General features: G+C 59.3%; 47 protein-coding genes, 1 other RNA gene and 1 riboswitch. Of the genes, 19 read left to right on the forward strand and 29 right to left on the reverse strand.

Annotated elements, in window-relative coordinates:
* The 3 genes from HUJ17_RS08445 to HUJ17_RS08455 form a co-directional block, all read right to left on the reverse strand.
* Positions 1-848 (reverse strand): FAD-dependent monooxygenase (locus HUJ17_RS08445; RefSeq protein WP_290510281.1); only part of this gene is annotated, 848 nt, incomplete at its 3' end.
* Positions 849-1,000: 152 nt separating this feature from the next.
* Positions 1,001-2,326, reverse strand: a complete 1,326-nt coding sequence (gene pepP / locus HUJ17_RS08450) for a Xaa-Pro aminopeptidase (protein ID WP_290510282.1) — start codon at positions 2,324-2,326, stop codon at positions 1,001-1,003.
* A 35-nt stretch (positions 2,327-2,361) separates the two neighbouring features.
* Positions 2,362-2,946, reverse strand: a complete 585-nt coding sequence (locus tag HUJ17_RS08455) for a UPF0149 family protein (protein WP_290510283.1) — start codon at positions 2,944-2,946, stop codon at positions 2,362-2,364.
* 279 nt (positions 2,947-3,225) lie between these two features.
* On the opposite strand from HUJ17_RS08455, the gene HUJ17_RS08460 reads away from it, so the two are divergent.
* The 4 genes from HUJ17_RS08460 to HUJ17_RS08475 all read left to right on the forward strand — a co-directional run bounded on the left by HUJ17_RS08460 (position 3,226) and on the right by HUJ17_RS08475 (position 4,908).
* Entirely contained in the window at positions 3,226-3,438 is a 213-nt protein-coding gene (locus HUJ17_RS08460) for a TIGR02449 family protein (protein ID WP_035246082.1), read from the forward strand.
* 51 nt (positions 3,439-3,489) lie between these two features.
* Positions 3,490-3,801, forward strand: coding sequence for a cell division protein ZapA (locus HUJ17_RS08465; protein ID WP_290510284.1), 312 nt, complete (start codon positions 3,490-3,492; stop codon positions 3,799-3,801).
* Between the two features lie 276 nt (positions 3,802-4,077).
* A non-coding RNA gene (ssrS, locus tag HUJ17_RS08470) (6S RNA) lies at positions 4,078-4,261 on the forward strand.
* Between the two features lie 65 nt (positions 4,262-4,326).
* Positions 4,327-4,908 carry a 5-formyltetrahydrofolate cyclo-ligase gene (locus HUJ17_RS08475; protein ID WP_290510285.1) on the forward strand — a complete coding sequence of 194 codons (582 nt, stop codon included), beginning with the start codon at positions 4,327-4,329 and terminating at the stop codon, positions 4,906-4,908.
* Here the strand turns inward: HUJ17_RS08475 and HUJ17_RS08480 are convergent.
* Both HUJ17_RS08480 and ilvA read right to left on the reverse strand, forming a co-directional pair.
* Positions 4,892-5,038 carry a hypothetical protein gene (locus HUJ17_RS08480; RefSeq protein ID WP_290510286.1) on the reverse strand — a complete coding sequence of 49 codons (147 nt, stop codon included), beginning with the start codon at positions 5,036-5,038 and terminating at the stop codon, positions 4,892-4,894. The genes HUJ17_RS08475 and HUJ17_RS08480 overlap by 17 nt on opposite strands.
* Positions 5,039-5,331: 293 nt before the next feature.
* Positions 5,332-6,849 (reverse strand): threonine ammonia-lyase, biosynthetic, encoded by a 1,518-nt coding sequence (gene ilvA / locus HUJ17_RS08485; protein ID WP_290510287.1) that lies wholly within the window; start codon positions 6,847-6,849, stop codon positions 5,332-5,334.
* Positions 6,850-7,006: 157 nt separating this feature from the next.
* Between ilvA and rpiA the strand changes: the two genes are divergently transcribed.
* Positions 7,007-7,660, forward strand: coding sequence for a ribose-5-phosphate isomerase RpiA (gene rpiA, locus HUJ17_RS08490; RefSeq protein WP_290510288.1), 654 nt, complete (start codon positions 7,007-7,009; stop codon positions 7,658-7,660).
* 68 nt (positions 7,661-7,728) lie between these two features.
* Here the strand turns inward: rpiA and HUJ17_RS08495 are convergent, their stop codons facing one another.
* Together HUJ17_RS08495 and HUJ17_RS08500 are read right to left on the reverse strand one after the other, a co-directional pair.
* Positions 7,729-8,229: a hypothetical protein gene (locus tag HUJ17_RS08495; RefSeq protein WP_290510289.1), complete on the reverse strand. Its 501-nt coding sequence runs from the start codon at positions 8,227-8,229 to the stop codon at positions 7,729-7,731.
* 120 nt (positions 8,230-8,349) lie between these two features.
* The gene (locus HUJ17_RS08500; RefSeq protein WP_290510290.1) at positions 8,350-9,300 is read right to left on the reverse strand and encodes an alpha/beta hydrolase; all 951 of its coding nucleotides are present in this window, start codon (positions 9,298-9,300) and stop codon (positions 8,350-8,352) included.
* Positions 9,301-9,370: 70 nt separating this feature from the next.
* Between HUJ17_RS08500 and HUJ17_RS08505 the strand changes: the two genes are divergently transcribed.
* Positions 9,371-10,030, forward strand: a complete 660-nt coding sequence (locus HUJ17_RS08505) for a flavin reductase (protein ID WP_290510291.1) — start codon at positions 9,371-9,373, stop codon at positions 10,028-10,030.
* Positions 10,031-10,113: 83 nt separating this feature from the next.
* Positions 10,114-10,542 (forward strand): META domain-containing protein, encoded by a 429-nt coding sequence (locus HUJ17_RS08510; RefSeq protein WP_290510292.1) that lies wholly within the window; start codon positions 10,114-10,116, stop codon positions 10,540-10,542.
* A gap of 72 nt (positions 10,543-10,614) precedes the next feature.
* Here HUJ17_RS08510 and fba read toward each other — a convergent pair whose 3' ends face one another.
* The 4 genes from fba to tkt all read right to left on the reverse strand — a co-directional run bounded on the left by fba (position 10,615) and on the right by tkt (position 15,992).
* Complete coding sequence (fba, locus tag HUJ17_RS08515) at positions 10,615-11,679, reverse strand: class II fructose-bisphosphate aldolase (RefSeq protein ID WP_290510293.1); 1,065 nt, start codon at positions 11,677-11,679, stop codon at positions 10,615-10,617.
* An 83-nt stretch (positions 11,680-11,762) separates the two neighbouring features.
* A complete protein-coding gene (locus HUJ17_RS08520) occupies positions 11,763-12,926 on the reverse strand; it encodes a phosphoglycerate kinase (protein WP_290510294.1) in 1,164 nt (387 codons plus the stop codon).
* A 48-nt stretch (positions 12,927-12,974) separates the two neighbouring features.
* Positions 12,975-13,991 carry a glyceraldehyde 3-phosphate dehydrogenase NAD-binding domain-containing protein gene (locus HUJ17_RS08525; protein ID WP_290510295.1) on the reverse strand — a complete coding sequence of 339 codons (1,017 nt, stop codon included), beginning with the start codon at positions 13,989-13,991 and terminating at the stop codon, positions 12,975-12,977.
* Positions 13,992-15,992: a transketolase gene (gene tkt / locus HUJ17_RS08530; RefSeq protein ID WP_290510296.1), complete on the reverse strand. Its 2,001-nt coding sequence runs from the start codon at positions 15,990-15,992 to the stop codon at positions 13,992-13,994.
* 195 nt (positions 15,993-16,187) lie between these two features.
* Between tkt and HUJ17_RS08535 the strand changes: the two genes are divergently transcribed.
* From HUJ17_RS08535 to HUJ17_RS08575, 9 genes are all read left to right on the forward strand, one after another.
* A complete protein-coding gene (locus tag HUJ17_RS08535) occupies positions 16,188-17,177 on the forward strand; it encodes a metalloregulator ArsR/SmtB family transcription factor (RefSeq protein ID WP_290510297.1) in 990 nt (329 codons plus the stop codon).
* Between the two features lie 214 nt (positions 17,178-17,391).
* Positions 17,392-18,540 carry a methionine adenosyltransferase gene (gene metK / locus HUJ17_RS08540; RefSeq protein ID WP_290510298.1) on the forward strand — a complete coding sequence of 383 codons (1,149 nt, stop codon included), beginning with the start codon at positions 17,392-17,394 and terminating at the stop codon, positions 18,538-18,540.
* A 61-nt stretch (positions 18,541-18,601) separates the two neighbouring features.
* Positions 18,602-18,679, forward strand: a riboswitch (S-adenosyl-L-homocysteine riboswitch).
* 20 nt (positions 18,680-18,699) lie between these two features.
* Positions 18,700-20,088 (forward strand): adenosylhomocysteinase, encoded by a 1,389-nt coding sequence (ahcY, locus tag HUJ17_RS08545; protein ID WP_290510299.1) that lies wholly within the window; start codon positions 18,700-18,702, stop codon positions 20,086-20,088.
* Between the two features lie 133 nt (positions 20,089-20,221).
* Positions 20,222-21,052: a methylenetetrahydrofolate reductase [NAD(P)H] gene (metF, locus tag HUJ17_RS08550; protein ID WP_290510300.1), complete on the forward strand. Its 831-nt coding sequence runs from the start codon at positions 20,222-20,224 to the stop codon at positions 21,050-21,052.
* 332 nt (positions 21,053-21,384) lie between these two features.
* Entirely contained in the window at positions 21,385-21,852 is a 468-nt protein-coding gene (locus tag HUJ17_RS08555; protein WP_290510301.1) for an aminoacyl-tRNA deacylase, read from the forward strand.
* Between the two features lie 137 nt (positions 21,853-21,989).
* Positions 21,990-23,450: a pyruvate kinase gene (pyk, locus tag HUJ17_RS08560; protein WP_290510302.1), complete on the forward strand. Its 1,461-nt coding sequence runs from the start codon at positions 21,990-21,992 to the stop codon at positions 23,448-23,450.
* A gap of 127 nt (positions 23,451-23,577) precedes the next feature.
* The gene (locus HUJ17_RS08565) at positions 23,578-24,519 is read left to right on the forward strand and encodes a DegV family protein (protein WP_290510303.1); all 942 of its coding nucleotides are present in this window, start codon (positions 23,578-23,580) and stop codon (positions 24,517-24,519) included.
* Between the two features lie 251 nt (positions 24,520-24,770).
* Entirely contained in the window at positions 24,771-24,989 is a 219-nt protein-coding gene (locus tag HUJ17_RS08570; protein ID WP_062815313.1) for a hypothetical protein, read from the forward strand.
* 10 nt (positions 24,990-24,999) lie between these two features.
* Positions 25,000-26,154, forward strand: a complete 1,155-nt coding sequence (locus HUJ17_RS08575) for a hypothetical protein (RefSeq protein WP_062815312.1) — start codon at positions 25,000-25,002, stop codon at positions 26,152-26,154.
* A 32-nt stretch (positions 26,155-26,186) separates the two neighbouring features.
* Here the strand turns inward: HUJ17_RS08575 and HUJ17_RS08580 are convergent, their stop codons facing one another.
* The gene (locus tag HUJ17_RS08580; protein ID WP_290498367.1) at positions 26,187-26,585 is read right to left on the reverse strand and encodes a GFA family protein; all 399 of its coding nucleotides are present in this window, start codon (positions 26,583-26,585) and stop codon (positions 26,187-26,189) included.
* A gap of 269 nt (positions 26,586-26,854) precedes the next feature.
* Positions 26,855-27,727: a LysR family transcriptional regulator gene (locus tag HUJ17_RS08585; RefSeq protein WP_290510304.1), complete on the reverse strand. Its 873-nt coding sequence runs from the start codon at positions 27,725-27,727 to the stop codon at positions 26,855-26,857.
* Between the two features lie 141 nt (positions 27,728-27,868).
* Here HUJ17_RS08585 and HUJ17_RS08590 point away from each other — a divergent pair, with 141 nt between their 5' ends.
* Together HUJ17_RS08590 and fghA are read left to right on the forward strand one after the other, a co-directional pair.
* Positions 27,869-28,978 carry an S-(hydroxymethyl)glutathione dehydrogenase/class III alcohol dehydrogenase gene (locus tag HUJ17_RS08590; protein ID WP_290510305.1) on the forward strand — a complete coding sequence of 370 codons (1,110 nt, stop codon included), beginning with the start codon at positions 27,869-27,871 and terminating at the stop codon, positions 28,976-28,978.
* Between the two features lie 123 nt (positions 28,979-29,101).
* A complete protein-coding gene (gene fghA, locus HUJ17_RS08595; protein WP_290510306.1) occupies positions 29,102-29,947 on the forward strand; it encodes an S-formylglutathione hydrolase in 846 nt (281 codons plus the stop codon).
* 138 nt (positions 29,948-30,085) lie between these two features.
* Here fghA and HUJ17_RS08600 read toward each other — a convergent pair whose 3' ends face one another.
* From HUJ17_RS08600 to HUJ17_RS08615, 4 genes are all read right to left on the reverse strand, one after another.
* Positions 30,086-30,688, reverse strand: a complete 603-nt coding sequence (locus HUJ17_RS08600; protein WP_290510307.1) for a glutathione S-transferase family protein — start codon at positions 30,686-30,688, stop codon at positions 30,086-30,088.
* A gap of 28 nt (positions 30,689-30,716) precedes the next feature.
* Entirely contained in the window at positions 30,717-31,166 is a 450-nt protein-coding gene (locus HUJ17_RS08605) for a glutaredoxin family protein (protein ID WP_290510308.1), read from the reverse strand.
* A 158-nt stretch (positions 31,167-31,324) separates the two neighbouring features.
* A complete protein-coding gene (locus HUJ17_RS08610; protein ID WP_290510309.1) occupies positions 31,325-32,305 on the reverse strand; it encodes a nitronate monooxygenase in 981 nt (326 codons plus the stop codon).
* A gap of 217 nt (positions 32,306-32,522) precedes the next feature.
* On the reverse strand, positions 32,523-33,545 hold the full coding sequence (locus tag HUJ17_RS08615) for an AraC family transcriptional regulator (RefSeq protein WP_290510310.1): 1,023 nt from the start codon (positions 33,543-33,545) through the stop codon (positions 32,523-32,525).
* A 122-nt stretch (positions 33,546-33,667) separates the two neighbouring features.
* On the opposite strand from HUJ17_RS08615, the gene HUJ17_RS08620 reads away from it, so the two are divergent.
* Positions 33,668-34,600 carry a sterol desaturase family protein gene (locus HUJ17_RS08620; protein WP_290510311.1) on the forward strand — a complete coding sequence of 311 codons (933 nt, stop codon included), beginning with the start codon at positions 33,668-33,670 and terminating at the stop codon, positions 34,598-34,600.
* Between the two features lie 79 nt (positions 34,601-34,679).
* On the opposite strand, the gene HUJ17_RS08625 is transcribed toward HUJ17_RS08620, so the two are convergent.
* The 12 genes from HUJ17_RS08625 to HUJ17_RS08680 all read right to left on the reverse strand — a co-directional run bounded on the left by HUJ17_RS08625 (position 34,680) and on the right by HUJ17_RS08680 (position 48,055).
* The gene (locus tag HUJ17_RS08625) at positions 34,680-34,922 is read right to left on the reverse strand and encodes a hypothetical protein (protein WP_290510312.1); all 243 of its coding nucleotides are present in this window, start codon (positions 34,920-34,922) and stop codon (positions 34,680-34,682) included.
* A gap of 291 nt (positions 34,923-35,213) precedes the next feature.
* Positions 35,214-36,506 carry an MATE family efflux transporter gene (locus tag HUJ17_RS08630; protein WP_290510340.1) on the reverse strand — a complete coding sequence of 431 codons (1,293 nt, stop codon included), beginning with the start codon at positions 36,504-36,506 and terminating at the stop codon, positions 35,214-35,216.
* A gap of 199 nt (positions 36,507-36,705) precedes the next feature.
* On the reverse strand, positions 36,706-37,788 hold the full coding sequence (locus HUJ17_RS08635; protein WP_290510313.1) for a patatin-like phospholipase family protein: 1,083 nt from the start codon (positions 37,786-37,788) through the stop codon (positions 36,706-36,708).
* Positions 37,789-37,879: 91 nt separating this feature from the next.
* Complete coding sequence (locus HUJ17_RS08640) at positions 37,880-38,782, reverse strand: alpha/beta hydrolase (RefSeq protein WP_290510314.1); 903 nt, start codon at positions 38,780-38,782, stop codon at positions 37,880-37,882.
* Between the two features lie 12 nt (positions 38,783-38,794).
* Entirely contained in the window at positions 38,795-39,079 is a 285-nt protein-coding gene (locus HUJ17_RS08645) for a pyrimidine/purine nucleoside phosphorylase (RefSeq protein WP_063510004.1), read from the reverse strand.
* 62 nt (positions 39,080-39,141) lie between these two features.
* The gene (locus HUJ17_RS08650; RefSeq protein WP_290510315.1) at positions 39,142-39,528 is read right to left on the reverse strand and encodes an OsmC family protein; all 387 of its coding nucleotides are present in this window, start codon (positions 39,526-39,528) and stop codon (positions 39,142-39,144) included.
* Positions 39,529-39,890: 362 nt separating this feature from the next.
* Complete coding sequence (locus tag HUJ17_RS08655) at positions 39,891-40,604, reverse strand: DUF4397 domain-containing protein (protein WP_290510316.1); 714 nt, start codon at positions 40,602-40,604, stop codon at positions 39,891-39,893.
* 109 nt (positions 40,605-40,713) lie between these two features.
* Positions 40,714-41,463, reverse strand: a complete 750-nt coding sequence (locus HUJ17_RS08660; protein WP_290510317.1) for a hypothetical protein — start codon at positions 41,461-41,463, stop codon at positions 40,714-40,716.
* The gene (locus tag HUJ17_RS08665) at positions 41,460-42,584 is read right to left on the reverse strand and encodes an AI-2E family transporter (protein ID WP_290510341.1); all 1,125 of its coding nucleotides are present in this window, start codon (positions 42,582-42,584) and stop codon (positions 41,460-41,462) included. The genes HUJ17_RS08660 and HUJ17_RS08665 overlap by 4 nt, the downstream gene beginning before the upstream one ends.
* Positions 42,585-42,608: 24 nt before the next feature.
* The gene (locus HUJ17_RS08670; protein WP_290510318.1) at positions 42,609-43,589 is read right to left on the reverse strand and encodes a calcium/sodium antiporter; all 981 of its coding nucleotides are present in this window, start codon (positions 43,587-43,589) and stop codon (positions 42,609-42,611) included.
* A 324-nt stretch (positions 43,590-43,913) separates the two neighbouring features.
* A complete protein-coding gene (locus HUJ17_RS08675) occupies positions 43,914-46,982 on the reverse strand; it encodes an efflux RND transporter permease subunit (RefSeq protein WP_290510319.1) in 3,069 nt (1,022 codons plus the stop codon).
* Positions 46,982-48,055, reverse strand: coding sequence for an efflux RND transporter periplasmic adaptor subunit (locus HUJ17_RS08680; RefSeq protein ID WP_290510320.1), 1,074 nt, complete (start codon positions 48,053-48,055; stop codon positions 46,982-46,984). Before HUJ17_RS08680 ends, HUJ17_RS08675 begins: the two co-directional genes overlap by 1 nt.
* Positions 48,056-48,261 lie beyond the last annotated feature (206 nt).

The following is a 48,261-nucleotide window of genomic DNA, read 5'->3' on the forward strand; positions in this document are numbered from 1 at the left end:
ACCGCCTGGGCACAGGCATGGGTCAGCACCAGCGGGTAACGCTGGCGTTCGCCGATACCGGTCAATGGCGGCGCATCTGCCGGGCATTGCTCCTGCAACCGGGCAAGCAGTGCATCGGGCTCCATGGCCATCCAGGCATCCACCTGATCACGGGGGCCAGTCCAGACCAGGGCAAAACGGCGATCCGGCAGCGGCAACAGCGCCAACGGCCCATCGTTGAGGAAACGCTCGTAGGCAATGCCCTGGTGATCGCTGGCCAATGACAGATTGGCGATCATGGCATCGTGGCCGGTGTCACTATCCCTGGCACTCACGCCCAGCCATTCGCGGGTGCGCGACCTGGCACCATCGGCGGCAATCAGTAACGGCGTGGTCAGGGTGCGACCGGATTCCAGTGAGGCTTGATAACCGTCTTCGAGACGGCGGATGGCGCTGAGCCGTTCCGGTGCCAGCACCTCAATGGCAGCATCCGCATACAGGGCCCGCAACAACACAAAACCCAGCCAGCGGTTTTCCACCACCGCTCCCAGCGCCGGCACACCTTCCTCACTGGCACGCAGGCGGGTGATGCCGAGCCGGGAACGACGCGAGACATGCACAGTATCGATCTGGGCGGCGTGTTCGCGAATGGCCTCGCCCAGCCCCAGCTCATCCAGCACCCCCAGGGTGCCGGCGGACAGCGCGGTACTACGGGCATCAAAACTGGGCGTCAGCGGCGGCTCATCGGGCAAGGTCAGCGGATGGCTCTCCACCAGCGTCACTGCAGCGGCACCGTGATGCCGCAACAACAACGCCAGCAACGCCCCGGCCATGCCACCGCCGACTATCAGCAAAGGTTGTTGCGCCATTCAAACGTCCCGTTGAGTTTCAAAATGCAAGTTACAAGTTTCAACGCGGAAAAGGCAGTGCCGCGTTGAACGCCCTGCCCGCGCCTAACCCAGATGCGCGGGCACGACCTCAAAAATCCAGAGAACAGTGACCGCGTTGCAACTTGAAACTTTCAACTTGCAACTGCTTTTTTCATGAGCTTTTCGATATCCGCCACTTCCTTGGGCACTTCGTGGCTCAGCACATCGCAGCCGTCTTTCGTCACCACCACATCATCCTCAATGCGGATACCAATACCGCGCCACTGCTCGTCCACGCTGTCGTCGTCCGGTGCCACATAGAGCCCCGGTTCCACGGTCAGCGCCATGCCCGGCTCCAGTTGCCGCCACTGATCCTGCACCCGGTAGTCTCCCACATCATGCACATCCAGCCCCAGCCAGTGACCGGTGCGGTGCATAAAGAAGCGCCGGTAGCCTTCGGTTTCCACCAGCTCGTTGAATTCACCCTTGAGCAGGCCCAGGTCAATCAACCCCTGGGTGAGGATGTGCACCACCTTTTCATGGGGCACATTCCAGTGGTTATCCGGGTGGGTGGCCTCGATAGCGGCGTGCTGGCTGGCCAGCACCAGTTCGTAAAGCGCCTGCTGGGGCTTGCTGAATGTGCCGTTCACCGGGAAAGTACGGGTGATATCCGAGGCGTAGTGTTCCAGCTCGCAACCGGCATCCACCAGCACCAGGTCGCCGTCTTTCAGCTTCTGGCTGTTTTCGATGTAGTGCAGGATGCAGCTGTTGGCACCGCCACCGACAATGCTCGGGTAGGCGGGGCTGCGTGAGCCGTTGCGCATGAACTCGTGGATATATTCCGCTTCCAGCTGGTATTCCATCATGCCCGGCTTGACCGCCTGCATGGCACGCACATGGGCCCCGGCAGAAATACTGGCGGCACGGCGCATCAACTTGATTTCGGCGGCGCTCTTGAACAGGCGCATGTCGTGAAGATGATGGGCCAGGGCAACGAACTCTCCTGGCGGCTGGGCACCGGAGCGGACCCGCTCACGGATACTGTTGACCCAGCCCATCAGGCGGCGATCGAATTCCGCATCGTGGCCCAAGTCGTAATAAACCCGCTCGCGGCCCTCAATCAGCCCCGGCAGAATCTCGTCGATATCCCCGATGGGGAAGGCATCGTCCGCATCAAAGTCTGCCACCGCACCATCGGGTCCTGCCCGGTAGCCATTCCAGATTTCCATGGTGCGATCGCGCTCGCGACAGAACAGCACATACTCACCGTGCTCGCGACCGGGCAACAACACCATGATCGCCTCCGGCTCGCCAAAGCCGGTGAGGTACCAGAAATCGCTGTTCTGCCGATAGGGATATTCCACATCCCGATTACGGGTGCGTTCCGGGGCCGCCGGAAGGATGGCAATGCTGTTGGGCCCCATGATGCCCATCAGTTCCTGACGACGACGGGCGAATTCCTGGCGGTTGATACTCAAGAGCTCTCCTTACTGTGGCGATGGTAACGGCGTAATCAGTGACGGGTTGGTGGCGTCTGCGGCGCCGGTGCCGGCTTGTCCTGATGGCGCATGACCAGCTCAGTGTAAATCATCAGCGCCGCCATCCGGCAGTGCTCCGCCACCTGCTCGAACATGTCTTCCTGTTCGTCCCCGTCCTCTTCCGGGGTGGCCACCTGGCTGATCGCTGCCAGGTCCGACAGGGCTTCCTGAATACCGGGCGACAGGTCCTTGTCATGGGTATTGGCAGAGCCGGTACCGAAACCCACCAGAAAGCCTTCGCACCACTGAGCTACCGCTGCTACCCGCAAACCCAGCTCCTCTTCATCGCCAGGCAGCAGCAGCGCCAGCTCAAGGCCGGTACCCTGGAACCCTTCGTGGAGCTGATCACGCAATGAAAGCAGTGCCACCGAGAGGGCGCCGTCAAAGCCGCCATCAATATCCGTATGGGCGGCCAATATGCCCATCACTTCTTCATCGTGGCCACCGTGGCCAGTGGCAAGCAACCCTGCCATCACACCCTGTAGCTCACTGGGGGAGTGGGCCACACCGGCGGCGGCCAGGCCCTGGGCCAGGACTTCAAAATCAATCGGGTTGGACATGACTCTATCCGTTTTGCAGGAATTGGAAGGTTATCTCGCCCCCTGTACGGACGCTGTACAGGTTCTCAGGCAGCCCGTGAATAATGTGCGCTAAGTGGCTACCACTATTGAATTTCGTTGACCCTTGCAAACCCCACACCTATAGTTGAAACAACCTGTAATCCGGGTGGGAATGCCATTGCCGGAAAATACCGGCAGGGTGAGGGCCAATAAACAGGCTCTACGGGAACGCCGGGCCGAGAAAGGTCCACACCTTAGGCGAACAGCGTACATTTTGCCATGACGACGGAACAACAACTACGGCAACTGGAAGCCCGCGTCGATGACCTGCTGCGCATCAGTGCGCGCCTGCGTCAGGAAAACCAGTCCTTGCATGAACGTGAGGCCAAGCTGGTGGAAGAACGGGCCCAACTGCTGAAAAAAAACGATGTGGCTCGCAACAAGGTCGAAGCCATTATTTCGCGTCTGAAATCCCTGGAGCAGGAGTCCTGAGCGTGACATCCTGCCTGACTCTGATCCACAGCCAATGCGGTGCCCTCGGCCATGTCTAACGAAAACTCCCTGGTAATTCATCTACTGGACAAGGAGTATCGCGTCGCCTGCCCGGCCGGTGAACAGGACAACCTGCTGGCCGCCGCCCGCTATCTGGACAAGCAATTGCGCGAAGTCCGCGACGCCAATGTGATCGGTCTGGAACGCATTGCCATCATGACCGCCCTGAACATGAGCCACGAGTTGCTCAACGCCCGCAAGGCGGTATCCGAAGATTCCGACAGCGAAGCCCGCGTCCAGGCCCTGCTCAGCCGCCTGGAAGACGAGATCCAGGCTTTTGAAGACGCCCGCCGGAAGCTTTAATACACACTTCACTTTCTACAAGGCTCCTGTAGGAGCACCTCTCGAGGTGCGAACCCGAGCCCAAGCGAGGGAAGGGGCCCGACCAACCCGCATTCCTTTCTGAAAAGACCTGTGGATCCCCGGCATCCCTGATCGCCCTGCGGGCGATTTCCACGCTGACGCGTGGTTCGCCCCCTGGAAGGGAACTCCTACAGCGACTCCGAGTAAAGGCCAACGAAATCACTTTCCTGTCAAGTCCTGACCTGTCCCCGGCACCACTGTTATACTGCATTCGAGTGCTTCCTGGCCCGTTCGCCAGAGGGTCATGTCCCCGAGCCGATAATGTAATACCCGGGGGCAAACATTACCTTGCCTGTGTGCATGTCCGCCCATTGAGCGGAAAGCCTGAGGGCGGGGTTGCTGCCTCCACCTTGAACCTACGGTTCAAGGGTCAAACCCGCAGCGGCGGACCGGGAAGCACCCTTTCTATTTCCTCTTGAGTCGATAATTTCAGAATCGACGACTCAAGCTTAGTCTGGCCCGCCCATGACCGCAGCCTTGCGGCGGCAATTGCGCCGCCAGTTTCGACAGCAACGCCGATCGCTGACTCCCGGGCAACGCCGCCGGGCCAGCCTTCGTTTCGGCCGCCAGCTGGATCAGGCATTGGGCCATCGCCCTGCCCGCCATCTGGCCTTGTATCTGGCTAACGATGGCGAGCTCGATCTGCTACCCGGGCTCGACCACAACCGCTTCCAGCTTGCCACTACCTACCTGCCGCGACTGGACCCGATTCGCCGTGGCCACCTACAGTTCCGTCTCTGGCAGCGGCACCACCACATGCGCCCCAACAATTACGGCATCGCCGAGCCGGCACACTACTACCGGGGCCGGGCACTCTGGGCACTGGATGTGATTCTGCTACCGGCGGTGGCGTTTGACGCCTGCGGCTATCGACTCGGCATGGGAGGAGGGTATTACGACCGTACATTGGCAGAGCTGGCGCGCAGGCCAAGGCGACCCAGGCTGGTAGCCGTGGGTTATGATTTTCAGAGGGTGGGCAAGGGAACACTACCGGTGGCCCCGTGGGACCAACCGGTAGATCTGACTGTTACTACTGGATGTGACTGACAACAACGCCGGCACTATCTGCGTAGCGTTGGTAATCGTTTTCGTTGCCGCCGTGGGTCAGGCTGCTGATCAGCACCCCCAACCCGAAAATCACAGCCAGTAGCACCAGGGCGTCCGGCTTCTTCTTCATTATTTCTATCCCCAAAAAGCGGTACAGCAATATAAAAAGTGACCCGAAAGTCGTAACACGAGTGTCACCTTAAACCTATTACAAAATGTAAAATGCCAACCGGGTCAAAATTTGAGCATTTCGACATGTAAAGTCAAGCAGTTAGAAGGCTTTGCTGACGTTTCTTAACAAAAACCATAGATAACTGGTGCAAAGCGCCCGACTGATATGCAAGCGCTGTTATACCAATTTTTTTAAGCAGGTTTCACAGCAACGCCGCCATGGAAGGACCGCCTGGGCACCATTTGGTTCCGTTAATTCAGAAACAGGCGGTAGGCCGGGTTATCGCTTTCTTCCACCATGGGGTAGGGGACTTTTTTCAGGTCCGCCATCAGCCTGGAATGCTGGCCTGTCTCCACCTGGAAGCCCACCAGCACCCGGCCATAGGCTGCGCCATGGTTTCGGTAGTGAAACAGGCTGATATTCCACTTTTCCCCCAGGGACTGGAGAAACTTCATCAGGGCGCCTGGCCGCTCGGGAAATTCCACCCGGAACAGTCTTTCCTGCATATCCTGGCGTGGCGCATGCCCCCCCACCATGTGGCGGATATGCAGCTTGGCCATTTCGTTGCCGCTCATATCCACCACCGGGTAACCGCGCTCATCCAGGTCCTTCATCAAGGCCTGCAGGGCTTCGCCACCGGGTCGCAGCTGAATGCCCACAAAGATATTGGCATCACGGTCATCGCTGTAACGGTAGTTGAACTCGGTAATGCCACGGCGACCCAAGGCCTGGCAGAAGGCACGAAAAGCACCGGGGCGCTCGGGAATGGTCACCGCCAGGATAGCCTCACGCTGTTCACCCAGCTCCGCCCGCTCCGACACATGGCGGAGGCGGTCGAAGTTCACATTGGCGCCACTCTGGATCGCCACCAGGGTCTGGTTCTCCACCTGGTGCTTGGCCACCCAGTTCTTCAGGCCGGCCAAGGCCAGCGCGCCGGCGGGCTCACAGATGGCCCGGGTATCCTCAAAGGCGTCCTTGATGGCGGCGCAGATTTCGTCGGTGGTGGCGGTAATCACCTCATCCACGTGATGACGCAGGATCTTGAAGGTTTCCTTGCCAATCTGTTTCACCGCCACACCATCGGCAAACAAACCGACCTCCGCCAGCGTGACACGACGGTTTTTATCCAGTGCAGCCTTCAAACAGGCCGCATCTTCCGGCTCCACGGCAATCACCTTCACATCCGGGCGTACGTATTTCACGTAGGCCGCCACGCCGGCAGCCAGACCGCCACCGCCAACCGGAATAAAAATGGCATCCAGGTCACGACTTTGCTGACGCAGGATTTCCATGCCAACCGTGCCCTGCCCGGCAATCACGTCCGGGTCGTCATAGGGATGCACAAAGGTCAGGTTGTCTCGCGCTTCCAGCTTGCGGGCATGGGCCAGGGCTTCATCGAAGCTGTCACCGTGCAACACCGCCTTGCCGCCGTGGTTGCGTACCGAATTCACCTTGATATCCGGTGTAGTGCGCGGCATCACGATAGTGGCCTTGGTACCCATCGAGCTGGCTGCAAGCGCCAGCCCCTGGGCATGATTGCCGGCGGAGGCACAGATAACCCCGCGCTGAAGCTGTTCATCGCTAAGCTGACAAAGCTTGTTGTAGGCGCCGCGCAGCTTGAAGGAAAACACCGGCTGCAGGTCTTCCCGTTTGAGCAGCACCCGGTTGCCAATACGCTTGGAAATCAACGGCGCCGCATGGATGGGAGTTTCCACCGCCACGTCGTAGACGCGGGATTGCAGTATCCGTTTGACGTATTTATCCAGCATGGGGAGTTCCGGGTTGGTGTTTGGTGCGCAGAAGGGACTAGTCTAGGGGCTGGCCGGGATAAATGCGATAGGTCAGGGACTCTCCAGGGTCGAGTCATCGTCACGCCTGCCCTATAATTCCCGCACATTTCTTTTACCCGCACGACAGGACAATTTCATGGACCAGGATGCGCTGAAAAAACAGGTCGCCGAGGCGGCGCTCCGCTTTGTACCGGAAGGCGAAGTCATCGGCGTGGGAACCGGCTCTACCGCCAACCACTTCATCGATGGCCTGGCCACCCTGAAAGACCGCATCAAGGGTGCCGTAGCCAGCTCGGATGCCACCGCGGAACGGCTCAAGAGTCACGGCATCCCGGTATTGTCACTGAACGATGTGGACAGCCTGCCGGTGTATGTGGATGGTGCGGATGAGGTGAACAGCCATCGGGAAATGATCAAGGGCGGCGGCGGAGCATTGACCCGGGAGAAAATTGTCGCCGCAGTAGCCCGACAGTTCGTTTGCATTGTTGATGGTTCCAAACAGGTCAAACGGCTGGGGCGCTTCCCGCTCCCCGTGGAAGTGATCCCCATGGCGCGCTCCCATGTGGCTCGCAAACTGGTGGCTCTGGGCGGTCAGCCGGAGTACCGGGAAGACTTTGTTACCGACAACGGCAACATCATTCTCGACGTGCACAATCTGGACATTCTCAATCCCATCGAGATGGAAGAGAAAATCAATAATATTGTCGGTGTAGTCACCAATGGACTGTTTGCTAAACGGCCGGCGGACGTAGTTCTGGTGGGCGAGAACGGCAGCGTCAATCAGTTTTGAATCTGCTGTATTTCAAGCAATAAAAAAGGGCCGCAATTTGCGGCCCTTTTTTTCGCAAAGCGAATGACTTAATCCCAGAAGTTGAACCAGGCTTTTTCGCTGGCGTTCTCTTTGGCATTGGCATTCACATTTGCATTAGCCTTGGCACCGTTGCCATTAACTTCGGCACTGGCATTAACGTCAGCTTCAGCGTTAGCCTTGGCGGCTTCCTTCATGTCTTCAGCAGCTTCACGCTCTGCTTCCATGCGATCTTCTGCGGCTTCGCGCTCTGCTTCAGCACGCTCTTTGGCCGCTTCTTTCTTCGCTTCAGCCTCTTCCTTCATGGCTTCTTTCTTGGCCTTGGCTTCTTCTTTCTTCGCTTCAGCCTTCTCTTTGGCAGCTTCCTTGCGAGCCTTGGCGGCTTCTTTCATTTCTTCTGCTTTGGCTTTGCCCGCATCACGCTGATCACGAACTGCCTGCTCGGTAGCCTTGGCATCAGCCTCGGCATTAACAGCAGCGTTGATACCTGCATTCAGGTCGGCTACAGCTACCTGGCTCATCATCGCAGCACCGGCGGTCATCGCCAGCATCCATTTCTTATCCATGCTTTGTCTCCTTGAAACAACAATCAAAAGGCATATTGCCAATATGTGACGCTACCATCGGGAAATTCGCCCCGCAGCTCAAGTAACAAAGCGTAAAATCGATAATCAGTCGAGATATTGATCAATAATCGCGAATATTTTCCGACGAAACCCCTCATCCTCGTTAACCAGTTGGTGGCGGGCCCCCGGCAGCATATGGATATGAGGATCCTGAAACTTTTCCTGAATCACCTTCAGGTTGTAACGCCAATCCACGGTTTCATCCATGTCACCTTGTATCACCACCGGCGACACCTTGATGCGTGATGCTTTTTCAAAGCCCGGCAGCCATTTTTTCAGCGCGGACACCCATACCGCCGAGACCCTCTTTGCCTGTAGCGGGTCCTTGTTTTCCAGAAAATCCAGAAAATCCGGATCATTGGAGTTGATGGTAAAAACCCGTTTGATGCTGCGGGCAAAGGGGCGAATAAACGTATGCAGCCAGCGCGCAGAGGACCATTTGAATGGACGTACCAGCGGCGCCAGCAGTATCACATGCTCAAAAGGGTTGGCATCACCGTCACCACGACTCAGCAGATAATCCATCACGATGGCGCCGCCGGTACTCTGGGCAATCACATGCCAGGGCCGGGGAAAATGGTTGTCTGCCAGTGCCAGACATTGCTCGAGCACATCCCGGTAGGTACGAAAATCATCGATCACCGCCTGGGGGCCGGAGCTGAGGCCATGGCCGGGCAGATCGTAGGCCAGTACCGCATAACCCAGCTCCAGCACATGGCCGATAATATGCCGGTAGAGGCCCACATGATCGAAGTAACCATGGCAAACCAACACTGTGCCCCGCGGCTCCTTCGGGCGCCAGGCATGCACCGACAGCTGATGCCCGGCAGCCTCGAAATAGCCAAAGCCGTGCTCAAGGTCCGGTAAGTGCTCCGCGAAATTCAGGCCATAGTAGGCCACATAGCGCCGCGTGGAGTCGCTGAGCGGATCAAACGCCTCCCAGTTTAGTGGCTGCCATTCCTGGACAATGTGATCGCGGTCGAAAGGATTTGCCATAGCCGGTAAGAGGTCTCCACGGTTTACTCACGGCGGCTTCTGATAATACGGCGCCAGGAGGACGCATACCATGCACCTGACCGCCGATACTCTCAAGGACCTGCCCCGTCAACAACGGGTCAACCTGATCAATAGCCTGTCCGGCTTCAAGAGCGCCAACCTGCTGGGCACCCGTGCCAGCAATGGCCAGGAGAACCTGTCCATTGTCAGCTCCTGCTTCCATCTCGGCGCCGACCCGGCCCTGCTGGGCATGATCATTCGCCCCCACTCCGTGGATCGCCACAGCCTGGAGTACCTGATGGAAACCGGCTTCTACACACTCAATCAGGTGCATGGGGACATGGTCCCTGCGGCGCATCAGACCGCGGCCCGTTACCCGCGTGAGGTGTCGGAGTTCACCGCCACCGGCCTGACGCCGGCTTACCTGCCGGATTTTCCGGCTCCCTTTGTGGAACAGGCGCGCATCCGCCTGGGTATGGTATTGCTGGAGACACACACCCTGCAGGTCAACGATACCGTGATGGTAATCGGCGCCATCGAACATATTCAGCTACCCGGCTATGCGCTGGGCAGTGACGGCTATGTGGATATCGAAAAGGCAGGCACCGTGGCACTGTCCGGCCTGGACAGCTATCACCTGACCCAGCGCCAGGCACGCTGGAGCTACGCCAAACCGGACCAACCCCTGAATCGCCTGGATCCGGTCAGCCCGGTAAACGATCAGGGTTAGCCTGCACGGGGAAACTATTGCACCCTAGCGGGGACTAATTCGTTCAAGACGCCCCAATACCGCGTCATCGAGAAGGACCCGATATGCAAACACTGAAATTGTCCCTGTTGGCAGGCGCCGCCATGACGCTGGCCGCCTGCAGCAGTCACCCAACAGGATCCACCGCCATGGTAACCACCGAGCAACTGCAGGGCAGTGTCTGGCAGGTAAACACCCTCAATGGCTCAGACGTGGGCGACGTGCTGGTTACCCTGAACTTCCACGAACCTGGTCGACTGGCTGGCAAGGCCGCCTGCAACAACTACATGGCCAGCTATACGCTGGAGGATGACAGTTTCACGGTGAAAACCGGGGGCGTCACCATGATGGCCTGCCCACAGCCACTGATGAAACTGGAGCAGCAGTTTCTGGGCGCCCTGGAAGGGGTGAATCAGGCCGATATTACCGAGGACGGGCAACTGGTCCTCAGCGGTGCTGACGAGGTAAGGATCGAAGCTTCCCGTCAGAAATAACCGCACCAGACACAACAAGGCCCCGCATTGCGGGGCCTTGCTTTTATACCTGCGCTGTTTTGCCGCGCGGGATTACTTGACGCGCGGATCCAGCTCGCCGGCTTCGTAGCGCATAAACATGCGTTCCAGGCTGATCGGCTTGATCTTGTCCGCATTGCCGGCCGTGCCGAACGCTTCGTAGCGGGCGATACAGATATCACGCATGGCGGTGATGGATTCTTTCAGGTACTTGCGCGGGTCGAATTCTGCCGGGTTATGGGCCAGGAAACGACGAATCGCACCAGTAGACGCCAGGCGCAGATCGGTATCGATGTTCACCTTGCGCACGCCGTGCTTGATGCCTTCCTGAATCTCTTCCACCGGCACCCCGTAGGTCTCGGCAATCTCGCCACCGTACTCGTTGATGATGGCCAGCCAGTCCTGCGGCACGGAGGAGGAGCCGTGCATGACCAGGTGGGTATCCGGGATACGCTTGTGAATCGCCTTGATCTGTTCAATAGCCAGGATGTCGCCGGTGGGCGGACGGGTGAACTTGTAGGCACCATGGCTGGTACCGATAGCGATCGCCAGGGCATCCACCTTGGTTTGCTTGACGAAGTCCGCCGCTTCTTCCGGGTCGGTGAGCATCTGATCGTGGCTCAGAGTCCCTTCGGCACCGATACCGTCTTCTTCACCGGCCTGGCCGGTTTCCAGGGAACCCAGGCAACCCAGCTCGCCTTCCACGGACACGCCACAGGCGTGGGCCATGGCCACCGCGTCCTGGGTCACGCGCACGTTGTAGTCATAATCCATCGGCGTCTTGCCATCTTCCCCCAGGGAGCCATCCATCATCACCGACGAGAACCCCAGCTGGATGGAGCGCTGACACACGGAAGGGCTGGTGCCGTGATCCTGGTGCATCACTACAGGAATGTGCGGAAATTCTTCGGTGGCTGCCAGAATCAGGTGCCGCAGGAAAGGAGCACCGGCGTATTTGCGGGCGCCAGCGGAGGCCTGCACGATCACCGGGGAATTGGTCTGGTCCGCGGCTTCCATGATGGCGCGCATCTGTTCCACGTTATTGACGTTAAAGGCCGGTACGCCATAACCGTGTTCGGCGGCGTGGTCCAGCAACTGTCGCATGCTTACGAGTGCCATTGTGTTTCCCCTTCGGTTCCGTGGGCAGCGATGCTGCCCGTTTCCTGTTCAGTCATTGCAAAGGCCGCCGTGGCAACCTCTCTTCAGTCTTTTGCCCGCGCTTCCAGCATGGCTACCGCTGGCAACACCTTGCCTTCCACGAATTCCAGGAAGGCGCCGCCACCGGTTGAGATATAACTGATGCGATCGGTAATACCGTATTTGTCCACCGCCGCCAGGGTGTCACCACCGCCGGCAATAGAGAAGGCATCCGAGTCGGCGATGGCTTCCGCCATTTCCTTGGTGCCTTCGCCAAACTGATCGAACTCGAACACGCCCAGCGGGCCGTTCCAGATAATGGTCTTGGCTTCCTTCATCAGCGCCGCCACGATGTGGGCAGTCTGCGGGCCAATATCCAGAATCAGGTCGTCTTCGGCCACATCATCCACCTTCTTGGCGGTGGCTTCAGCGGATTCGGCAAATTCCTTGGCGGTGACCACATCCACCGGAATCGGGATATGCACCTTCTCGGCGATCTTCTTCGCCGCCGGGATCAAGTCTTCCTCGTACAGGGACTTGCCCACCGGATGACCGGCCGCAGCCAGGAAGGTGTTGGCAATACCGCCACCCACCACCAGCTGGTCGACCACATCGGACAGGGATTCCAGCACTTCCAGTTTGGTGGAAACCTTGGAACCACCCACAATCGCCACCAGCGGTTTCTCCGGCGCGTTCAGGGCCTTGCCCAGGGCGTCCAGCTCGTTGGCCAGCAGCGGCCCGGCACAGGCTACCGGAGCAAACTTGCCCACACCATGGGTGGACGCCTGGGCCCGGTGCGCGGTACCGAAGGCATCCATCACATAGATATCACACAGGGCCGCCATCTTTTGTGACAGCGCCTCGTCATCCTTTTTCTCGCCCTTGTTGAAACGGACGTTCTCGCACAACACGACCTGGCCTTCTGCCACGTCCACGCCGTCCAGCCAGTCTTTCACCAGCGGAACGTCGCGCCCCAGCAGCTTGCCAAGATGGTCGGCCACCGGCTGCAGGGAAAACTCCTCCGCGTACTCTCCTTCCGTGGGACGGCCCAGATGCGACATCAGCATCACTTTGGCTCCCGCCTTCAGGGCGTGCTCGATAGTAGGCAGGGAGGCGCGGATACGCGCATCACTGGTGACCTTGCCGTCTTTCACCGGCACGTTCAGATCTTCACGGATAAGAACGCGCTTGCCTGCCAGATCCAGGTCGGTCATGCGTTTGAAGTTCATCTCGTACTTACCTCATTCACGGCCACCCGCACGGGTGCATCCATTCATTCAAGCTTGATGTGATTCAGCCAGCGTCGCCACCCAGTCGAGCAGTCGGTTCGCATAGCCCCATTCGTTGTCGTACCAGGCCACCACCTGCACCATCTCGCCCTGCACCCGGGTCTGGGTGGCGTCGACGATGGCAGATTCCGGCCGATGGTTGAAATCCACGCTTACCAGCGGCGCGTCATTGTACCCAATCAGCGCACTGGCTTCTTTCGATTGCTGCTGCAGCCACTGGTTCAGGCTGTCGCTGTCCGGGGTACGCTCCAGCAGCAGGGTCAGCTCCACCATGGCCACATTCAGGGTGGGCACACGGATGGAATGGCCGCTGATCTTGCCGGCCAGGGCCGGCAGCACCTGCTGCACCGCGCCGATGGCACTGCTGGTGGTGGGCACGATGTTCTGCGCCCCCGCCCGGCCCCGGCGCGGATCCCGATGAACATGATCCAGCAGGGTCTGGTCCGAGGTATAGGAGTGGATCTCCTTCATCAGCACCTGGCGAATGCCATAGGCCTGATCCAGCCGGGTCAGCAGCGGCGCAATACAATGGGTGGTACAGGATGCCGCCGACAGCACCTTGCTGTCATCGCGCACATCCCTATGATTCACGCCATACACCACGATCTGGTCGGCCTGATCAAACGGCACTGCACCGATAATGACCCGCCCGGCGCCGGCATCCAGATGCCGTGAGGCGCCCGCGTGGCTGCGGAAATGGCCGGAGCATTCCAGCACCAGATCCACGCCCATCTCGGCCCAGGGCAATTGCTCCGGCTTGGGTTGCTGCAGCAGCCGCGGGGCCTGCTTGCCGATACGCAGCATGCCTTCAATCAGCTCCGCCGGCTCCGCCAGACGGCCGTGGGTGGTGTCGTAGCGGGTCAGGTACAGCAGATCTTCCGGGCGGCCCTTGTCATTGATCGCCGCCAGGGTGAACGGTGCCTGCCAGCCGGCGCCTTCGCGCTCGGCCAGGGCACGGACAAAGGAACGCCCGATACGGCCGTAGCCGTTAATCGCGACTTTCACTTAGAGCAGGCTCTCCACGGCCTGCTGCACTGCCTCGGCAGTGATATTGAAGTGCTTGAACAGATCGCCAGCCGGGGCGGAGGCGCCGAAACTGTTCATGCCCACGATCTTGCCGTCCAGGCCCACAAAGCGGTACCAGTAATCGGCGATGGCCGCTTCCACGGCAACCCGGGCACGCACACTGGAGGGCAGCACGCTTTCCTGATACTCACGGTCCTGGGCCAGGAACTCTTCCACGCAGGGCATGGAGACCACACGGACATTTTTGCCGGTCAGCGCCTGGGCCGCCTTCACCGCCAGCTCTACTTCAGAGCCAGTGGCAATGATGATGGCGTCCGGGGTGCCCTCACCGGTTTGCAGCAGGGTGTAGCCGCCTTTTTCGATCTCGGCCAGCTGCGCCGCGCCACGCTCCATGCAGGGCAGCCCCTGGCGGGAGAAGATCAGCGCGGAAGGACCGTCTTGCCGGACAATGGCTTTCTTCCAGGACACCGCGGATTCCACCGTGTCGCAGGGGCGCCAGGTGCGCATGTTCGGGGTCAGGCGCAGGTTGGCCATTTGTTCGATGGGCTGGTGAGTCGGGCCGTCTTCACCCAGGCCGATGGAATCGTGGGTATAGACCAGAATGTTGGGCTGATGCATCAGGGCCGCCATGCGCACCGCGTTGCGGGCATATTCCATGAACACCAGGAAGGTGCCGCCGTAGGGGCGCAGGCCGCCGTGCAGGCAGAGACCATTCTGGATCGCGGTCATGGAGAATTCACGCACGCCGTAATGGATGTAGTTGCCGCTGGCATCATCCGCGGTGACCGACTTGCAGCCCTTCCAGATGGTGTTGTTGGAGCCGGCCAGATCGGCGGAGCCACCGGCCAGTTCCGGCAGCAACGGACCGAAGGCATCGAGGGTGTTCTGGCTGGCCTTGCGGGTGGCCACCTTGTCGCCTTTTTCCTGACATTCCCGGATATAGGCATCTGCCTGCTCCAGGAAGTTGGCGGGCAGCTCACCAGCCTGGCGACGCAGGAACTCTGCCGCCAGTTCCGGGTAGGCGGCCTGGTAAGCGTCGAAACGCTGCTGCCAGTCACTCTGGGCAGCGGCCCCTTTTTCGCTACCATCCCAGGCCTGCTTGATCTCGGCGGGAATCTCGAAGGGACCGTGCTTCCAGCCCAGCGATTCCCGGGTCAGGGCAATTTCATCTTCGCCCAGGGCGGCACCGTGGGATTCTTCCTTGCCCTGCTTGTTGGGGCTGCCGAAACCGATAACGGTCTTGCAGCAAATCAGGGTGGGCTGATCGGTATTGGCACGGGCATTTTCGATAGCCACCTGCACTTCTTCCGCGCTGTGGCCATCCACATTGGGAATCACCTGCCAGCCGTAGGCACGGAAACGCTCCACCGTGTCATCGGTAAACCAGCCTTCCACCTCACCATCAATGGAAATGCCGTTATCGTCATAAAAGGCCACCAGCTTGCCCAGGCCCAGGGTACCGGCCAGGGAACAGGCTTCGTGGGAGATGCCTTCCATCATGCAGCCATCACCCAGGAAACAGTAGGTGTAATGGTCGACAATAGCGTGCCCTTCACGGTTGAACTGGCCCGCCAGCATCTTCTCCGCCAGTGCCATGCCCACCGCATTGGCAATACCCTGACCCAGCGGGCCGGTGGTGGTTTCGATGCCCGGGGCGTCGCCGTATTCCGGGTGGCCGGCGGTGGGGCTACCCAGCTGACGGAAGTTCTTGATGTCGTCCAGGCTGACGCCGTAGCCGCTCAGGTGCAGCAGACTGTAAAGCAGCATGGAGCCGTGACCATTGGACAGCACGAAGCGATCCCGGTCGGGCCAGGTGGGATCCTGCGGGTTGTGCTTGAGGAAGCCGCGCCACAACACCTCGGCGATATCGGCCATTCCCATGGGCGCACCGGGGTGCCCGGAATTGGCTTTCTGTACCGCATCCATGCTGAGGGCACGGATAGCGTTGGCGAGTTCACGGCGGGCGGGGGCACTGGACATGCAGGGCTCCAAACTGGCTGGTGGCTGAAAAGGGGCGCTATTGTCCCTCAAGGGGATAATCGCTACAAGCGCGGGCGCCCCGCCCGCCGGTTTACATGCCCCAGAGCAGCTCTGGCGGGTGACCGGCCAGGCCGCCAGAAAATCTATATCAATTTATTTTGATTTAGCTTTTCATTGCGCTAGACTCTTTCCCCTATGAATGCACAAGCACCCGACGCTCCGGAGATCACTGATCATCTGGCGGGCTTCCTCAAGGCCGCTGGCGACCCGTTGCGTCTGCAGGTGCTGCAGGTACTGGGCCAGAACAGCTTCGGGGTGCTGGAGCTGTGCGACATCATGGCCATGAAACAATCCGGCATGAGCCACCACCTGAAGGTACTGGCCCAGGGCGGGCTGGTGGAGAAGCGGCGGGAAGGCAATTCCATCTTCTATCGCCGGCGCCTGCCCCAGGGGGACAACTCAGAAGGCGCGCTTCACGCCGCCCTGCTGGAAGAACTGGATGATAGCTCCCTGGACGCCCAGGTGGCGGAACGGCTTGAGCAGGTGCAAGGGCAGCGCGCGGAACAGAGCCGGGCCTTTTTCGCCCGCCATGCGGAGCAGGTGGACGAACAGCAGGAACTGATTGCCGACTATGGCCAGTATGCGGATCAGGCCCTGGAATTACTCACCCGGGCCAGCCCGGACGCTCCGGATGGCAATAGCGTCCTGGAGATCGGCCCCGGTGATGGCCAGTTTCTTCTGGAACTGGCGACACGCTTTGACACTGTGTTCGGCCTGGATAATGCCGAAGCCATGCTGGAGCGGGCCCGCCAGAACCTGACTGTCGCCAAACGGCAAAATGTGCAACTGATACTGGGTGAGTGGCCCACCAGCGCCACCATCCTGCCCACGGTGGATGCCGTGGTTCTGAACATGGTGCTGCATCACCTGCCAGCCCCCGCCAGCGCCATCGGCGCCGCGGCCCGGCAATTGAATGACGGCGGCACCCTGCTGATCACCGACCTGTGTCGGCATGACCAGCACTGGGCTCACGAGGCCTGTGGTGATTTCTGGCTTGGCTTCGAAGAGGCCGATCTGGTGGACTGGGCTGGCCGCGCTGGCCTTGAGTTGCAGGAAAGCCAGTTTCTGGCCCTGCGTAATGGTTTTCAGGTGCAGGTACGCACCTTCAGGAAGAGTAGCAAGTAACAAGCTTCAAGTTACAAGGTGCGGACAAGGTCAGTGGCATCAGCAAAGGTTCCGCCCGCGCTTCACCCTGAGACAGATCGCGGAGTGAAGCCACCGGAACCGGCCACCACAGCGACCCCGCGTTGCAACTTGTCACTTGAAACTTGCAACTAAAAAATTTGGCGCCTGTTGAAGGCAACGTAACGCACAACTGAATAACGGGAGCACTCCAGTAATGAGTGAATATTCCATCTTTACCTCTGAGTCTGTGTCCGAAGGCCATCCGGACAAAATGGCCGACCAGATCTCGGACGCCGTTCTGGATGCCATCATCAAGGATGACCCCCACGCACGCGTGGCGGTGGAAACCATGGTAAAAACCGGCATGGCCATCGTTGCCGGTGAAGTCCGTACCAGCACCTATGTGGAACTGGAAGACATCGTTCGCCAGGTAATCCTGGACATCGGCTATGACAGCTCCGACAAAGGTTTCGACGGCGCCAGCTGTGCGGTACTCAACGGCATCGGCAAGCAGTCCGCCGATATCGCCATCGGTGTGGATGAAGCTGAAAACAAGGAAATGGGCGCCGGCGACCAGGGCCTGATGTTCGGCTTTGCCACCGACGAAACCGACACCCTGATGCCTGCACCGGTTTACTACTCCCACCGCCTGGTAGAGCGTCAGGCCCAGCTGCGCAAGAACGGCACCCTGCCGTGGCTGCGCCCGGATGCGAAAAGCCAGGTCACCCTGCGCTACGACAACGGCAAACCGGTGGCCGTGGATGCGGTGGTGCTGTCCACCCAGCACGCGCCGGAAATCAAGCTGGCGGACCTGCGTGAAGCGGTGATGGAAGAAATCATCAAGCCGGTGCTGCCAGAAGAGTGGTTGCACAAGGACACCTTGTACCACGTGAACCCCACCGGGATTTTCGTGATCGGCGGCCCCATGGGTGACTGTGGCCTGACCGGCCGCAAGATCATCGTGGATACCTATGGCGGCATGGCCCGTCATGGTGGTGGCGCCTTCTCCGGCAAGGACCCGTCCAAGGTAGACCGCTCAGCCGCCTACGCCGGCCGCTATGTCGCCAAGAACATCGTTGCCGCCGGCCTGGCCAAAAAGTGCGAGATCCAGGTGAGCTATGCCATTGGCGTGGCCGAGCCCACTTCCATCTCCGTCAACACTTTCGGCACCGGCAAGATCAGTGACAGCGCCATCGTCGACCTGGTCCGCGAGCACTTTGACCTGCGCCCGCGCGGCATCATTGAAATGCTCGACCTGCGCAAGCCGATCTACCGGCCCACTGCCAGCTACGGTCACTTCGGCCGCGAAGGCTTCAGCTGGGAAAAAACCGACAAGGCCGCAGACCTGGCCAAGGCACTTTAACAGCAACACCACTGTCGGCGTCGTCTCTGCGGCGGCGCCGACAGCATCCCGATAACGTCTGCCCAGTGAGGGGCGCTGCAGCGGCATGACCGCGAGGCTCGCAGGGCAGACAGGCAAAGAACAACGGCGCCCATTCGTCAAAAACGAATGGAGAACACCATGAACGCAAAAGCGGACACTTTTACCGACTTTAAAGTCGCCGATATTTCCCTGGCCGCCTATGGCCGCTCCGAAATCCATATCGCCGAAACCGAAATGCCGGCGCTGATCACCATCCGCGAAAAATACCGTGCCGAACAGCCGCTGAAAGGTGCCAAGATCATCGGCTGTATCCACATGACTATTCAGACCGCCGTACTGATCGAAACCCTGGTCGCACTGGGTGCAGAAGTGCGCTGGTCCAGCTGCAATATCTTCTCCACCCAGGACCACGCCGCTGCCGCCATCGCTGCCGCTGGCATACCGGTATTCGCCTGGAAAGGGGAAACCGAAGAAGAGTACATGTGGTGCATTGAGCAGACCTGCCGCGACGGCAATGGCGAGCTGTGGGATGCCAACATGATCCTGGATGACGGCGGCGATCTGACCGGCTACATCCACGAGACCTACCCGCAGATGCTGGACAACATCCACGGCATCACCGAGGAAACCACCACCGGCGTACACCGTCTTTACGAAATGCTGAACAAGGGCACCCTGAAAGTGCCGGCGGTGAACGTGAACGACTCCGTCACCAAGAGCAAGAACGACAACAAATACGGTTGCCGTCACTCTCTCAATGACGCCATCAAGCGCGGCACCGACCATCTGCTGTCCGGCAAGAAAGCACTGGTCATCGGTTACGGCGATGTGGGCAAGGGCTCTGCCCAGTCCCTGCGCCAGGAAGGCATGATCGTAAAGGTCACTGAAGCGGACCCGATCTGCGCCATGCAGGCCTGCATGGACGGTTTTGAAGTCGTCAGCCAGTACCGGGATGGCATCAACGATGGCACCGAAGCGTCCATCAACACCGAGCTGCTGGGCACCACCGACCTGCTTGTCACCACTACCGGCAACTTCAATGTCTGTGACGCCAACATGCTCAAGGCCATCAAGAAAGGCGCCGTGGTCTGCAACATCGGTCACTTCGACAACGAAGTAGACACTGCCTTCATGCGCAAGACCTGGGAATGGGAAGAGGTCAAACCGCAGGTGCACAAGGTATGGCGCAACAAGGCAGAGGGCGACTTCCTGCTGCTGCTCTCTGAGGGTCGCCTGGTGAACCTGGGCAACGCCACCGGCCACCCCAGCCGGATCATGGATGGTTCCTTTGCCAACCAGGTTCTGGCGCAGATGTATCTGTTCGACCAGGGCTACGCCAAGCACTCTGACACCGTGAAAGAAAAGATGCTCAAGGTAGAAGTACTGCCCAAGCACCTGGACGAAGAAGTGGCCCGCTACATGGTGCAGGGCTTTGGTGGCGTGATCACCAAGCTCACCAAAGAGCAGGCCGACTACATCGGCGTTGACGTGAACGGCCCGTACAAGCCAGAGCACTACAAGTACTAAAGGCTGTTTACCACAAAGGGCTCAGAGTTCACCGAGGAAAAACAATGCGCATATTGGTGCGCCATGATTTTAACTCTGTGCGCTCTGTGGCCTTTGTGGATCAATAGTTTTTGATCGAAAAGGCACTAGCCAAATGAGCAAAAGAATCAGTTTTGAATTTTTCCCGCCGAAAACCGATGCGGGAAAAGAAAAGCTGCTGGCTACCCAGCAGAAGCTTCTGGCCAAAAAACCGGAGTTTTTTTCCTGCACCTTTGGTGCCGGCGGCTCCACCCGTGACAACACCCGCGACATGGTCAACCAGCTGCGCAATCAGCACGGCGACACCGCTCCACACCTGAGCTGCATCGGCCAGAGCCGAGACGAAATCCTGGAACTGGTAAACGGTTACAAGGATGCCGGAGTGACCCGCATCGTCGCCCTGCGCGGCGACCTGCCTTCCGGCATGGGCTATGCCCAGAGCGAAATCAAGTACGCCGACGAACTGGTGCAACTGATCCGAGAGGAAACCGGCGATCACTTTGCCCTGGAAGTGGCTGCCTACCCGGAAATGCATCCCCAGGCGCGCAGCTTCGAAGACGATATTGCCCACTTCAAGCGCAAGATCGACGCCGGCGCCAACAGCGGCCTGACCCAGTATTTCTACAACGCGGATGCCTACGGTTATTACCTGGACGCGCTGCAGAAAATCGGCTGCGACGCCCCGGTTTACCCGGGCATCATGCCGATCCTCAACGTGGCCAACCTGGTGCGTTTCTCCAGCACCTGTGGTGCCGACATCCCTCGCTGGCTGCACAGCAAGCTCAACGACATCAAGGATGATGATGCTGCGGTCAAAGCTTTCGGCGAGGAAGTGGTCACCCGTCTGTGCGAACGCCTGCTCGCCATGGGCGCGCCGGGACTGCATTTCTACACCATGAACCAGGCCGGCCCGAATCTGCGGATTCTGGATAATCTGGGGATGTGATTCAGTTGCAAGTTAAAAGTTGAAAGTTACAAAGCGCGGGGAAGGTCAAAGCCACACCTATTACGCCTTACCCGCGCTGCATGCCTGCCGGCGCGGCTCCGACTTGCAATGATTAGCACCACAACAAAATCGCGTTGCAACTTTTAACTTGAAACTTGCAACTCTCATTATGTCTTTCCGCTATTTCTCTTAGCGCATAACCGTATTTCCCTGCCTGCTTTTACCTCCCTAAGCTTGGATATGAACATTCATGGAACGGGCCCGGCCAGTTACCCACTGCTCCCCGGACCGCTCCCCAATCCCGGCTTACCTGTTCCGGGAGGAGGTCTATCATGCCTGCCCGCGCACTGGCTGATTTTCTCGACAACAACAATGTGAACTATCACTGCTATAACCACCCGCCCGCCATTACCGCTTCCGAGGTAGCCCAGTCCAGCCATATTCCCGGACGCCACATGGCCAAAACGGTGATTGTCGATGTGGACGGCGAACTGGCCATGGCGGTGCTGCCCTCCGATCAATACCTGGATCCGGACAAGCTGCGCCAGGCATTGAATGCCGATAGCGTCCGACTAGCCCCTGAGGAGGATTTCAAGGATCGCTTTCCACTCTGCGAACCCGGCGGGGAACCTCCCTTCGGGAATCTCTACAACATGAAAGTGTATGTGGATGACACCCTGCTCAGCGAAGACTGGCTGGCGTTTAACGCCGGCACACACACGGAAGTCATCAAGATGGGCATGGGCGACTTCCTGCGCCTCAGCGAGGCCCAGTCCTGCTCCTTCGCCATGCTGCATTGATTTCTACCAGTACCACTATCCCCTTGCCCCCGCCTGCGCGGGGGTATTTTTTGTCTGATTTCTGGCGTTTCTCTGTCATCCCTCCGCCAAGTCAGCATGCTATGCTGGCCAAAAATCAGCTGATGGAAATATTCCGAATGTCCCGCACCCCCCTGCGTCGCACCAAGATTGTCGCCACCGTTGGCCCCGCCTCTTCTTCAGAATCCCGGCTGGAGGCTCTGATACAGGCCGGCGTGAATGTGTTCCGCCTGAACTTTTCCCATGGCAGTGCGGATACGCATCGGAAAACGGCAGAGACCATTCGCCGCTGCGCGGAACAGTGCGGCGAACACGTGGCGATTCTGGCAGACCTGCAGGGGCCCAAAATCCGTATTGGCAGCTTTCCCGATGGCCCCATTCTGCTGAAAGCCGGCCAGGCTTTTACGCTGGACACCGCCCTGGCGGATGACGCCGGCAATGCGGAGGAGGTCGGGGTGAGTTACCCGCCACTGCCGGAGGACTGCCAGCCCGGCGATATCCTGCTGCTCAATGACGGCTTGCTGGAACTGAAAGTGGATGCCATCGACGGCACCCGGGTGGCATGCACCGTACTGGTGGGCGGCGAGCTGTCCGACCACAAGGGGGTCAATCGCAAGGGCGGTGGTCTCAGCGCCCGGGCACTCACCGACAAGGATCTGGCCGATATCGTCACCGCCGCCGACATGGAAGTGGACTTTCTTGCCCTGTCCTTTCCCCGCGACGCCGAAGACGTGGAAGAAGCCCGTCGCCGTTACCGGCAGGCCGGCGGCCAGGGGGGCATCGTTGCCAAGATTGAACGGGCGGAAGCGGTGGCGGACGATGCCACCCTGGATGCCATCATCCTGGCCTCCGACGGCGTCATGGTGGCGCGGGGCGATCTGGCCGTGGAGATCGGCGATGCGGAGCTGGTGGGGGTGCAGAAACACATCATCCGGCGCGCGCGGGCCCTCAACCGCTTTGTGATCACCGCCACCCAGATGATGGAATCCATGATCCACAGTCCCCAGCCCACCCGGGCGGAAGTGTCCGATGTGGCCAATGCGGTGCTGGACGGCACCGACGCAGTGATGTTGTCCGCAGAGACCGCCGTGGGCGAATACCCGGTGGAAACCGTCCAGGCCATGGACCGCATTATTCTCGGCGCCGAGCGCACTTGGCAGGAAAGACGCACCGACCGTCCCATCAACGACAACACCGACAATATTGATGAAGTGATTGCCATGGCGGCCATGCAGGCCGCCAACCGACTCAGCAAGGTCACCGCCATCATCGCCATGACCGAAAGCGGCAACACCCCGCGACTGATGTCACGGCTGCGCTCCGGCATCCCCATCTATGCCTTTACCCCCTACCCCAGCAGCCAGCGTCGGGTGGCCATCCTGCGCGGCGTGCGCGCCATCCCCTTTGACAGCCATGCCATCGCCAGCGACGAAGTGAACCGCCGCGCGGTCGCCATCCTGGAAGAGATGGGCGCCATACAGGACGGCGACCGGGTGCTGATCACCAAGGGCAACTACAACGATGCCCATGGCGGCACCAACACCCTGAAGGTGATCCAGGTGGGCGGGGATATTCAGTAACGCCTCACCAGCGATGCAAAGACTGGCGTCTTGTAACAGCCCCTAACCATTCCCATACGCAAAAAGACGCCAGTAACGGAACCATCGTTCTAGACTGATTCTCACCCTTCCCACAGGAAGCATAACAATGAGAATCGGTCTGGTTGTGGACTCGGGTTGTGATCTGCCCAAGGACTTTATTGACGCAAACAACATCCTGGTCATGCCGGTGCCCATCCGCATCGGCAAGGAAATTTTCGTGGACGACCGTGACCCGCAACGGGCCCGGGAGTTTTACGCCCGCCATGAAGTGGACAAGAACCACGACGCGGAAACCGCCCCTCCCACGGTGGACCAGATCCGCACCCTGTTCCTGGAACAGGCGGTGGGCGAGTTCGACTACGCCCTGGTGCAGACCGTGCCGAAAAGCCGCAGCCCGATTTTCGAGAACGCCACCGAAGCGGCCCACGCCATTCTTGGCGACTACAAACGATACCGGGAAGCCGCCGGGCGGGAAGGCCCGTTCCGTATCCGGGTCAGCGACAGCCAGACCCTGTTTGCCGGCCAGGGCGTGCTGGCGGCGGAAACCATGCGACTGATCAATACGGAAATGAAAGTGGGCGACATCCGCCAGCGCATCAGTGACCTGACCCCGAAAACCGTGGGCTACGCGGTGGTGCCGGACCTGTATTACGTGCACAAGCGCGCCCGCAAGAAAGGCGACAAGAGCGTGGGCTTCATCGGCGCCCTGATGGGCTCGGCGCTGGATATCAAGCCCATCCTCTGTGCCCGCCAGGATCAGACCTTCCCGGTGGCCAAGGTGCGGGGGTTCGAAACCGCTGTCGAGAAAATGTTCACCCACGCCTGCGCCTGCGTGGAGCAAGGCCTGCTGACCCCCATTGTCTGTGTCAGCTACGCCGGCGACCCGGATGCGGTTTACCAGATGCCCGGCTTCAGCGAACTGAAGGCCACCACCGAGAAACACGGCGTGGACCTGCTGATCAGCCATATGGGGCTGACCGGGGGCGTCAATATCGGCCCCGGCGCCATCAGCGTGGGTTTCATCACCGACCAGATGGATTTCGCCTGACCCCGTCCACCGGGGTGGATAGCGGATCAGGCTCCCCGGAGTGAGCGTTACCCGCAGCGAATCGAACCCGCCAAACCGCCACAAGGCAATAGCTGCGCTTTCTTGAGCGCCGCCCGGTAGCGGCTTTTCGGCAACACCCATCCTTCCTCATTGCTGGCATAGTAGCGCCAGCCATAGGCAGGCTGCGCGCGACAGCCTGCATCCAGGGCGCCCGGGAATGTGCTCCCGGGCGCTGTAGTAAAGGAGAAACCATGTCTGATTCCATCAGCACCCTGAAGACCAAGGGGCTGCCAGCCGATGCGCTGGCCTTCATCGAGTCCCTGCCTGCGGATCAGGCCAGCAAACTGGCCGATACCGTCCTTGCCGCTCTGGAAACCAAAGACGCCAGAGTCGAAAAAGCCATGAATAACGCACTGAATGTGGTGCCCGGGCCCTTCCGTCGCCCGGTGAAAAAAATGCTGTTCGGTTAAGGAGACAGACATGCACATTGAAACCCAGGCCGAACTGCTCAAACTCAGCCGCCTGCTGGAAACCGACGAGACAAACCTGGCCTTTCTGGATGGTCAGGACCTGACCGCCATTGCCAACTTCCGCAGTGCCGTCTCCGGCTTCTTCTACGAACAGCACCAGGACAGCTACCAGCGCCTGGCCGGCATCAGCAAACTGGTTCCCACCGGTGCCAGCGCCAAGCTGGCCACCACCGTACTGGGCTCCGTGCTCGCCGCCGGCATTGCCTCCGAGCTGCCCCCCGAACGCGCCATCAAGCTGGCCGACAAACTGCCGGAAGACTTTCTCGCCAAGCTGTGCATCCACCTTGAGCCCAAATACTCCCGGGATCTGCTGGCGGCCATGCCCGACAAGATTGTCGCCTCCGTGGCCAAAACCCTGCTGTCCATGGGCGAGCACATCACCCTGGCCCGTTTTGTCGCCGTGATTCAGCCGTCTGCCCTGGAAGCCGTCACCCGCAGCATCGACGACGGCGAAGCCATGGTGAAGATCGCGCTTTACCTGGAAGACAAGAGCAAACTGGACACCGTGCTGGCCTTGCTCAGCGAAGCACAGCAACGGGCCACTCTGAAAGCCGCCACCGACCATGAACTGTGGCCGGCGGTGCTGTCCCTGAACGGACACCTGAACACCGAACTGCGTGGCCAGATGGGCAACCTGGTAGCCGAGCAGGGCGAAGCCGTCATCAGTCACATTATCGAAGTGGCCAGCGAACAGCGCCTGTGGACCAACCTGTTGCAGGCGGTGAACGCCATGGACAATCAGCATCAGCAAATGGTGGTGAATGTGCCCAAGTTGCGCGAAGCCCCAGTGATGGAAAGCCTGATCAGCACCGTGGCCAGTGAAAACAGCTGGGATGAATTGCTCACCCTCTTGCCACTGCTGGATCAGGAACACCTGACACCCGCTGTAGACGTGCTAACCCAAAGCCAGCCAGAGGCACTGGGGCAGGCATTGGGCCAGGCCCATGACAGCAAGCTGTTGGGCCTGTTCGGTCATTTGCCCGACGCGGAGCTGCCCCGAGTGGCCGAGGTACTTAAAAGCCATGCCGCCGAGAACTGGCAGGCTTTCGCGGCGCGCAACGGCGATGCCCACGAGATCGAGGCGCTGAAGGCACAAATGGCGTAACAAAAAATGCCGGGCACTGACCCGGCATTTTTTTATTCCGCACCTTCAGGATACTGCGGCAACCCATCATCAATGGCCCACCAGTTGCAGGCCGAATCCGTATAGATATGAAACGCGGGCCGTGTCGCCAGCGGCTCATTCAACAGCCCCGCCCGAATGCGCAACACACCGGGCTTGCGTTCATGGCAACTGTAAATCGGCGAACCGCACTCGCGGCAGAACACCCGCTGCTTGCCCGGCGAGGACGCATAGCTTTTCAGTAATGCCTCACCCCGTACCCAATGCAGCTTGCCGGTTTCCACGGGAATATTGGTAACCAGCGCAGTGCCCTGGGCCTTGCGGCATTGCTGGCAGTGACAGACCTGAATCGGTGCCAGCTCACCGGCGATTTCAAAGGTCACACCACCACAGAGACAACTTCCTGTGTACATATCCGCTCCGTTTTATTGCTGTAGGAGCTCCTCTTGAGGGGCGAACCGCGCTTGCGCGGAAATTGCCCGCAGGGCGATCAGACCTTCCTGAGCTCGACAGAGCCATCCAGAATAGATTGCTACCTGCTCGACTCATCCATTGCATCGCACTTCGCCCCTCAAGAGGAGCTCCTACAGCAGAAAAATTTGCCGGAAATGAATCCCAAGCCTGGATCAGGACTCCCAATCGTACCTCCAGCGACGCTCCTGCCAAAAGGTATCCGCGCCTTTCAACGCACCATACCCTCCACCAGAAAATCCACAAACTGGCGCACCTTCGGCGACAGGTGACGGTGGCGGGGATAGACCACCCAGACCGCAGTGTGACTGCAGGCATACTGATCCAGCACGGAAATCAGCCGCCCCCGATGCAGATCATCTTCCACGTAATAATCCGGCAGCTGCACCAGCCCCAGGCCCTTGCGAGCCGCATCCAGCAGGGCCACGCCGGAATTGCCCTTCCAGTTGCCCTGCACTTTCCATTGCCGATGCTGGCCGTCCACATCCACCGCCCACTGGTCCGCAGAGCCGAGCAGGCAGTTATGCTGATTCAGTTCTCCAAGGGTATGGGGCCGGGCATGGCGCTGGAAATAGTCCACAGAGCCGACAATGTACTCCCGACGCGGGCAGAGTTTGCGGGCGATCAATGACGAGTCCGGCAGTGCCCCGGTACGAATCGCCACATCGAAGCCCTCGTCGATGATATCCACCCGCCGGTTGGTAAAATCCAGCTGTATGGACAGTTGCGGGTGGCGGGCCAGAAAGTCGTTCACCAACGGCGCGATGTAACGTTCGCCAAAGGTGGTGGCGCAGGTCAGCTTGAGTACCCCGGTGGGCCGTTGCTGGTAGTCGCTGATGGCCGACAGCGCTTCCTGGAAGCCATCAAACAACTGACCACAATGATCGAAGTAGACCGCCCCCGCATCGGTGAGCTTCAGGCGCCGGGTGGTGCGGTAAAGCAACTGGGTGCCGAGCTGGGTTTCCAACCGGGACACCAGCCGGCTCACATGGGAGCTGGATACCCCCAGATGCCGGGCGGCGTCCGCGAAGGAGCCCCGACGCACCACTTCCACAAAGGCTTCAATACGATCCCAGTGCTGCATTGTTGCCACCTGACAATAATCTCTTGTCGAATTGTGCCTTATAGCGGTATTCGTGTCTGCGTATAGTGAATAATCCATGAATCGCCGAGCAAGCCCGGCGAAAAAGGTTACCGCCCTCCGAACCGTCAAAAAGGAATCACCATGAAATCCCGTGCCGCCGTCGCCTGGGAAGCAGGCAAACCCCTACAGATCGAAGAAGTGGATGTGGCCGGCCCCAAGGCCGGGGAAGTGCTGGTGCAGATCGTCGCCACCGGCGTTTGCCACACCGATGCCTACACCCTGTCCGGCAAGGATCCGGAGGGTATCTTTCCTTCCATTCTTGGCCACGAAGGCGCCGGCATCGTGCAGGAAGTGGGCGAAGGCGTGACCAGCCTGAAACCCGGTGACCACGTGATTCCGCTCTATACCGCCGAGTGCCGCCAGTGCAAATTCTGCCTCAGCGGCAAAACCAACCTGTGCCAGGCGGTCCGCGCCACCCAGGGTCAGGGCCTGATGCCGGACAGCACCAGCCGCTTTTCCCTGAACGGCAAACGGCTGCATCACTACATGGGTACCAGCACCTTTTCCGAATATACCGTGGTGCCGGAAATTTCCCTGGCCAAGGTCAGCAAGGAAGCCCCGCTGGACAAGATCTGCCTGCTTGGCTGTGGCGTCACCACCGGCATCGGCGCGGTGCTAAATACCGCCAAGGTGGAGCCCGGCTCCACGGTGGCCGTGTTCGGGCTCGGCGGCATCGGCCTGTCGGTGATCCAGGGCGCGGTGATGGCCAAGGCAGAACGCATCATTGCCATCGACACCAACCCGGCCAAGGAAACTCTGGCCCGGCAGTTCGGCGCTACCGATTTCATCAACCCGAAGGATTACAACAATTCCATTCAGGAAGTGATTGTCGAACTCACCGACGGCGGTGTGGATTATTCCTTCGAATGCATCGGCAATGTGAACGTCATGCGTTCGGCGCTGGAGTGCTGCCACAAGGGCTGGGGCGAATCCATCATCATCGGTGTGGCCGGTGCCGGCGAGGAAATTTCCACGCGTCCGTTTCAACTGGTCACCGGCCGGGTCTGGAAAGGCTCTGCCTTCGGCGGCGTGAAGGGCCGCACCGAACTGCCCGGTTATGTGGATCGTTACATGAACGGTGAGATCAAGATCGACGAATTCGTCACCCATACCATGGGGCTGGATGAGATCAACACCGCCTTTGATTTGCTGCACGAAGGCAAAAGCATTCGTTCGGTCATTCTTTTTTAAGGCGTACTAATTCCGACTGTAGGAGCACCTCTTGAGGTGCGAATCTACTTGCGCAAGACCTTGCCAGGCAAGGTTCGCACCTCAAGAGGTGCTCCTACAGCGGCTTCGTAGAAAGGTTGAATCATGTCTGATATCGAACTGGTTTCTGCCACCAAATCCTTTGGCGGCTGGTTGAAGCGCTACCGGCATCGCAGCCAGGTGCTCAACTGCGAAATGATCTTTGCCATTTATCTGCCACCGGCCGCAGAAGAAAACACTGTGCCACTGCTGTGGTGGCTGTCCGGCCTGACCTGCACCGATGAAAACTTCATGCAGAAAGCTGGCGCCCAGCGCACTGCTGCAGAGCTGGGCCTGGCCATTGTCTGCCCGGATACCAGTCCGCGCGGCACCGACCTGCCCGGCGAGCACGACAGCTATGATTTCGGCTCCGGCGCCGGCTTCTATGTGAACGCCACCCGCGCCCCCTGGAGCCAGCATTACCGCATGTACGACTACGTAACCTATGAGTTGCCGGCATTACTGCGTGCCCACTTCCCGCTCAACGGTCGCGAAGCCATCAGCGGCCATTCCATGGGCGGCCATGGCGCGCTGATTTGTACCCTGAAAAACCCGGGCCGCTACACTTCTGTCTCTGCTTTCGCACCGATCAGTAACCCGATGCAATGCCCCTGGGGCGAGAAGGCGCTGGACGGTTATCTGGGCGACAACCGGGAAAGCTGGAAAGCCTGGGATGCCTGCGAGCTGATCAAGGCCAACGGCAGCTCCCTGGCCTTGATGGTGGATCAGGGCGATGCGGATAACTTCTACCGGGATGGGCAATTACAACCTGAAGCGCTCAGCGCCGCCTGCGAAGAAGCCGGGGTACCGATCACCCTGCGTATGCAACCTGGTTACGACCACTCCTATTTCTTTATCGCCAGCTTTATTGACGATCATCTGAAGTATCACTTTCACCACCTGACGCAATAAACCCTTGCTGGTCGATCGCTATCAAACAGGCAGGGTGCACTGAGCCGAAGGCGGACTGTACCGATTCGGTGGGATGATGGCGCAGGTCGCCTTCGGCTCAGTGCACCCTGCCCCTCGGTCATCCTGCGTTATGAATTATCAAGCCTCCATAGACACGTAGCCCGGCTGTTGTTCAATCCGTTCCAACCAGGCCCGAATCGCCGGATAATCCTCCAGCGAAAAACCACCCTGCCCGGCCACATGGGTATAGGCATACAAGGCAATGTCGGCAATGGAATAATCACTACCGACAAAGAAGTTCCGACCTGACAAATGGCTTTCCATGACTCGCAGGGCGTCGTGCCCCTTTTGCTGCTTTTCCACCAAGGCCTCGGCGTACTTTTCCCTTTCTCCCAGCACATGAATCCAGTAGCGGGAAGTCGCGATATTGGGCTCGTGGTTATACTGCTCGAAGAACATCCACTGCAGAGCCTGAGCCTGCTGGAAATCATCTTCCGGCATCAACTTGCTGTCTTTTCCCAGATACCAGAGTGCCGCATTGGATTCCGGCAACACCTTGTTATCCGGTGTTACCAGCACCGGGATACGGCCATTGGGATTGATGGCGAGAAAATCAGTGGCGCGGGTTTCCCCACGAGTAATATCCTTTTCGATACGGCGAAAGGAAATCCCCAGCTGGGCCATGGCCAGCCGCAGCTTGTAGCAATTGCCGGACGAGGAAAACTCATAAAGTGTGAACATCACTTATCCTTGTGAAAGAGAAAAACGATTACCGGTATATTCTTTCAAACCCCTCGGCGCTGAAACCATTCATTCGCCGTTTACCCACCACAATCACCGGCACGCCTTTTCCTTCCAATTCCTCAAAGCGTTTCCGGGCTTTTGGGTCGTTATCAATATCGTATTCGGTAAAGGGAATATTATTGTCGTTGAAGTAGCGACGGGCTTTTTTACAGACCCCACACCACTGGGTGGCATACATGACCACCTTGCCACCACGCGCTGCCGGCTCCGGCACACCTTTACCCAGACTTTCGTAGCTCACGCTCTCGAATGTATTGATGCGGACGTTGACGGCTTGTGCCCGGTCGTTGTCGGCAGGCTTGTCACCAAAATGGACACGCCCCTGCGCATCGGTCCAGGTGTAGATCTCAGCACAGGCCTGTCCCGCCAACAACGTGGCACCGGCAAACAGCAGTAACGCTATGCATCCTTTCATAATCCCCCTCCTTTTGCGTGGTCAGCTTACCGTCAAATTTTCACCCGAGGAACATAGCCAATATTCAAAAAACTCGACCAGCCCGGATAAACGGCAAAAAAAAGCCAGGGCACTGCCCTGGCTATGGCTCGGGAGAGCGAGACTAAAACCAGGAAGAGTCAGTCGTTGATAAACCCCGCAAGGCGCTGATTGATGGTGCCCACGCACTCGCTGATAATGTCATCAATGATTTCCGCACAGCTGGGGTAGCTGTCGATCAGACCCTGGACCATGCCGGAGGTCCAGATACCTCCGTCGATTTCACCGGAGGTCAGCGCCGCCTTCCCTTTTACACCGGCCACCAGATCCACGATGTAATCGAATTTCATCTCCTGGCCTTTTTCGCGCTCAATATCGTTGACCTGGGTGGCCACGGCATTTTTGAACACACGAGCGGTATTTTTCAGCGGGCGGAAGATCAGGGCTGTATCCAGCTCGGACGCTTCGGCAATGGCACGTTTCATGTTTTCATGCACCGGCGATTCTTTGGAGGCCAGGAAACGGGTGCCCATGTTGATACCGTCCGCACCCAGAGCCAGACAAGCCGCCATCTGCGCACCAGTGCCAATACCGCCGGACGCCAGCATGGGAATCTTGATCACCTTGGCCGCTGCCGGCAGCAACACCAGATTGGGGATGTCGTCCTCCCCCGGGTGACCGGCACATTCGAAACCGTCCACGGAGACTGCAGCCACACCCACCTTTTCTGCTTTCAACGCATGGCGCACGGAAGTGCATTTGTGCACCACCTTCACACCGGCGCCTTCGAACAGAGGCATGAAAGGTTCCGGGTTGCGGCCGGCGGTTTCTACCACGGAGATATTGTTCTCGCAGATCACCCTGGCATATTCCTCGTAGGGCACCGGCTTGATGGTCGGCAGGATGGTCAGGTTGACACCGAAGGGCTTGTCGGTCATTTCCTTGCAGCGCTTGATTTCCTTGTCCAGATCTTCCGGAGTGGGCTGGGTCAGGGCAGTGATGATACCCAGACCGCCGGCGTTGGATACTGCCGCCGCCAGTTCGGCATAGCCCACATTCTGCATGCCGCCCTGCACAATCGGATACTGGATGCCCAGTAATTCGGTAATACGTGTCTTCATGAATGGGGTCCCTTTACTGAATTCAGGCCAGCCCCACAGAACATGGTCCACGGAGCGTTTGGATGGCGCCAACGTACTCAAGGCCACTATTTTGCAGCAATGACAGGAATGTTCACCCCCTCGGGAATTTTGGATAGCACTGGCTCTGGATCAGCCACCAAGCTGCTGTTTTGCAAAGCTTTCCATTTTCATAAAGGAAAAAACCGTTGGGCATGGATTAGACAGCAATATCGCTTTTGTATGCACTCGCCAAGGCTTTTCTGGCCTTGCCCGGCGAGGAGCCGGTCCAGCGCCGATAGGCGCGACTGAAGGCACTGTGCTCGGAAAACCCCAACAACAGTGCGATGTCACCCAGGGTCAGAGAGAGCTCCGCCAGATAATGGCGGGCCAGTTGCTCACGGGTGCGATCAAGCAGCTCCCGCCAGGTGAGTTGTCGCTCGGCAAGACGTCGCTGCAAGGTGCGCACCGACATGTGCAGCTCTGCAGCCAGGCGCGGAAGGGTTACCGTCGCCTCCGGCATCAGTCTCACCATTGCCTGCTGCAGGGCCCGGTCGAAACTGTCGGAGTCCGGCAGCGCCAACAACATGGCGCGGGCCTGGCGATCCAGCAGATTACGCATGCTGGGATCACTGTGTGGCAGCGGCATGGCGAGAAAGTGGATCGGGAAACTGACGCAAGTGTGGGACTGGGCAAACATCACCGGGCAACCAAAGAACGCCTCATAGGCCTGGCAGGCTTCATCCAGTGGCGATGGAAACACGAAGGACACCGATGTCGGTGATGGCGGGTCATCTACCAGCCGACGCAGAAAGGTGATCAGCGCAGCGATGGCCACGGTATCCGCCAGCTCGCCCACGGAGTCTTCCGCGGGCCAGCGCACCTGGATCTGCTCCCCCGCCCCCAACACTTCCACCATGTCCCGACCGTAAAACAGCGTCTCGTACCGCTGATAAGCCTGCATGGCCTCGCCCAGGGTGCGGCAGGTGAGAATCAGGTAACCGAGCATGCCCACATGACGGGGCTGCACCATGGCGCCGATGGCCAGGCCCGGCGCTACCTGGTCCGGTCGCAGCGACACCGCCTGCTGTAACAGGTCACGCCACAGCGGCAGGGGCACCAGATCCGCCGGGCTGCGACTGTCCAGCACGGTACGCAGAGCCGGTGCGGGCAGATTTTCGCGGTCGAGCCAGTCCGTGAGTAGCTGCACCCAGGCTCCGGTCACACGCATGGCTGTGGCCATGACCCTCTCCCGCCGTTTGTCTGATGGCATATATTGTCAAAAATACGGCATGGAACGTCAATACAAACCCGCCCCCCCATCGCACAATGACCCCATCATCAATCACAACGGGAACGGTGCCCATGGCTCTGATGGACTGGTTCAACAGCGTTTGGCAGAACAGCGGCCTGGCGCCATTGTGGGAAACGGTTGCGCCCTGGCTGGCCCTGGACGAACGGCAACTGATCTTCATGGTGGCCACGCCCTTTTTTATTGGCGTGTTCCTGTGGGAGTTCCTCAAGATCCGTCACAATGCCGAGCTGGTGGATACCCGGGAATCCATTCGTAATTTCATGCTCGGCGCCGGTTACCAGACTACCGAGTTGCTGTTCGCCGGCCTGATCGCCTTCCCGGTATATGCTTTTGCCTATCACCACCGGTTGCTGGATATCGAGCTGACCTGGCTGACCGGCGCCCTGCTGTGGGTGCTTACCGATTTCTGCTTCTACTGGATGCACCGCACCTCACACCGGGTGCGCTGGTTCTGGGCCGCCCATGTGACCCACCACTCCTCGGAGCGGATGAACTTTTCCACCGCCATGCGCCAGAACGCCACCAACATCTTCAATGGTGGCTGGTTGTTCTACGTACCGCTGGCCTTTGTCGGCTTCAACCCGGTGTGGATCGGGGTCTGCTATGCGCTGTCACTGGTCTACCAGTTCTTTATCCACACCACCCTGGTGAAGCGACTGCATCCGGCCATCGAATATGTGTTCAACACGCCCAGCCACCACCGGGTCCATCATGGTCGCAACCCGGACTATATCGATACCAATTACGGCGGCGTCTTCATCGTCTTCGATCGTCTGTTCGGCACCTTTACCCCGGAACGGGACGAGGAACCGGTGGAATACGGCATTACCCGCCCGGTGTACAGCAACAACCTGCTGGTGAACTGGTGCCATGAATACGTGGATATGTTCCGCGACATCAAACAACGCGGCCCCATCGGCCAACGGCTGAAACATCTCTGGAAACCACCGGAGTGGGAGAGGGAAGAGAAAAGGGAAAGCTAGCGGCGGCCTGTTATTGCCGCGATATCGAAACAGCGGCGACGCCGTCTATGGGCGGCGCCGCCGTTGTTTGCCAGACCGGTCAGTGCTGAACCCCTGCCACGCGATCCTCATGACGGTCCGACAAGTGATTCATTTTTTCCAGTAACGGCTGCAGCGACTCATCCAGCGTCTGCGCTGCATTCTCATAAGCCGCTTCGAGCTCCAGTCGATAATCCCCGAAATGGCTCCGCGCTTGTGCGTCCTCGGCGGTCTGTTCATCGGCCTGCACCGACATCATCAGTACACAGAGGGCAGCCCCCAGCATTCCGTTTGCAATGCGCATGATATTCCCCAAAAGCGTTATCGGTATCCATACCGGCTCTATGGCGACGAAAGACGTCCTTGCGGCGCCCACTGCATGGCAAAAGAGCTATGCAACACGTCACGGTGACCGGCGTTATTGGGGAGGGAGTCTAGGCTTGCCGAGAAACACGTCTACCAAAATATGTGCACTGGTTACAAAAACAAGTATTTGTTATTAAACGGAATACGCCTATGTCATTAGTCTTGTGGACACACTTACGCATATGCATTTATTGAGTGCAGGAAGAATGCCTGACACGGGTATCGACAATCATCGACGATGCTGCCAAACCTCACCCTGCCCCTCACTGGCCAGCGCCTGCTGATAGAACCCCCACGCCATTACCCCCGCCAGTAAGTTACCGAATGCCGCCCCCAGGGCCAGGCCACCGAAGTCACCCAGTTGGTAGCCCAACCACAGCAAAGGCAGGTAACACAGGAACAGGCGCAGGAAGGAAATCAGCATGGCGCGCATTGGCCAGCCCAGCGCATTGCTGGCAGAGACCACAAGCATGCAGACGCCGAGCAGGCCATAGCTGGGTGGCAGCCAGCGGATCAGCACGGTCAGGTAGGACTGCACCGGCGCCGTCTCCACCAGCAGGCCGGCCAACGGGGCCGCCAGCAAGGCCATCGCCAGCCCCAGCAATACCTGCCAACCAATCACCATGGCCGCCGCCACCCGCATCAGGCGGCGTACTGTCTCCCAGTCGTTACCCCCGTAGCAACGGCCCAGCCAGGGCGGCAGGGCCATGGTCATGCCCAGCACCAGCACGATGGAAAAACTTTCCAGCCGGCTGGCCATACCCCAGGCGGCAACCGCCTGATCACCGGCCCGGGCCACCAGGGCAGTGGCCAGCATGGCCGCCAGCGGCGGCATCAGCTGGCTGATCATGGCCGGGCCGGCAATCTGGGCGAACGGCCAGGCGGATACCCGCATCTGAACCAGCATGCCGTGGCGCTGCACCCAGCCTTTGCCGCGCAGGGCCAGCACCAGAATGCCCAGCCCGATGGTGAAGGCCAGCAAGGAGGCCAGTGCTGCACCGGGCAGTCCAAAGCCGTCCCAGTCACCCACACCAAAGATCAGCAGCGGGTCCAGCATCAGGTTGAGCAGGCTGGTAAGCACCATCATCAGGCCCGGGAAACGGGTATTACCGTGGGCCCGGAACAGGCTGTAGCCGAAGTACAATACCCCGCCCACCCACATGGCCAGCACCTGGATCGCCCAGTAGGGGCGAATCAGTTCGCGAATGGCCTCACTGGCGCCAATCAGGGAAAACGCCGGGGTCTGAATCAACCACAGGAGCAACACCAGAGCTCCCAGCATCAGGCCACCACCGGTCAGCACCAGGGCGCCAAGCCGGTTGGCCTGATCCTGCTGCCCGGCACCGATGGCCCGGGAAATCAGTGCCGCAATGGCAATACCGATCCCCACCTGCACGCCGATCACCAGAAACGCCAGCGGAAAGGTGAACGACTGCGCCGCCAGCGGCGCCGTCCCCAGCCGTGCCACAAAGATACTGTCGACCAAGTAGAACCCCAGTAACGACATCACCCCCAGCGCCATGGGCCAGGTTTGCTGCCAGAGCTGGCGGACAAGGGACAAGGTGGAGGGGCTGGATTCGGTCACGGGCAATCCGGGTCAATGGGGAACGTGGCGAGGGTAACATGTTCCCCGTAGGAGCGGCGCTTGAGCCGCGAATCGTACTTGGCACGGCATATCGCAAGCAGGTTCGCGGCTCAAGCGCCGCTCCTACGGGGAGATTTTACAGCGGCTGGATACGATCCATCAGCTTGCCGCTTTCCACCAGTTCCAGGAATTCATCGCCCAACCGTCTGCTCTCGTCCACCGCCTTTCGCCAGTAGGCCTCGCGACCGGCATCGTCACCCAGGTAATGCTTGAAGTCGGTGCGGTCGGGCAGCTTGCCGTGGGGCAGGCTGGCCAGGTACTCACGGGAGGGGGACACCAGAAGCAGCCGGCGCAGTCGCTTGGGGTCGCCGTTGCGCCAGCGCAAAGGTTTGTCGAACCAGCCGGGGATCACCCGGTCGGTGAAGTGCGGGTAGAGGACAATGCCGGTGCTCTGGTAAGGCAGATCCAGGTGGTAGTCGAGCATGCCGCCGTCCCGGTAGACACCGTCCGGGGCCCCGGGCAACTCGCTGACCCCATCGAGCACCATGGGAATGGCCGCACTGGCCAGCAGGGCCGCGCGCAGGTTCTCCGCCCGCAGGGAAATATGGTGAGTGGTGAAATCATTGAGCGGGCCCACCGGCAAATCACTTCCATCCGGGTAAACCAGACCACGCTCCATAAACAGGCCGGTGGCCTGGCGGCTGAAAAAATTGGTTCCGATCAGCCCGGCCAGGCCCAGGCCCAGCCCCAGGCCACCGTTACGGGCCATCAAACCACGGCTGCGAATCACCACGATCACCAGCCGGTAGTCCTGGTTATGCAGGATATGCTGGTCGCGATCCTGCAGCAGCTCGGAGAGCATGGCTGCACAGCGGTGACTGACTTCTTTAGAGGTAATACCCTTTGGAAAACGCTGGCTGGTGTACAACTCCGCCAACCGTTCCAGCCCCTTGGCCGGATCCTGCCCCATGGCAATGGCGGCAAAGCGCCAGCTACCGATGGAGGCGCCAATCAGGGTGCGACGACGAGATACCCGGGGCAGAAAGTCGCCAAATACGGCCCGATCCAGTCCGTTGATGCCCAGGGCCTTGGGCCCGCCGGCCGCACCGGGAACAATATCCACATCCTCGGCTCGCAGGCCATACTCGCGTAAATGGGCAATGGCGTCAGTGCCCGCACGCAATGTCAGGGCGGGGGCTCTGCTGTGAATGGCGACCACCTTTTCTCTCCGAAGCCTGCTCAGGAAGGTGATGCATGGTACCCGCTATTCGCGGATTTCCGAAATTGCATTCCGCTATTGCGGCAAAAGATCAATTCGACTCAGCCAGAAACTCCCCCAGCGCCCGGGTAAACGCCAGCGGCTGACTCATCAACGGCACATGACCGGAGCGCGGCAACACCACATGACGGGCACCGATCAGCTCAGCGAAGGCCGCTTGCCCTTCGGCGGGATAGAGAGGAGAGCGGGCACCGGTAATCACCGTGGCCGGCACCGGAAAATCCGCAGCAGAAGGCCGGTAATCATGAGTGCCGGACAGGTAGGCCTGCAGATAGGCGCGAATATCCGCCAGATCCGCCACCGGCAGCAAGCGAGCCCACAGCCCGGACCAGCGAGAGGTGGCCCGAAAGGCGGAATGCAGCCCGGGGCGACCGGCCACCTGGGCGAGAATATGGGTCAGCTGACGCAGTACCGCTTCGCGCAGCCCTGCCGCCAGGTTGGCGATTCGCCCTTCATCCGGTGCCGCTTCCAGCAACGCCAACAAGTCCCGCAGTTGCGAGAAGAAATGCTCCTGGCGGTCGCCAAACAGACCATGGGCCCAGTCCGGCTGGTTGGCAATGCAGGGTGTCTGATCAATATGAAGATAGCGACCCACCGGGGAAAAATCACCATGGGCATGCCAGTGCAGGCTTGTGGTAGCCCCCAGGGAATACCCCACCAGATAAAAATCCTCTAACCCGAAATGGGCCACAAGATCTTCCATGTCCTCCATGTGATTATGGAAAACATCCGGCTGGTTGAAACGAGCAGCGGCAGAATGTCCTGCCCCGCGCAGATCCGGCATGAAGAACTGGTAACGTCGCAGGTATGGCATCACAAAGGGAAGCCAGTCTCGCCCCTGCATACCCAGCCCGTGCAGCATCAGCACCGGCTGGCCACGCCCCAGAATTCTCACATGCAGCGACTGGCCGTCCCTGGCAGGAAATAACGGCATCCCGCTCCCCTATTATTCGCCGTACAGACACAGATAGGCGGTATCCACTTCCACCTTTACCTGAAAACGGCTGTCTGCAACCACTTCAAAGGTGTCACCGGCAGCAAACGTCTGCCAGTCGGCAGCACCGGGCAGCTTCACGGTCAGCGCGCCGCTTACCACAGTCATGGTCTCGTGCTCGCTGGTGCCGAACTCGTAATCGCCCGGCGCCATAACGCCGACGGTGGCTGGTTTGGTTTCGGCTTGAAAGGCAATGGATGCCACCTTGGCATCGAAGTATTCGTTGACCTTGAACATGCAAGGGCCTCCGTTGAGTCAATGGAGGCGCGAGTATGCCAAAAGCGCCGGCGCTGTGCCGCTTATTTCCAATCCGTGGCAATCGGAGTGCCCTGGCGCACGGTATTGGTGACCGGGGTCTTGGCGGCAATCTCCAGCAGGCGCTGGCGCTGCTCATCGCTCAAGTCACCACTGCAGGTCAGGGTACGATCAATATATTCCTTGCCCGCATCATCACGATAAAAATGCAGACCCACCTGAATCTCACCCAGCTCCCAGCCCTTGCGTTCCGCATACATGCGCAAGGTGATGGAAGTGCAGGCACCCAGGCCGGACAGCAATAATTCATAGGGATTGGGGCCGCTGTCGCTGCCTCCCAGCGACTCACCTTCATCAGCACTGAGGCGATGCTGGCGAGCATCAATCTGCTGAACATATTTCTCAACGCTACAAACCTGTACGCGCGCCATGGCACTCTCCTTTTCGTTGTCACCCTCCGCGGCCATATCCGAGGCGCCGCACTTGAAAATGACTATGCCACGGAGATAGCCATGAGCAACAGTCGCAACGAGATAGGCAGGGAAATCCTGAAGACCTGCACACTATCTGAACTGGCCGCGGACATACCGGGTCTGCACGCGGCACCAGCCGTCGGGGGGGGGCACAGCACTGCTGCGAAAATAGGCAGGCCTACCAGGAATACAGCCCCTGGAGGCCCTTACTCTGCAGTAAAGGGCCATTTGAAGAGGCTTCCATTCCACTCTCTAAGAGCTGGCTTGCCATTGGGATCTGCTTCGCCTGCAAGCAATCTCCTGCAAAGCAAAAACGCGCTTCAGGAGCCTTCTACCTGCTGGCAAAACATCGCCATGTCAGGATCAGCAAACCCCTTGTGAGTAATGATGGCGTCGTAAACCTTGCCCACCTGGACCGCACAGGAGACGGTCTCAAGAGGGCTGCCATCCGAAGCCTTCTCGACGAATACTTCCAGGCGGCCGTTATCCTTAACCAACGTATTAAAATATTCTGAGGCCTGTGCGTACCTCAAATCCTCCTCACCCAATACAGAAAAGCCAATGTTCGCTTCCTGGCTCATTGCATGAATAAAGCGTACACCTACTGTTTCAGGGTGAATCTCGGGGATTCGCTGGCGGAACGGCACCAACTGCATACCCCCACCGGCTAAATCCCCCATGAAAACCAGAGTGTAATTGTCACCAGCTTTAAGGGTCACACTGTCATCCAGCAAATCCATGGTGCTGTTGCGTACGGAAAACTCCACAGTCTCCGAACCAGCATCCAGTTTCAGATTCATACCACCCTGTTCGTCGGTGGAATAGCCCACATCCTCAAACAGTGGGTCAGAGGATTTGCTGGTTACTACATCCACACGAATGCTGGACGCATCCGGGCTAGTGAAGTCCGTCAACTGGTTATGGAAATAGAGACTGGCAGGGGGACGCAGCAAATCCTCCACCTCGTCATCGTCGCCCCCGCAACCGGATAACACCACAACACCGGCCATAGCCAGCAAGCCCAGCTTTTTCATTGTTTTCTCCCGAATAGATTACCGCCGCCATGATTATCATGGCCGCCGGTGTTTTTTTGGTAATAGTTGGCAGTTCGGAAGGGTTCGGAAGGCGGGAAGTACCAGCCGCTCAGTTGAACGGCTGGCAGTACAGGGCAATCTGATCATCGTCGCTGTCGAAACGACGGTAGGCAATGATGGCATCGTAGCTACGGCCACTGCTGACGCTACAGCTTACCTGGTCGATCTCCAGGCCCTGGGTTTCGTTATTGACCGTCACCTCCAGGGTGCCACTGGCATTGACTGACACATAGCTGCTGCCTTCGGCATACTCCAGACCGGACACCAGCGACTGACCGGCAGCGCCGGGCGTGACAACGCTCAGTTCATCGCCGGAGAGGCGCGACAGGGTATTGATGAAACGCACCCGGATCTGACCGCTGGTTACGTCCATATCCTGGTGGCGGTAGGTGCGCAGCTGACGGTTGTCCAGCGTCGTGTCGCCCATCAGCACCACGGTATAACGATCACCCGCTGTCAGAGTGCGATTCAGTGGGCCATTGACCAGAGTGCTGCCGGAACTGCTGCCACGGGCATCGAAAGACAAGGACTCACTGTCGTCATCCAGCTCGATGGATTCGGCGCTGACATTGCCCGTAATGGTGTAGCCCACATCGTTCTGCAACGGACTGTTCTGGTTGTCCACAAACAGGTCCACGGTGACATCATCCTCGCTGCCACCGCCAACCTGGGTCAGTTGGTTATGGAAATAGATCCGGGCATTATCCGAGAACAGACCACTGTCACCATCTTCCTCATCACAACCGAAGGTGGACAGGCCGGCCACGGATGCGGCCAGAATCAGACGCAGGAAAATCATGATGCCTCACTCCCGGGTGATTCCTCGCTGCCGTCCTGCTGTTCCAGCAGGACGGCGGGGCTTTCACCCTCATTGAACTCGCGTATGAAAATCCCCCAGAAGGCCACAAACAGGGCAGCCAGCAGAGGCCCCAGCGCGAAACCGGTGATGCCGAACATGGCCAGGCCACCCAAGGTGGAAAACAGCACCACGTAGTCCGGCAGCTTGGTGTCCCGGCCCACCAGGATCGGACGCAGGATATTATCCACCAGGCCGATGACAAAAATGCCAAACAGGACCAGGATCGTGGCATCCAATATATCACCAACCGCATACAGGTAGAGTGAAACCGGCAGCCAGATCAGGCCGGCCCCCACTGCCGGAATCAGCGACAGCACTGCCATCACCACGCCCCACAGCAAGGCACCGGGAATGCCCAGCCACCAGAATATCAGCCCCCCCAGGGCACCCTGGGTGGCCGCCACCAGCAGGTTGCCCTTGATGGTGGCGCGGGTCACTTCAGCAAACTTGGCGAACAACAGTTTTTCACGCTCGTCGCCCAGTGGCAGCGCGCGAATCAGCATACTGACCATGGCGTCGCCATCGCGAATCAGGAAGAACGCCAGGTACAACATCAAGCCCAGATTGAGGAAAAACTGGAAGGTATTCTGCCCCACCGCCAGGGCGCGCTTGGCCAGGAACTGACCTGCACCAGTAAAGGCTTCCACGGTCTGCGACTTGACTCTTTCAAGATCAATATCAAAACGCTCGGCGGCGGATTGCAGCCAGGGAAATGCCTGCTTGATACGATCCACATAGTCGGCCAGATTGAGCTCGCCGCTCTGCACTTTCTGGAACAGGGATACACCTTCGGTGACGAAGGAAGAAGCCACCACCAGTACCGGAATCACCACCAGCACCACACACAATACAAGGGTGCACAGGGACACCAGATTACGGCGATGAGGCCATTTGCCAAGCAAGCGTTTCTGGAACGGATAGAAAATCACGCCAATGGCGCAGGCCCAGAAGATGGGTGCGAAGAAGGGTTTCAACAACAGCGCAAACGCCACGCTGACCGCTACCAGCGTAAACAGAAACGTGCCACGCTCCAGCTTTACCGATATATCCGAACCCTGCATCGCCACTATGTCCCTCTTTACCGTTTAACCGGCAGCCATCACCACGCTGCCGCCCAGATAACTCATATAAGACACGAACACTACGAGCAATGCGATACCATTGCCGCGGGTGATCTGGCCCTTGCGACCCCACAATCCAAAGCCCATCACGAACAGGGCCAGGGTCAGGAGCATCATCAGGCTCCAGTCGCGCTGCAATACCAGCGTCTCCACGCTCATGGGCTGGATGGCACCGGCGATACCGACCACCGCCAGGGTATTAAACAGGTTCGAGCCTAGCACGTTACCAAAGGCGATATCGTGCTCACCCTTGCGTACTGCGGCGATGCTGGATGCCAACTCCGGCAGGGAGGTGCCGATTGCCACGATGGTCAAACCGATAATCAGATCACTGACCCCCAGAGACTGGGCGATGTCGACCGCCCCCCACACCAGCAACCGGGAACTGGCCACCAGCAGGGCCAGGCCCGCCACCAGCCAGAACAGGGCGGTTTTCAATGGCAGGGGATGCTCGGCCAGATCGGTCTCCACTTCTCCGGCCAGCACATCACCCTTGCCGGTCATGGCGGCATAGATGGACCAGCCCATCAACAGCGCCAACAGGGCAAGCAACACCCAGGCATCCGCCCGGGAAATACTGCCATCCAGCAACTGATAGCCAGCCAGCAGGGTTACCAGAGTCAACACTGGCAGCTCTTTCTTGAGAACCGCAGAATTCAGCGCAATGGGGCTCATCACTGCGACCACCCCGAGAATCAGGGCAATGTTGGAAATATTGGAGCCATAGGCATTGCCCAGTGCCAGCGAGGGATTACCATCCAGGGCGGCCATGGCAGACACCACCATCTCCGGTGCGGAGGTACCGAAACCGACGATCAACATGCCGATCAGCAGCGGCGGCATACCCGCATGGGCCGCAGTACCGGCCGCCCCTTCCACAAACTTGTCAGCACTCCATACCAGCACAATCAGGCCAGCGATCACGGCGGCAATAGCCAGCAACATGGGGACTCCTTGGGGTAGTGAATGGTGTCAGGCGGGCATTGTGGCAGAGAGCGGGAAGGCTGGCACCTGTCTGTGAGTTGCAAGTTGAAAGCCGCAAGGCGCGGGAGAGGTCCGAGCCATACGATGACTGCCTGCGCCGCGCTTGACGCTTGTCGAGACAAGACCGTAAAGGCCGCGCCATCTCACTGAGCACGGCCTTTACGGTTATACGCTCTGGTAAGGGGGAGGCGTGGCCCCGTTACCGGCAATCGCGGTCAGAGCCTAAGTCAGGGGCACCCAGTCCTACCGCGCCTTGCAACTTTAAACTTTCAACTTGCAACTCATTCACGCATGTTCCTCTCTCCCCGGCTTGATGCCATAAACCAGGGTATAGAGAACCGGTACCACAATCAGGGTCAGAATCGTGGCGAAGCCCAGGCCGAACATGATCACCACCGCCATGGATTCGAAGAAGGCATCGAACAACAGCGGGATCATGCCGAGGATGGTAGTCACCGCTGCCATGCACACCGGTCGCACCCGGGAAATGGACGCTGTCACCACCGCCTCAAACGGCGGCAGGGATTCCATCTCCAGCTTGATCTGCTCCACCAGCACGATGCCGTTCTTCACCAGCATGCCGGACAGGCTGAGGAAACCCAGCAACGCCATAAACCCGAAGGGCGCATTGAGCAGCAGCAAACCCAGGGTCACACCGATGATGGCCAGCGGTACCGTGGCCCAGATCACCAACGGCTGGCGCAGGGAGTCAAACAGCAGCATGGTGATGATGAACATGAACAGATAGCCCATGGGCAGGCTGCCGAACACCGCGGCCTGGGCATCTTTCGAGGCTTCATACTCACCGCCCCAGGCCAGGGAATATCCCGGCGGCAATTCCAGCTCGGCAATGGCCGGGCGGATCCGGCGCAGCACCTGATCGGCGGTTTCATCGCCGAGCACATCCGGCTCAGCCTGCACGGTCAGGGTGCGCTTGCGATCCCGACGCAGGATCAGCGCATTCTCCCATTCGGTGCGGAAATCGGACACTACCTGGGTAATGGGTATATAGGTGGCATAGACCGGTGACCATACCTGCACATCATTCAGGTTGTCGGCACTGAGTCGCTCATCTTCCGGTGGCCGGGCCACAATGGGTAACAGCTGGCTACCGTCCCGGTACAACCCGACGGTGCGACCACTGAAGTTCAGCGCCAGGGTATTATCCAGATCTTCCCGGCTGATCCCGGCACGGCGCGCCTGAGCCTCCTGGAACTGGGGACGAATCACTTTTTCCTGCTGACGCCAGTCATGGCGAATGCTTTCCAGACCACCATCTTCACGCATGATCGCCTGGGCCTTCAGGCCCAGCTCACGCAGGGTCTGCGGGTCCGGGCCGCTGAAGCGAGCCTCGATGGACGCCGGCGGGCTGGGGCCAATCATCAGGCGTTTCACCTTGGCAAAGGCCTGCAGGTGCTCTTCGCCTATCAGTTGCCGGGTAGCAGACAGGGCCGTATCGATCTGCTCCCGTTCGCCGACCTGAACAATCAACTGGGCATAGCTGGGGTAACTTTTTTCCGGGTTGTAGGGCAACATGAAACGCTCCGCCCCGCGACCGATGGTGCTGGTCACCCCGGTGACTTCGTCCATCTCCAGCAGCGACGCTTCCAGGCGTTCCACGGCCTCGCGGGTGGCGCGGATATCACTGCCCTGGGGCAGCCAGTAATCCACCAGGAACATGGGCGTATTGGAGGGCGGGAAGAAGGCCTGCTTGACTGCCCCGAAGCCTACCACTGCCACCACTAGCAGGACGCCCATGCCGGACAGGGTAAGCACCCGATGGTGAATGGCCCGGTCCAGCAGGCGTCGGTAGATTACGAAGATCTTTCCTCTGTAGGGATCTTCGGCCTCACCATCCGCACCGCCCACATCCTTGTCGGAGAAAAACAGGTCGGCAAAGAACGGCACCAGGGTCACCGCGGTGATCCAGCTGAGCAGCAATGAAATCAGCAGCACCCAGAACAGGGTATTGGTGTATTCCCCGGTGGCATCCTCGGACAGGCCGATGGGCGCAAACGCCATGATGGCGATCACCGTGGCCCCGAGCAGCGGCCAGATGGTCTGGCGGACAATATCCACCGCCGCTTCCAGTTTCGACATGCCGCGCTTCATGCCCACCAGGATTCCCTCGGTGACCACGATGGCGTTATCCACCAGCATCCCCAGGGCGATGATCAACGCCCCCAGGGAAATCCGTTGCAGATCAATGGCCAGCATCTTCATGACGATAAAGGTGCCAAGGATGGTGAGCAGCAACACCCCTCCCATCAACAGGCCGGAACGCACCCCCATGAACACCAGCAGCACCGCAATCACGATGGCAATAGCCTCGGCCAGATTTAACAGGAAAGCCCCTACCGAACTGTCCACCTCCTGCGGCTGGTTGTAGACCGTGGCCAGTTCCATGCCCGCCGGTCGCTGATACTCCAGTTCGGCCAAGCGCTGCTCCACCCGAGCACCCACTTCCACCACGTTGACCCCCTTGGAAAATGAAATCCCCAGGGTCAGGGCCGCATCACCGTTGAAGCGATAAAGGTGGTTAGGTACTTCCGCATAGCCCCGCTCAATAGTGGCCACATCGCGCAGGTAGACCAGCTCATCGGCGCCCGGGTCGGAAATCAGCAGATCTCCCATGTCCTGGACGGTGGGGAACTCGCCAGTGGGGTAAATACGGATGTACTCATCCCCCACCCTGACCTTGCCCGCAGGATTCACCGTATTCTGGGTCTGCAGCAGGGAGAAGATCCGTTCCGGGCTGATACCAAGGGACGCCAACCGGGTGCGGGAAATCTCCACCAGCACCTGCTCCTGACGCTGGCCGCCCACCACAACTTTGCCCACACCTTTCACCAGCACCAGTTCCCGGGTCAGGTAGTCGGCGTAATCCTGCATTTCCTGATAGCGGTAACCGTCTCCGGTAATCGCCAGCAGAATGCCGTACACGTCACCGAAATCATCCATCACCTGAATGGTACCCACACCCGGAGGCAGCTCCGGTTGCAAATCAGTGAGCTTGTGGCGTAGTTCGTCCCAGATCTGTTTGAGCTGACTGGACCGGTAGGTGGGCTTCATCTCCACCTGCACCTGGGACAGTCCATTGCTGGAAATGGAGGTGACGTAATCAACGTAAGGAAGATTCTGGATGGCCATTTCCACCGGCAGAGTCACTTCCTCTTCCACTTGGCGGGGCGAAGCACCCGGGTAACTGGTGATCACCATGGCGGTCTTGATAGTGAACTCCGGGTCTTCCAGCTGGCCCAGACGGGTAAAGCTGACAATCCCCCCCACCAGCAGAATCAGGGTGAACAGCCAGCTCACCACCCGGTGGCGAATGCTGTATGCGGCGATATTCATTACAGCCCCCGCTCTTTCACCAGCTCACGTACCGTCTGCCCCTCTTCCAGATGATGGACACCAGCACTCACCACTCGGTCTCCGACTTGCAGGCCATCAAGAATTTCCACCCCTTCACCGACCACCTGACCAAGCATCACCGGTACCGCCGTCACCGTACCCACCTTGCCCTGCGGCTGGTATCGCCAGACAAAGGCCCCCTCCTTACCGTCCTGTTTGAACACTGCCTCCACTGGTACCTGCAAGTGGTCGGTGGACGTCTTGCGGATCTGACTCAGGTCGATGGCCACATCCACACTCATTCCCGGCAGAACCAGCAACCCTTCCGGATTGGCCATGGTCAGAGTGATGTTGTAGGTCTGGGTACGCGCATCGGCGCTGGCTTCGTGTTCCTTGTAGCTGGCCTTGAAGGTACGGTTGGGCGCTCCTTCAAAACGCACCGTGGGCTGATAATCTTCACCGCCTTCTCTCAGGTTGGTGAAGAAGCGTTCCGAGACAGCGAACTCGATGTCGATATTGTCATCGCCCTGCAAATAGAGGATCGGCTCCTTGGCCTGCACAAACTGGTAGTTCTCCACCTCGGTGCGCGCCACCGTACCCTCATAAGGCGCCTTGATACGAGTGTATTCCACGTTGTCTCGGGCCTGACTCAGGGCGGCCCGGGCCTGCCGCCGTCGTGCCTGCAATTCGTCGAATTGGGCTTCGGAAATCACCCCGCGCTCGCGCAGGCTGATACCCCGCTGATACTGGCTCTCGGCAAGATCGTACTGGGCCTGACGGTCGGCCAGCTGATTGTTGAAATCCGCCGGATCCAGGGCCGCCAGCAGCTGCCCCTTCTTCACCTGTTCACCGGCACGCACCGGCAGCTTCACCAGTTGCCCGGACACCCGGAACGCCAGCTGCGAGCCTTCCGTGGCCACCACCCGCCCCGGGTAATGACGCAATTGCCCGGCACCATCGCCATTCACCGTATACAACTTCACCGGCTGCGGCAGCGGCGCCTGCGATGGCGGTTCATCGCCGCACCCCACCATCGCCAGAGACAGGCCAACCAGTGCCCAGAAACGTGCCATGCGTGCTCTCCCAGTATTATGGTACTTATCAGTACCAATTATCACATACCTTGCTACAGTGTCGTGAAGCCTATTCAAAACCCTACTGGATTCTGACCTGAAATGACTATGGTGTCTTTGTACAGGAACGCCGCCGCCATCCTGCCGCGACATCTTCTTGCCAATGCCGGGATCTTAACCCTGACCGCCCACACCGATTGCGTAGG

It is taken from the genome of Alcanivorax sp. (genome assembly GCF_014762765.1).
Lineage (GTDB): Bacteria > Pseudomonadota > Gammaproteobacteria > Pseudomonadales > Alcanivoracaceae > Alcanivorax.

Excerpts from the sequence above, each read along its gene's own strand:
- rpiA (WP_290510288.1), top strand. The coding sequence starts at position 7,007 with ATGGACCAGGATGCGCTGAAAAAACAGGTCGCCGAGGCGGCGCTCCGC.
- fghA (WP_290510306.1), top strand. The coding sequence starts at position 29,102 with ATGTCTGATATCGAACTGGTTTCTGCCACCAAATCCTTTGGCGGCTGG.
- HUJ17_RS08590 (WP_290510305.1), top strand. The coding sequence starts at position 27,869 with ATGAAATCCCGTGCCGCCGTCGCCTGGGAAGCAGGCAAACCCCTACAG.
- HUJ17_RS08565 (WP_290510303.1), top strand. The coding sequence starts at position 23,578 with ATGAGAATCGGTCTGGTTGTGGACTCGGGTTGTGATCTGCCCAAGGAC.
- HUJ17_RS08555 (WP_290510301.1), top strand. The coding sequence starts at position 21,385 with ATGCCTGCCCGCGCACTGGCTGATTTTCTCGACAACAACAATGTGAAC.
- HUJ17_RS08460 (WP_035246082.1), top strand. The coding sequence starts at position 3,226 with ATGACGACGGAACAACAACTACGGCAACTGGAAGCCCGCGTCGATGAC.
- HUJ17_RS08670 (WP_290510318.1), bottom strand. The coding sequence starts at position 43,589 with ATGTTGCTGGCTATTGCCGCCGTGATCGCTGGCCTGATTGTGCTGGTA.
- HUJ17_RS08475 (WP_290510285.1), top strand. The coding sequence starts at position 4,327 with ATGACCGCAGCCTTGCGGCGGCAATTGCGCCGCCAGTTTCGACAGCAA.
- HUJ17_RS08680 (WP_290510320.1), bottom strand. The coding sequence starts at position 48,055 with ATGGCACGTTTCTGGGCACTGGTTGGCCTGTCTCTGGCGATGGTGGGG.
- HUJ17_RS08605 (WP_290510308.1), bottom strand. The coding sequence starts at position 31,166 with ATGAAAGGATGCATAGCGTTACTGCTGTTTGCCGGTGCCACGTTGTTG.
- HUJ17_RS08610 (WP_290510309.1), bottom strand. The coding sequence starts at position 32,305 with ATGAAGACACGTATTACCGAATTACTGGGCATCCAGTATCCGATTGTG.
- HUJ17_RS08465 (WP_290510284.1), top strand. The coding sequence starts at position 3,490 with ATGTCTAACGAAAACTCCCTGGTAATTCATCTACTGGACAAGGAGTAT.
- HUJ17_RS08495 (WP_290510289.1), bottom strand. The coding sequence starts at position 8,229 with ATGCTGGCGATGACCGCCGGTGCTGCGATGATGAGCCAGGTAGCTGTA.
- pyk (WP_290510302.1), top strand. The coding sequence starts at position 21,990 with ATGTCCCGCACCCCCCTGCGTCGCACCAAGATTGTCGCCACCGTTGGC.
- HUJ17_RS08650 (WP_290510315.1), bottom strand. The coding sequence starts at position 39,528 with ATGGCGCGCGTACAGGTTTGTAGCGTTGAGAAATATGTTCAGCAGATT.
- HUJ17_RS08510 (WP_290510292.1), top strand. The coding sequence starts at position 10,114 with ATGCAAACACTGAAATTGTCCCTGTTGGCAGGCGCCGCCATGACGCTG.
- ilvA (WP_290510287.1), bottom strand. The coding sequence starts at position 6,849 with ATGCTGGATAAATACGTCAAACGGATACTGCAATCCCGCGTCTACGAC.
- HUJ17_RS08585 (WP_290510304.1), bottom strand. The coding sequence starts at position 27,727 with ATGCAGCACTGGGATCGTATTGAAGCCTTTGTGGAAGTGGTGCGTCGG.
- HUJ17_RS08505 (WP_290510291.1), top strand. The coding sequence starts at position 9,371 with ATGCACCTGACCGCCGATACTCTCAAGGACCTGCCCCGTCAACAACGG.
- HUJ17_RS08625 (WP_290510312.1), bottom strand. The coding sequence starts at position 34,922 with ATGCGCATTGCAAACGGAATGCTGGGGGCTGCCCTCTGTGTACTGATG.
- HUJ17_RS08620 (WP_290510311.1), top strand. The coding sequence starts at position 33,668 with ATGGCTCTGATGGACTGGTTCAACAGCGTTTGGCAGAACAGCGGCCTG.
- HUJ17_RS08665 (WP_290510341.1), bottom strand. The coding sequence starts at position 42,584 with ATGCAGGGTTCGGATATATCGGTAAAGCTGGAGCGTGGCACGTTTCTG.
- HUJ17_RS08645 (WP_063510004.1), bottom strand. The coding sequence starts at position 39,079 with ATGTTCAAGGTCAACGAATACTTCGATGCCAAGGTGGCATCCATTGCC.
- HUJ17_RS08675 (WP_290510319.1), bottom strand. The coding sequence starts at position 46,982 with ATGAATATCGCCGCATACAGCATTCGCCACCGGGTGGTGAGCTGGCTG.
- HUJ17_RS08630 (WP_290510340.1), bottom strand. The coding sequence starts at position 36,506 with ATGGCGCTGGGGGTGATGTCGTTACTGGGGTTCTACTTGGTCGACAGT.
- ahcY (WP_290510299.1), top strand. The coding sequence starts at position 18,700 with ATGAACGCAAAAGCGGACACTTTTACCGACTTTAAAGTCGCCGATATT.
- HUJ17_RS08520 (WP_290510294.1), bottom strand. The coding sequence starts at position 12,926 with ATGAACTTCAAACGCATGACCGACCTGGATCTGGCAGGCAAGCGCGTT.
- HUJ17_RS08570 (WP_062815313.1), top strand. The coding sequence starts at position 24,771 with ATGTCTGATTCCATCAGCACCCTGAAGACCAAGGGGCTGCCAGCCGAT.
- HUJ17_RS08600 (WP_290510307.1), bottom strand. The coding sequence starts at position 30,688 with ATGTTCACACTTTATGAGTTTTCCTCGTCCGGCAATTGCTACAAGCTG.
- HUJ17_RS08660 (WP_290510317.1), bottom strand. The coding sequence starts at position 41,463 with ATGATTTTCCTGCGTCTGATTCTGGCCGCATCCGTGGCCGGCCTGTCC.
- HUJ17_RS08455 (WP_290510283.1), bottom strand. The coding sequence starts at position 2,946 with ATGTCCAACCCGATTGATTTTGAAGTCCTGGCCCAGGGCCTGGCCGCC.
- HUJ17_RS08655 (WP_290510316.1), bottom strand. The coding sequence starts at position 40,604 with ATGAAAAAGCTGGGCTTGCTGGCTATGGCCGGTGTTGTGGTGTTATCC.
- HUJ17_RS08575 (WP_062815312.1), top strand. The coding sequence starts at position 25,000 with ATGCACATTGAAACCCAGGCCGAACTGCTCAAACTCAGCCGCCTGCTG.
- metK (WP_290510298.1), top strand. The coding sequence starts at position 17,392 with ATGAGTGAATATTCCATCTTTACCTCTGAGTCTGTGTCCGAAGGCCAT.
- HUJ17_RS08535 (WP_290510297.1), top strand. The coding sequence starts at position 16,188 with ATGAATGCACAAGCACCCGACGCTCCGGAGATCACTGATCATCTGGCG.
- tkt (WP_290510296.1), bottom strand. The coding sequence starts at position 15,992 with ATGTCCAGTGCCCCCGCCCGCCGTGAACTCGCCAACGCTATCCGTGCC.
- metF (WP_290510300.1), top strand. The coding sequence starts at position 20,222 with ATGAGCAAAAGAATCAGTTTTGAATTTTTCCCGCCGAAAACCGATGCG.
- HUJ17_RS08615 (WP_290510310.1), bottom strand. The coding sequence starts at position 33,545 with ATGGCCACAGCCATGCGTGTGACCGGAGCCTGGGTGCAGCTACTCACG.
- HUJ17_RS08580 (WP_290498367.1), bottom strand. The coding sequence starts at position 26,585 with ATGTACACAGGAAGTTGTCTCTGTGGTGGTGTGACCTTTGAAATCGCC.
- HUJ17_RS08480 (WP_290510286.1), bottom strand. The coding sequence starts at position 5,038 with ATGAAGAAGAAGCCGGACGCCCTGGTGCTACTGGCTGTGATTTTCGGG.
- HUJ17_RS08500 (WP_290510290.1), bottom strand. The coding sequence starts at position 9,300 with ATGGCAAATCCTTTCGACCGCGATCACATTGTCCAGGAATGGCAGCCA.
- HUJ17_RS08640 (WP_290510314.1), bottom strand. The coding sequence starts at position 38,782 with ATGCCGTTATTTCCTGCCAGGGACGGCCAGTCGCTGCATGTGAGAATT.
- fba (WP_290510293.1), bottom strand. The coding sequence starts at position 11,679 with ATGGCACTCGTAAGCATGCGACAGTTGCTGGACCACGCCGCCGAACAC.